The sequence below is a fragment of the Peribacillus sp. FW305-BF15 genome (genome assembly GCF_058783805.1).
On record NZ_JBYSYV010000035.1, the window covers coordinates 1 to 42,385 of the forward strand.

35 protein-coding genes and 5 pseudogenes are annotated in these 42,385 nt (G+C 38.7%); 11 read left to right on the plus strand and 29 right to left on the minus strand.

What is annotated here, in order from left to right:
• Positions 1–102 precede the first annotated feature (102 nt).
• From AC3WLU_RS24635 to AC3WLU_RS24655, 5 genes are all read right to left on the minus strand, one after another.
• Entirely contained in the window at positions 103–975 is an 873-nt protein-coding gene (locus tag AC3WLU_RS24635) for a CvfB family protein (protein ID WP_048683447.1), read from the minus strand.
• A gap of 121 nt (positions 976–1,096) precedes the next feature.
• A complete protein-coding gene (locus AC3WLU_RS24640) occupies positions 1,097–1,234 on the minus strand; it encodes a hypothetical protein (protein ID WP_156500294.1) in 138 nt (45 codons plus the stop codon).
• Positions 1,224–1,502 carry a response regulator gene (locus tag AC3WLU_RS24645; protein ID WP_063576014.1) on the minus strand — a complete coding sequence of 93 codons (279 nt, stop codon included), beginning with the start codon at positions 1,500–1,502 and terminating at the stop codon, positions 1,224–1,226. Before AC3WLU_RS24645 ends, AC3WLU_RS24640 begins: the two co-directional genes overlap by 11 nt.
• 53 nt (positions 1,503–1,555) lie before the next feature.
• A complete protein-coding gene (locus AC3WLU_RS24650; RefSeq protein ID WP_492598097.1) occupies positions 1,556–1,642 on the minus strand; it encodes a histidine kinase dimerization/phospho-acceptor domain-containing protein in 87 nt (28 codons plus the stop codon).
• Positions 1,639–1,893: a hypothetical protein gene (locus AC3WLU_RS24655; RefSeq protein WP_268936440.1), complete on the minus strand. Its 255-nt coding sequence runs from the start codon at positions 1,891–1,893 to the stop codon at positions 1,639–1,641. The genes AC3WLU_RS24650 and AC3WLU_RS24655 overlap by 4 nt, the downstream gene beginning before the upstream one ends.
• A gap of 196 nt (positions 1,894–2,089) precedes the next feature.
• Here AC3WLU_RS24655 and AC3WLU_RS24660 point away from each other — a divergent pair, with 196 nt between their 5' ends.
• Entirely contained in the window at positions 2,090–3,280 is a 1,191-nt protein-coding gene (locus AC3WLU_RS24660) for an alanyl-tRNA editing protein (RefSeq protein WP_492598086.1), read from the plus strand.
• Positions 3,281–3,373: 93 nt separating this feature from the next.
• Here the strand turns inward: AC3WLU_RS24660 and AC3WLU_RS24665 are convergent, their stop codons facing one another.
• Together AC3WLU_RS24665 and AC3WLU_RS24670 are read right to left on the minus strand one after the other, a co-directional pair.
• Positions 3,374–3,787 (minus strand): hypothetical protein, encoded by a 414-nt coding sequence (locus AC3WLU_RS24665; RefSeq protein WP_052137265.1) that lies wholly within the window; start codon positions 3,785–3,787, stop codon positions 3,374–3,376.
• Between the two features lie 78 nt (positions 3,788–3,865).
• Positions 3,866–4,057 carry a hypothetical protein gene (locus AC3WLU_RS24670; protein ID WP_034307314.1) on the minus strand — a complete coding sequence of 64 codons (192 nt, stop codon included), beginning with the start codon at positions 4,055–4,057 and terminating at the stop codon, positions 3,866–3,868.
• A 141-nt stretch (positions 4,058–4,198) separates the two neighbouring features.
• Between AC3WLU_RS24670 and AC3WLU_RS24675 the strand changes: the two genes are divergently transcribed.
• Positions 4,199–4,720, plus strand: coding sequence for a GNAT family N-acetyltransferase (locus AC3WLU_RS24675; protein ID WP_063576011.1), 522 nt, complete (start codon positions 4,199–4,201; stop codon positions 4,718–4,720).
• Positions 4,721–4,760: 40 nt separating this feature from the next.
• On the opposite strand, the gene AC3WLU_RS24680 is transcribed toward AC3WLU_RS24675, so the two are convergent.
• Complete coding sequence (locus AC3WLU_RS24680; protein WP_492598087.1) at positions 4,761–7,019, minus strand: HelD family protein; 2,259 nt, start codon at positions 7,017–7,019, stop codon at positions 4,761–4,763.
• Positions 7,020–7,367: 348 nt separating this feature from the next.
• On the opposite strand from AC3WLU_RS24680, the gene AC3WLU_RS24685 reads away from it, so the two are divergent.
• Both AC3WLU_RS24685 and AC3WLU_RS24690 read left to right on the plus strand, forming a co-directional pair.
• Entirely contained in the window at positions 7,368–7,607 is a 240-nt protein-coding gene (locus AC3WLU_RS24685) for a hypothetical protein (protein WP_492598088.1), read from the plus strand.
• A gap of 502 nt (positions 7,608–8,109) precedes the next feature.
• Positions 8,110–8,277: pseudogene (locus AC3WLU_RS24690) on the plus strand (IS5/IS1182 family transposase); the annotation flags it as partial.
• A 214-nt stretch (positions 8,278–8,491) separates the two neighbouring features.
• Here AC3WLU_RS24690 and AC3WLU_RS24695 read toward each other — a convergent pair.
• Entirely contained in the window at positions 8,492–8,893 is a 402-nt protein-coding gene (locus tag AC3WLU_RS24695; RefSeq protein ID WP_063576010.1) for an RDD family protein, read from the minus strand.
• A 344-nt stretch (positions 8,894–9,237) separates the two neighbouring features.
• On the opposite strand from AC3WLU_RS24695, the gene AC3WLU_RS24700 reads away from it, so the two are divergent.
• Positions 9,238–10,857 (plus strand): ABC-F family ATP-binding cassette domain-containing protein, encoded by a 1,620-nt coding sequence (locus AC3WLU_RS24700; protein ID WP_034307325.1) that lies wholly within the window; start codon positions 9,238–9,240, stop codon positions 10,855–10,857.
• Between the two features lie 893 nt (positions 10,858–11,750).
• Here the strand turns inward: AC3WLU_RS24700 and AC3WLU_RS24705 are convergent.
• From AC3WLU_RS24705 to AC3WLU_RS24760, 12 genes and pseudogenes are all read right to left on the minus strand, one after another.
• Positions 11,751–12,012: pseudogene (locus AC3WLU_RS24705) on the minus strand (flotillin family protein); the annotation flags it as partial.
• A 405-nt stretch (positions 12,013–12,417) separates the two neighbouring features.
• Complete coding sequence (locus AC3WLU_RS24710) at positions 12,418–13,977, minus strand: glycoside hydrolase family 32 protein (protein WP_492598089.1); 1,560 nt, start codon at positions 13,975–13,977, stop codon at positions 12,418–12,420.
• Between the two features lie 85 nt (positions 13,978–14,062).
• Entirely contained in the window at positions 14,063–15,526 is a 1,464-nt protein-coding gene (locus tag AC3WLU_RS24715; RefSeq protein WP_098864712.1) for a glycoside hydrolase family 68 protein, read from the minus strand.
• Between the two features lie 145 nt (positions 15,527–15,671).
• Positions 15,672–16,946 carry an ABC transporter substrate-binding protein gene (locus AC3WLU_RS24720; RefSeq protein WP_492598090.1) on the minus strand — a complete coding sequence of 425 codons (1,275 nt, stop codon included), beginning with the start codon at positions 16,944–16,946 and terminating at the stop codon, positions 15,672–15,674.
• On the minus strand, positions 16,946–18,112 hold the full coding sequence (locus AC3WLU_RS24725) for a response regulator transcription factor (RefSeq protein ID WP_413001500.1): 1,167 nt from the start codon (positions 18,110–18,112) through the stop codon (positions 16,946–16,948). Before AC3WLU_RS24725 ends, AC3WLU_RS24720 begins: the two co-directional genes overlap by 1 nt.
• Positions 18,090–19,919, minus strand: a complete 1,830-nt coding sequence (locus AC3WLU_RS24730; RefSeq protein ID WP_413001498.1) for a cache domain-containing sensor histidine kinase — start codon at positions 19,917–19,919, stop codon at positions 18,090–18,092. The genes AC3WLU_RS24725 and AC3WLU_RS24730 overlap by 23 nt, the downstream gene beginning before the upstream one ends.
• 267 nt (positions 19,920–20,186) lie before the next feature.
• A pseudogene (locus tag AC3WLU_RS24735) lies at positions 20,187–20,725 on the minus strand (FecCD family ABC transporter permease); the annotation flags it as partial.
• Positions 20,726–21,756: 1,031 nt separating this feature from the next.
• The gene (locus AC3WLU_RS24740) at positions 21,757–22,593 is read right to left on the minus strand and encodes an alpha/beta fold hydrolase (RefSeq protein WP_492598091.1); all 837 of its coding nucleotides are present in this window, start codon (positions 22,591–22,593) and stop codon (positions 21,757–21,759) included.
• A 391-nt stretch (positions 22,594–22,984) separates the two neighbouring features.
• Positions 22,985–23,590, minus strand: coding sequence for an alpha/beta hydrolase (locus AC3WLU_RS24745; protein ID WP_063576003.1), 606 nt, complete (start codon positions 23,588–23,590; stop codon positions 22,985–22,987).
• A complete protein-coding gene (locus AC3WLU_RS24750) occupies positions 23,587–24,543 on the minus strand; it encodes a ring-cleaving dioxygenase (protein WP_413001495.1) in 957 nt (318 codons plus the stop codon). The genes AC3WLU_RS24745 and AC3WLU_RS24750 overlap by 4 nt, the downstream gene beginning before the upstream one ends.
• 95 nt (positions 24,544–24,638) lie before the next feature.
• Positions 24,639–25,580 (minus strand): ring-cleaving dioxygenase, encoded by a 942-nt coding sequence (locus AC3WLU_RS24755; RefSeq protein WP_413001493.1) that lies wholly within the window; start codon positions 25,578–25,580, stop codon positions 24,639–24,641.
• A 412-nt stretch (positions 25,581–25,992) separates the two neighbouring features.
• Positions 25,993–26,346 (minus strand): low temperature requirement protein A, encoded by a 354-nt coding sequence (locus AC3WLU_RS24760; protein WP_413001491.1) that lies wholly within the window; start codon positions 26,344–26,346, stop codon positions 25,993–25,995.
• A gap of 259 nt (positions 26,347–26,605) precedes the next feature.
• Here AC3WLU_RS24760 and AC3WLU_RS24765 point away from each other — a divergent pair, with 259 nt between their 5' ends.
• The 5 genes from AC3WLU_RS24765 to AC3WLU_RS24785 all read left to right on the plus strand — a co-directional run bounded on the left by AC3WLU_RS24765 (position 26,606) and on the right by AC3WLU_RS24785 (position 31,249).
• A complete protein-coding gene (locus AC3WLU_RS24765) occupies positions 26,606–27,175 on the plus strand; it encodes an NADPH-dependent FMN reductase (RefSeq protein ID WP_328144168.1) in 570 nt (189 codons plus the stop codon).
• Positions 27,176–27,336: 161 nt separating this feature from the next.
• Positions 27,337–27,981 carry an isochorismate family cysteine hydrolase YcaC gene (gene ycaC, locus AC3WLU_RS24770; RefSeq protein WP_098186427.1) on the plus strand — a complete coding sequence of 215 codons (645 nt, stop codon included), beginning with the start codon at positions 27,337–27,339 and terminating at the stop codon, positions 27,979–27,981.
• Positions 27,982–28,168: 187 nt separating this feature from the next.
• On the plus strand, positions 28,169–28,813 hold the full coding sequence (locus AC3WLU_RS24775; RefSeq protein WP_106027448.1) for a hydrolase: 645 nt from the start codon (positions 28,169–28,171) through the stop codon (positions 28,811–28,813).
• Positions 28,810–29,403, plus strand: coding sequence for an antibiotic biosynthesis monooxygenase (locus AC3WLU_RS24780; protein WP_492598092.1), 594 nt, complete (start codon positions 28,810–28,812; stop codon positions 29,401–29,403). The genes AC3WLU_RS24775 and AC3WLU_RS24780 overlap by 4 nt, the downstream gene beginning before the upstream one ends.
• Positions 29,404–29,416: 13 nt before the next feature.
• Complete coding sequence (locus tag AC3WLU_RS24785) at positions 29,417–31,249, plus strand: amidohydrolase (RefSeq protein ID WP_492598093.1); 1,833 nt, start codon at positions 29,417–29,419, stop codon at positions 31,247–31,249.
• A gap of 663 nt (positions 31,250–31,912) precedes the next feature.
• Here AC3WLU_RS24785 and AC3WLU_RS24790 read toward each other — a convergent pair.
• The 7 genes and pseudogenes from AC3WLU_RS24790 to AC3WLU_RS24820 form a co-directional block, all read right to left on the minus strand.
• A pseudogene (locus AC3WLU_RS24790) lies at positions 31,913–32,034 on the minus strand (hypothetical protein); the annotation flags it as partial.
• A gap of 208 nt (positions 32,035–32,242) precedes the next feature.
• Positions 32,243–32,926 (minus strand): C40 family peptidase, encoded by a 684-nt coding sequence (locus AC3WLU_RS24795; RefSeq protein WP_492598094.1) that lies wholly within the window; start codon positions 32,924–32,926, stop codon positions 32,243–32,245.
• A gap of 816 nt (positions 32,927–33,742) precedes the next feature.
• Complete coding sequence (locus AC3WLU_RS24800) at positions 33,743–34,798, minus strand: aldose epimerase family protein (protein ID WP_492598095.1); 1,056 nt, start codon at positions 34,796–34,798, stop codon at positions 33,743–33,745.
• A gap of 255 nt (positions 34,799–35,053) precedes the next feature.
• Complete coding sequence (locus AC3WLU_RS24805) at positions 35,054–36,448, minus strand: sugar porter family MFS transporter (RefSeq protein ID WP_283928675.1); 1,395 nt, start codon at positions 36,446–36,448, stop codon at positions 35,054–35,056.
• Between the two features lie 307 nt (positions 36,449–36,755).
• Positions 36,756–38,180 (minus strand): L-arabinose isomerase, encoded by a 1,425-nt coding sequence (gene araA / locus AC3WLU_RS24810; protein ID WP_492598096.1) that lies wholly within the window; start codon positions 38,178–38,180, stop codon positions 36,756–36,758.
• 51 nt (positions 38,181–38,231) lie between these two features.
• Positions 38,232–38,927: an L-ribulose-5-phosphate 4-epimerase gene (locus tag AC3WLU_RS24815; protein ID WP_095678918.1), complete on the minus strand. Its 696-nt coding sequence runs from the start codon at positions 38,925–38,927 to the stop codon at positions 38,232–38,234.
• Between the two features lie 22 nt (positions 38,928–38,949).
• Positions 38,950–40,560: a xylulokinase gene (locus AC3WLU_RS24820; RefSeq protein WP_427524674.1), complete on the minus strand. Its 1,611-nt coding sequence runs from the start codon at positions 40,558–40,560 to the stop codon at positions 38,950–38,952.
• 338 nt (positions 40,561–40,898) lie between these two features.
• Between AC3WLU_RS24820 and AC3WLU_RS24825 the strand changes: the two genes are divergently transcribed.
• Complete coding sequence (locus AC3WLU_RS24825) at positions 40,899–41,990, plus strand: GntR family transcriptional regulator (protein WP_034307361.1); 1,092 nt, start codon at positions 40,899–40,901, stop codon at positions 41,988–41,990.
• Between the two features lie 20 nt (positions 41,991–42,010).
• Here AC3WLU_RS24825 and AC3WLU_RS24830 read toward each other — a convergent pair.
• Positions 42,011–42,213, minus strand: a pseudogene (locus tag AC3WLU_RS24830) (IS110 family RNA-guided transposase); the annotation flags it as partial.
• Between the last annotated feature and the right edge of the window lie 172 nt (positions 42,214–42,385).

Below are 42,385 nucleotides of genomic sequence, written 5' to 3' on the forward strand. Positions count from 1 at the left end.
TAGGCGAAAATTCAAAGGGAATTTCAAAAGGGGTGCAGAATTTTTTAATTCCGAACCCCTTTTGTCTACAAACTGAGCAGCGGATAAAATCCGCTGCCTTTTTCATTTACGGTCTGAAGAATATGTCCATCCATCTTCCTGGTAAATCTTTTCTTCTTTCATCAGTTTGCCGAGAGCACGCTTGAACGCTCCCTTGCTCAAACCGAAGTGGAACTTGATATCATCAGGTGGCGTTTTGTCACCATAAGGCATTGCACCGCCGCGATTCATTAAATAAGTGAAAATGACATCAGCATCTTCCCCCATTAAATCTTGTTTAAAGGGGATTAAAGAAACGTTAAGCGTTCCATCTTCTTTACTATCAATGACGCGCCCTTCAACTAATTCACCAAGACGGGGCTCCTCCTTGCGTTCACTTTCGTGAATGAAACAGCGATACCCTTCTTCTGAAATAAAGAATGATCCAACCATAAGCAAACGATAGACATTTCCCTTAATACTGGTGTTACGAATCCCTTTTAATGGAGCTGTTACTGCAATCTCCTGAATGACATCTTCGGTTGCAAGTTTACCAAACAGGCGATCATGACGATCTGTCTTCAGGGATACATATAGACGATCACCAACCTCAGGCCATAATCGATCTATATTCGGAAGGTCATCCAGGGATACAAGAATATCTTTCGAAAGACCGATGTCAACAAAAACACCAAGTTTCCTTTTCACATTGACAACTTCCGCCCAGCCATACTGATCAATCTGAATTTCGGGTATCTTCATTGTCGCTGTTAGCCTTGCTTGTTTGTCATGGTAGATGAACACAGTTACTTCATCGCCAATCTCAAGTTCCGTTCCTTCATTCATTTCATTATGATGAAGTAAGACATCTTCTGAACCATCCGTTAAAAACCATCCGAAATCAGCCTTACGTTCCACTTCTAACTCTACAGCCATGCCGGCCTGAATTTTTTGCATGAATAAAAATCCTCCTGTAACTTACCTTTACCTACAATTGTACCCAATTATTTATTTTTCCAACATATTTGAATTTATCATTTTTTTGATGTTCTGTATACCTATTACGGTTTTTTATTTTTTACCCCTTGTTTTCTCCATGAAATGCCTGCGGGATTAATATCTGCCCTTGTTTACCGTTACTTAACAAGGTATGCATGATCACTTTGGATAATTGGCTCGGTTTATAAGGTTTAACTAAATAATCCTTAGCTCCCAAGGAAATCCCCTTCTCCCTTTCCAAGTGAAGTCGAAACAAAAACGGAAATCTCATTCAAATCAGAGGATCCTTTAAATTCCCTCAGGATCGCCCAGCCGTCCATCTCCCCCTCTTCAAGAAGGATATCCAGCACAATGGCGTCCGGAGGTGAGGATTTCAGCTTTTGAAAAGCCTTTCTACCACTTTTGAAATAGCTGACATGGAAACCACTGTCCATCAATTCATATTTTAGCAGTTCCGCTAAGTTCATATCATCTTCAATGACCATACTATCATGGCTCAGTATTCTTGACTGTCCTTCATTGTTAAGCCCCACTTCTTTTAGAGGGGAACTCTAGGTAAACCGAGGACGCTTGCAAGGGGTGTCCTTAATTCATGACTAACTGTACTGACAAATTCGGACTTCATTTGATCCACTTCATATTCTTTTGTGATATCACAATATACCAAAATTGTGCCATATCCTTCTCGAGATAATGCAGTGTCTCAAAATAAACCTTTATGACCTGATTCGTCTCTTCCTTTTTGAATGTAAAACTTCGTCCTTCATAATTTACTCCTTCCAGATTATCAATCGCTTCATCCATTGCATGTAAAAACCTCTCCCCCTCCATTTGTACAGCATTTTCAGCACTCCACGTTTCCCATGGCAAGTCCATTATTTGATCAGGAAAAGAATCAGGACGATCAAAAGGGCAGTCTATAAATAGTTATTGCCATCTTGCACAATTTATTTAGAATTTGTCATAAAGTTTTGCTTTTATCCCTGACTAATCTTCTAAAACCCGCGATTTTAAACTATAGTATTTCGGTGATATAATTTAATGATCAACAGAAAGGAAAAAGAAATCATTCATGACAAAAAAATTATATTACACGTCCACCAAGACCTCCCAATGGGATACCGAAATTCGAGAGACCATTGTAGAAAATGGCTTTTACTATATCACTCTTGAAGAAACCGCTTTTTATCCCGAAGGCGGCGGTCAGCCAGCAGATACTGGTAAAATAGAAGGAATCACCGTTCTTGACGTTATAAAAGACAATGATGGAAAGATTCTTCATAAGATGGAGAGACGGCCAGATTCAGAGATCGTCCACTGTGAACTTGATTGGCCCCGCCGCTTCGATCATATGCAACAGCATAGCGGCCAGCATCTACTCTCTGCTGTCTGCAGGGAACTTTTTGACTCTAATACGGTTAGCTTTCACCTTGGAAAGGAATATTTAACGATCGATATAATGGCAGGATTTCAATGGACTGAGGTACATACGGCTGCTGCTGAAAAGCTAGTTAATCAATATATCATCGAGAATCGCGAATTACTTATCTATTACGTGACAAACGAGCAACTACAGACACTTCCTGTCGTCAAAATGCCTAAAGTGTCTGAAAATATCCGTATTGTTGAGATAGAAGGAATTGAATATAACCCTTGCGGTGGAACTCATGTAGAGCGTACCGGTGAGATTGGGTTAATAAAAATTTTCAAAGCGGAGAAGCAGAAAGAGCTTACCCGTCTCTACTTTAAGTGCGGCTTCAGGGCATTGAATGATTATTCCGAAAGTCTAGGAATTCTTTCTGCATTATCGACTAAATTCAATACCGGACGTACAGAGATCCTGAATAGGGTGGAGAAACTTGAAAATGACTATAAGCAGCTGCTATCGGCAAATGAAAACTTAAAACTTGAAAATGCAAATTTTCTTGCTGACTCCCTGCTTGCAGAAAATGGAGGGGGATTCATTTCTCATATTTTCGAAGATAGCTCAATGAAAGAACTGCTTTACCTTGCAGGTACGATTGTAAAAAAAGAAAAGGTTACTGTATTATTAGCATCACGTAAGGAGCAAAAGGTCATCCTCTCGCACAGCGGGGACAGTCCCTTTAATTGCGGACAATATTTCAAAGCGGAACTGGGCTCCTATAATGGAAAAGGCGGAGGGAACGGACGTACTGCACAAGCAGGCTTTGCATCACAAAATGACTTAATTGCATTTTATCAATACTCCGTTGAAAAATTAGGTCAAAATCCTCGTGCATAAAACCGATCCGTAATGGATGGCATACGTGATGATCATGGAAATCATTACTTCTCAAAATCAGAAAAGAGAGGACAGATTACGTCCTCTCTCTTTTTATTCTTCTATTTTCAATTTCCCTAACCCGTGTTCTTCAATATGAAGATGATATTTTTCCTCGAGCTCCATGATACGTTTAAACGCTTCCTCCTGATTGTATTCATGGTTTTCCGACTCCAAGGCGAACTCTTTCCTAGCCAAATGGTAGGCAAGCTTATCCCTGAACACTCCATCTTCATACTCATTTATGACTGTATGAAGTTGATCCTCCAATTCCCTGCTCAGATCATACATTTCGTAATCCTTTATAAACTGTACTCCTTCCATGCCGAAATCTTTCGCAAAGGAATTGATATACTGTTCCATTTCACTGAATTCTTTATTATCTTCAGTATCGGAAGCAACCCAATATCCGTACTGAACCATTTTGAATAATGTTTCATACTGTTTCTTGGTAAAATTGATTTTCATTGACGATACTCCTTTTCCGGTTTCCTTACAACAAAAAGAATAAACCGCAATGGAATAAAAGTCCAATGCGGTTCATTCTCAATCTAATATTTCTGTTACAGAAAAATATGCTGCTTTTTCCGTATCTACGACATAATGGCAATCGCCTTTAACTAAATTATAATAACGGTGCTTTTGAATATTTGAAATCATTTGAGTTGAATCATCACCTTCAACCTCATGCTCTAGTTCTTTGCCGCCCGGAAAATAAAAACCAACTTTCAATTTCATCTTTCTCATCCTTCCCTTCATCTGGTTGATCACTCTTTTATTTCTTATCCTTTCTCAAGCAGTTATAAACATAAATAAAATGCTTATTCACTTTTTCCATGATATTCTAGGGGGAAATATGAAAATCTGAAGGTGTTTTTTATGAAGATAAGGAAAGCCATAGAAGAAGATGTAGATGGAATAGCAATTGTACATATAAACAGCTGGAAAACAACTTATAAAGGAATCCTTCCGGATCAATATTTGTCTTCCATGAATCTGGAAGCCAAAAAGAAAAACTGGCTAAGAAATTTAAAAATGCTGCATAATGCTACCTTTGTTGCGGAAAACGCCAATGGGGAAATCATCGGTTTCGCTGCCGGGGGACCAGAACAAACGAATGATCCGCATTTTCAAGGTGAAGTATATGCCATTTATTTTTTAAAAGAATATCAACAACAGGGACTTGGACGAAAAATGATAAAAGCGGTCATACATGAGCTTATGAAAATGGAACATAAGAATTTAATAATCTGGGCATTAAAGGATAACCCATCATGCGGTTTTTACAAAGCACTTGGAGGTCAAGTGATAGCTGAAAAAACCGTTAAAATGGCAGGCGTCGAGCTTATCGAAGTCGGTTTCGGATGGGAAGATATTCAGGATATCCTTTTGCATCTATGAGCATTTCACGAGGAGGTGGTGGCATTCCACCCTCCCCCTTTCATGTCTCAATAAGGAAAGCATTTTTCTCTTTACCTAAAAAATATAGCCTGTGCAATGGCCTTGTCATTGTTACGTACAGCAATTTGATATCAAGTTCATTTTCGTGGCAATACACTTCTTCGAGGGATATTGCAAATACGACATCGAATTCGAGACCTTTGGCTTGATAGGAAGGAACAATTAATGTTTTATCTTTAGGGATGTTTCCCGCTTCATCTATTAAATGAAAGCCTTGATGGAATTCACTTAGTTTCTCATTTGCCAGCTTGCAATCTTTCATCGTTTTGGCAATAACGGCAAACGTTTTAAAACCTTCTCCTTTAAGGGTTGCGATCAGCTCGATCAGTTCTTCTTCCCAACCTTCCTTTTCAATGTAAATGAATTCTGGATCCTTGCCATGCCGGACCACGGGTTCAACTTCCGGGAAATCGTATGTTAACAACTGAAGTATTTCATTAGCTTGTTTCATAATTTCAACAGTTGTTCTGTAGCTTTTTTGTAATTCAGTATACGTCGCCCGAGGGAAAATACGACTGTGAACCTCTTCCCATGTTTGAAGTCCGCGGTATGAATGGATGCCTTGTGCAAGGTCGCCTACAAGTGTGAACATATCGGTATCCACTGCCGTCTTTAGGGCCTGTAACTGCATGAAGCTATAATCCTGTGCCTCATCAATGACAACATTTTTTGCTTTGTTTTCTTTATCGACACCGAAAAGCCGCTCCTGAAGATATAATAGTGCTCCTAAGTCCTCTATCTCATAACTATTAGCAGAAAATAATTTATGATTGTACTCACATAAAACCCTGGCATCTTCAACAGTAAGCTTACCGTTGCTGTATGAGGCGAGGCGCTCTGGATCTTGGTATAATTCCTGATAGTACTCCAGGAGATCTTTACTTTTGAATTGTTTAAAATACGCTTTTACAGAAGAACGGATCGCCTTTTGGATCTGTCCTATCCTTTCCTCTTTTTTATCGAGGCATTTTGTAACAAATTCCTTGCGTATGACTGGATCGATATTCTTATAGAGCGCCTTCTCGATTTTGGCATCATAAAGATCAACAACACGTTCAAGCATTGTTTTCTTTTTTAATTTCACTTCATTTTGTAAAATGGCCTTCAGTTTGTCCAGCCTGCTGTATAACGGTAAATACCAATAATCCTCTTCCAATAATCTAATGAACTTCTTAGCGGAATAGAGGCGATATTTATCACAATAAAAATCAGCATCCGGATGAAACCCACTGAAAATATCCTTTATATATTCGTCCAATATATATTTAAAGGCAGGGGATCCTTTCAGACCTGATATCCAGACGGCTGAATTAATTTCTTCATCATCTTTTTCCAGCAATCGCGTTAATTTATCATCCGCTATAAGCTTCACTTGCTTTCCTATCGCTGACTGAACATATTCGGAAAACGTGAATTGTTTTACCTTTTCGACACCCAATTCAGGTAAAGCTTCAGATATGTAATCAATGAATACCCGGCTCGGAGCAAGAATCATTAATTGTCGCGGATCGAACAAGTCTTTATAGTGGTAAATGAAATAAGAGATCCTATGTAAAGCGATTGTGGTTTTACCGCTGCCCGCTGCGCCCTGGACAATGATAGGTTTATTCAAATCTGCCCGAATGATTTTATTCTGTTCTTCCTGGATCGTGGTGATGATATCCGTCAATCGATTGCTGGAACTCTTGGAAAGGGATTCCTGCAACAATTCATCCGTTGTTGTCAAATCAATGTCCCTTATCTCCTCCAAGACACCTTCTTCTATCATTAGCTGTCTTTTTAAAGTGATGTTCCCGCTGAATGTCTCCCCTTCCGCTTCATATTCTATTTCACCAATCCGTCCCTCATAATACAGATTTGCAATCGGTGAACGCCAATCGACGATGATCTGTTCCTGGCTTTCCCTCTGATAAAGAGATGCTTTTCCGAAATAAAGGACTTCGCCTCTCTCCCCATCATTCCTTTCAAAATCCACTCTTGCAAAGTAAGGTTTTTTACTTGCTTTGCGTAAACTTTCAAGTTCGGTTTTGGACATCTCAAAAAAGTTGGCCGTGGTCAGCAGCTGTGAATATAACGCTGATTCAGACCAATCGGCATCGCCAAAGGCTTCTTGCATATTCCGCTGAAATTGATCTTTGCTTGTTTCAGATGTTTTGATGACTACATCGATATAACGTTTTGTAAAATCCAGCCGCTGTCGTTCCTGTTCAAAATCAGGATGATTACCCAATGAAATCACTCCCCTTCCTTGTATATTGATCAAACTTATTAAAATGCCGATGCTAAGACGAAATGGACATTTATACTATCAGAAAAGCCAATGGTTGACAAATCTGGAGACATAGAATTATATAGTTGTAATGTACCTTCCCTGATATTTCATATAATTCGAAGAATACACGATATATTCCAAATTGGATTTAGCTTTGGTATGTTGACTTATGCTGAGACCTTCATGGATATGCCTTTCTTCTGTAATTGTCATCAACTCTTAACATAAATAACGCAACTTTAATGTTTTATCGGAAACTGACATTATATACTTAAATGACAATTACATAACTTTTTTAAGAAAGCGGGTCCTGTCATGGAAATAAATCAAAAACAACCAATGCTATCCCCTAAATTAATCCATGAACTTGAAAACTTATCATCCAAAACACAAATGCCTATTTCTGAATTACTGGAAATATCCGTAATTTCACTGCTGGAAAAAGTGAATGATACAAAAGAACTTAATGTTGGACTTAATAATAAAGAAATGATTTTAAGAAATAAAATCATCATCAATCAAAATAAAGAGGTTTTGAATAACAAAAGCACTTGACCATTAAGGTTAAGTGCTCAGAATGTAGACAAACTCTATGAAAATTGAGTTTGTCTACATTTTTTTCTTGTACAAGCTCGGACGTGATTTCCACTCCAGGCACTCGCTTTCCGCGGGCGGTCCGGGAGCCTCCTCGGCATGGCCTGCGGGGTCTCCCTTGGCCACGTTTTTCCCGCAGGAGTCTCGTACCTTACGTTCCAATCAACTGGAACGTTTTTTAAAATAAAAACTGCAAGCTGGTCTATTCCGAACCATGTTTATTTTATCCTTTGAATTTTTCTCCTGTGCTCCTTATTGGATGGAAGAAATTTGCGAAACTCCTGCCGAATAACTGGCTAGCCGAGACCCCACAGACGCTTGCGTCGAGGAGGCTTGGCAGGCAGTCGGCGGAAAGGGAGCGGATTTCTGAAATCAACTCGAACGTTTTTGAGGGTTAGTAAATCTGATCGTTATTCCCACTCCAGGCACTCGCTCCAATCAACTAGGTTTAAAAACTTGGATAGAACAGATTTTCTATCGAATAACATTAATAAGTGCTGAACACGTATTCGTCGGTTCCACACATGTGAAAGCCAATGCGAATAAGCGCAAATTTGAAAAGAAAATTGTACGCAAAGAAACACGAGCATATCAAGGACGTCTTCAAAATGAAATAAATCAAGATCGTAAGCACTTGACCATTAAGGTTAAGTGCTCTTTAGCTTCCTAACTGCCACTGTATTACTGCTATAGATATTCTATCGTGGTTTCCAATGTAATATTTATACCTAAATACCGTACAATAAAGTATTCGGCTAAATTTCCTCCATATTTAAAAAATCATATCGGTTTGAATCTGTATTTTCGCAAAAAAAAAAGCAGCTATTAAACTGCTTATCCGTTATTCATGGTTCATTTGATGTCACGTATGTACCTGCTATGAAATCATGTATCGATCTATGGTCTTTCCTAATACCAACCATGAATGCACTGACAATAAACCCTATCCCTAATGTAATGGCATATACCAAAGCAGCAACTAAATACCTCAATAGCATAGTGCCTATGCCTAATTTTTTGCCGTCCATCCTTACTATGCGTATTCCCATAATCCTTTTACCAACTGTATAGCCATACCATAGTATCGGGACAATCACCATGTAAAGAAAGTTAAAAAGAGTTGAAAAATTTTCATTTTCCCAATCACCGGTAATCACCCCGAAAATTATCGCTAATGGTGCAGATACTATTATGCCGTCCAAAACACCTGCAAAAAGACGTTTCCAAAAACCTACTGAATCACTCATATATGTTCCTCCCATAGTATTAGTTACAGTTACCTATATTACCAATTATAAAGTTGTTGTGTAATGAGACTTTATACCCATAATCATATTCAATAAAAAAATAGTACTTACATTTATAGGTTGCAATTTATAAACAAAATTAAATCCTTGTGTAATTTTTGCTTATAAACGTTTGTTTTTACTAATCTGCCTTTAATTTTCCTAAGAAATAAGATACAATTTAAATGATGCACAGTTTAAAACATACAAGATTGTAAACTGCTGTTTGTATGAATCAGCGTAAAACTAATGAAACAAAGTGTTGAACACGTTGAAACAAAAGTATTTTGGAGGAATGTAAATAAATGATTACAGTAAATAATGTTGGTTTACGTTATGGCGATCGTAAACTGTTTGAAGATGTTAATATAAAATTCACTCCTGGTAACTGCTATGGCCTGATTGGTGCGAATGGTGCCGGTAAATCCACTTTCTTAAAAATCCTTTCAGGTGAAATTGAAGCACAATCCGGTGATGTCCATATGGGGCCAGGCGAACGCCTTGCCGTTCTAAAGCAGGATCACTTCGCTTATGAAGAGGAAGAAGTCCTTAAAGTCGTCATTATGGGACATGAAAGATTATATGAAGTCATGCAAGAAAAAGATGCCATCTATATGAAGGAAAACTTCACCGACGAAGACGGAATGAAAGCGGCCGAGCTTGAAGGGGAATTTGCCGAATTAAACGGATGGGAAGCTGAACCCGAAGCTTCAATCCTCTTAAAAGGCCTTGGGATTACAGAAGACCTGCATACTAAGAAAATGGCTGAATTGAACGGTGGCGACAAAGTTAAAGTATTGCTTGCCCAGGCACTATTCGGTAAACCGGATGTTCTATTACTGGATGAGCCTACCAACCACTTGGACTTAAAAGCGATCAAATGGCTGGAAGAATTCCTAATCAACTTTGAAAACACTGTTATCGTAGTTTCCCATGACCGTTACTTCCTTAACAAGGTTTGTACACATATCGCGGATCTTGATTTCGGTAAAATCAAAGTTTATATCGGTAACTATGACTTTTGGTATGAATCAAGCCAGCTTGCCCTTAAACTGACTCAAGATGCCAATAAGAAAAAAGAAGAAAAAATCAAAGAGCTTCAAAATTTCATCGCGCGTTTCAGTGCCAATGCATCCAAATCGAGCCAGGCTACATCCCGTAAGAAATTATTGGATAAAATCAGCTTGGATGACATCGAGCCTTCTTCACGCCGCTATCCATATGTCGGCTTTACTCCTGAACGTGAAATCGGGAACGACCTGCTTCGTGTAGATGGAATCTCGAAAACGATCGATGGCGTAAAAATATTGGATAATGTCAGCTTCACGATGAATAAAGGCGATAAAATTGCATTTGTCGGTAAAGATGAGATTGCTAAAACAACAATGTTCAAAATCTTGGCAGGTGAAATCGAACCGGATGGCGGCTCATTCAAATGGGGCGTTACAACCTCTCAGGCTTACTTCCCTAAAGATAATGCTGAATTCTTTGAAGGTGTCGATTTAAATCTTGTCGATTGGCTCCGTCAATATTCTCCTAATGACCAGAGCGAAAGCTTCCTGCGCGGTTTCTTGGGCAGGATGTTATTCTCTGGCGATGAAGTCACGAAAAAGGCAAGTGTACTTTCAGGGGGCGAAAAAGTCCGCTGTATGCTTTCCAAAATGATGTTAAGCGGTTCGAACGTCCTGATGCTTGATGAACCTACCAACCATCTGGACTTAGAGTCGATTACAGCATTAAACAACGGTTTAATCAGCTTTAAAGGATCTATGATCTTCTCTTCTCATGATCATCAGTTCATCCAAACTATTGCTAACCGGATCATTGAACTTACTCCAAAAGGTACAGTCGATAAGCAAATGAGTTATGATGAGTACCTTGAAAATGGCGAATTGCAAAAACAAGTCGCTGAAATGTACAAATAATACTTTTATGAAAGCACATCCTTATTGGATGTGCTTTTTTCGTTCGCTATTCCTTCTGCCTGCATTTATTCCATACCTTTAATGTATTGAAGGCATAAAAAACACGCTGCAATAAATATAATAATATTCCCTGAAAGATGAGCCCTGAATAATTTCATGGATAAAAAGGTATATTGGTAAGGAAGGAGTGAGTTAGAATTGGATGGTCATACAGTGAAAAATATTTTTGATGATACAGGATATCTTTTTTTATATGATAAATTCAGTTATCATTTTTATATATCCGGATTGTTCGATGTAGTGGAACAAGAAAAAGTAATCTCGGATTTTTTAAATTCTTATAGCTTCGATGATAAAAACCCTCTCTTTTTTGACGACTTTTCCTACTACTTTAATTGCTTTCATTATTCACACCAGAAACAAAGGATGATGAATTACTTGAAAACCGAGTATGACGAACATATTTGTTAAGTAGTATAAAAGGCCAGATAAACTGTCAAAACTATTCAAAAAAAGGTAAGAGTATAATCGTCCCTTACCTGAGACTATAGGCAAACTTGATTAAAATTGAGTTTGCCTACAGTTTTTTTATGGTTGTACGATTTAGATGTTTCATTTCCGCTCCAGGCACTCGCTTTCCGCGGGCGGTCCGGGAAGCCTCCTCGGCGCCTTTGCGCCTGCGGGGTCTCCCCTGGACGTTTTTCCCGCAGGAGTCTCGCACCTTTCTCTCCAATCAACTTTGGTTTAACTTTTAGATAATAGTAGTTTACAAACCGTAGCTCCCTTGTCTATATGATTGGACCAAGTTTTTTGCCTATACAATTGGGGTGTTGATTTCCGAACCCACTTTGTCTACTTACTGGGGTAAGTGCCCCTTAAATTCCCCCCTGTTATTCTTCCTTTCTTGCTGCCATATTCATGTTCGCTTCGGCTCGCTTGATTCGCGATTTTTTCTCTGCATCGACGAGCTATATCACCCTCCCTCACCTGCGTAATCCTTGGCTTTCCAAGCGACTCATGATATCCATTTTTATCCCAAACGTCTTTATTGGTGGACGTTACGATAATGAGTCCCACTTTAGCTAAGTCGTTCGAGGCTGCCCACTGTAACTCCTAGGGAAACTTTTCACGGTTTTTATAAATTTCCTCGACTGTCTTATGTGAGAATTAAAGAATATATATGTATATGATTATCCATTAATCCCAAGTGCTTCTGGGAGAAATTAAACCTAAAATTGTATCTTTTCCGTAAGGTGTTAAGAACTAAGGTTCTGTTCAGAAAACCTAAGTTTCTTAACACATTTTAGCTGAAGGATTTATGAGGATTTTCCTCATCTGTTTATGTTCAATAACTCATACCTTTATATATGATCAGTTAATATGACAAAGATAAGTTTCAGTACATATAAGACAGTATTAGCTTATAGAAATCGGGCTTTTTTATGTCGAAATTGCTAAATGTTGGTGGGGCCCCTTTTAGTGAATTTTCATATTTGAAGAGTTATTTCTTATAAAAGAATGTATGTGCACTCATATGAAAGGTATCTGCCAAGATGAGATTCAATTAATCGGATCAAAATGTGTAACCTTCATATTCTTAAAGATCGCTTTGCCGCCCTCGGAGAAGAGAGTAATTCCCTTATCTTCGGCATGAGGGAATATTAAGTTTGAATAAGCAACCTTTCCATCATCCACAAAAACTTCAATACTCATTTTATCGACGAGAATCTTTAAATGTACCTTCTTCTTACTGACATCAAATGGTGCAGTACTTTCAACCAACAGATTCGTTTCGTCAGGTTGATCTGTGAATACCCGATTGACATAAGAGTAATTTCCTTCTGCAGAGATGCCTACGTCAACGTGGCGTTTTTGATCATCTGACTCCCTGAGCCTAAATCCTGCATTCTTAAAATCCGACCATGTGAGATCCGCCTCTATTTGATAGGCATCTCCTTTAAAATCAAGTGTTTCCGAGCCATCCACTTCGATTTTATTAAAAGAATTCGTTGAGCTTGTCAATTCTTTTAATGCTTCTGAAGGCTGTGAAGAAAGATAATACTTATTCTCCCCTTCACGCTTTAGTTCAATTTGACGGACGATCGAATCCATTCCGTTAAACCCTTCTTTTAATGTCGGAGTATTGTTGGCGTAGGCCCAGTTATTCATCCAAGCGAGGGCATAGCGTTTGTCTAATTTGTCACTTGCCTTGCCATCTTCAAACGTTACTCCGCCATACCAATCGAAACCGTAGTCTAGCCATTGCGGTTCATTGTTATCTGGAAGAAATTCCATTCCATTAAACGTTCCTGTCCAGTATGCATAGGTGTTGGGTTTCCCTGCTTCTTTTCCGTTTGCACTGACGCCCAGCACCCACTTTACTGTCCCGTCTTCAGCGCGGATCTGGTAAAGGTCAGGGCACTCTAAAACTCCAATGTTCATAGTGGAAAAACTGCTCGTATAGCGCCAATCTTTCAGGTTATAAGACTCATAAAAACCTATTTTCGATCCTTCGGCCATGGTCATGACCCATTTTTGATTCGTGTTATCCCAGATGATTTTTGGATCTCTAAAATCCTTCGTTCCTGGATTTTTCATAATAGGCTCGTCACTGTAAGAGGTAAACGTATTTCCTTTGTCCGTACTGTACCATAGAAATTGTTCTTGTTTCTGGCCATCCTTAGATGGTTGTGTTACGATCGCCACAAAAGCCCCTTTTCCAAACCCAGCTGTATTTTCCTTGTCAAACACGACTGACCCTGTCCATGGATCCCCATTTTGATTCGTATATTTTGGAATGGCAATTCCTTCATCCTTCCAGTGAATCAAATCTTTAGAGGTGGCATGTCGCCATTCTGTACCATTGCCATCCGGATAATCTCCATTATAAAGGTAAAAATAATGATAATTTCCTTCATAGTAAAGGGGCTTCTGTGGATCGTTTTTCCAATGATCAGGAGAAGTAAAATGATAAGCAGCCCGGTATGAGTGCTTTTCTACCTTATTTGGCGGATTAGCTTCTTTTGTTTTATAAAATGAATGAATCAAAATTCCTGTGCAAATAACCATCCATAATCCAAGAAAGAATAATCCAACCATCTTATATTTCTTTTTGTTCACTTAAACTCACCACTTTTCTCTTTTAAAATAGAAAAAAGAAAATGCCAAGTTTTCCTGACATTTTCTTTTTCTTTTCATTGGGTAACTACTTAACCGTAATCTGGCCTTGTTCAAGAATACTGTCTTTTACTACCGATGTTTGTTTCCCTTTAATGTTAAGCTGGAAGCTTGGGGCAAAGGTAGATTTATTGTCTTCAAAATAACCTCTGTTTGTCATGTAGCTTGTCACTACAACATTATCACTGCCAGCCTGCGGGATCGCATAGTGTGCATAGTTCCAAGTGATGTCATATGGATCTAGATCCTGATGCAGGACGATGCCCGTTTTATTTAATGGTTTATATGGGCCAGTTAAGGAATTTGACGTGTAGCCTAACATGTAAATATCTTGATTATCGATTCCATCAATGGTCATTTTTGATCCTCTTGAACTTGTGAATAAATACCACTTGCCGTCCTTTTTAAAGATGTTTGGACGTTCGATTTCATCTGTGACCGTATTTGAAACAATCAATGGCTTCATTTCTTTTTTCAATGTATAATCGTCGTTTACTTCAATAATTCCAATTGCACCGTTTGCAAGTTCAGCTAACTCTTTTTTAGGGCTTTGCAAAAGTTTGTTTTTCTCACCCTGGAAGAATTTATTGCTGTTGCCATAATAAGCTCTATTGTATAGCGATTCTTCGCCTTGGTAGCCATATTCTGTACCCGTATTTGCTTCAAACACAAGGTATTTGCGGCCGTTGTCTTCTACATAGTGAGGGTCTCTGAAGGTATGATTATCAGAGGAATTTCCGTCCTCTACAAATTTATCTACAGTTTGGTAGTACTTGCTGTCTTTGCCTTCATAGATGGATTTGTAATCCTCAACACCATCCACTTTTAATGTTTCAGAATCTGGCTCTGAAAGGTTTACTTGAGCGGTTGTCAAGGTTTGTTTCCCATAATTTCCTGACTCAGGTTTATACGGTTCACGGTTTGTATAGAATAAGCGAACTTCCCCGTCCTCAGTGAAGGTTGCAGAACCTGACCACTCTTCGGCTTGCTCTTTTAGGTAAGGATCATTTGGAACGTTTTTATCATTGTCATCAAAAACTCTTCCAGCATTCTTCCAAGCATCAAGGGAGTTGTCGCCCACTTTTTTGTAGAATATGTAGATGAACGTATCACTCGCGTTTTTAGGATCGCCTGCTAATCCAAAAACGATATGATATCCTTTGTACTCTGCAACAGTTCCATCAGCGTTTTGCAATGGCCATGTATCCCACACATCTAAATCAATCGTTTCGCCTGATTCCGTTACTTTTTTGGCAGAAGGGATGTTTTTAATTGTGGATACGTCAAACCTAGGAACGGCATATCTAGTATCACCGTGCTGATTAATCATATCTTTCATAGCTGATCGAGTGATTTGTGAAGTATCGTACGTTTCTTTGTAATCCGCCGGATTCTTTGGAGCTGCAAATGATTGGGTGACAGTACCGCTTAATAGAATGCCAGTACTGAGTATTCCTGCTGTTGCCTGTTTGGCAAGCCTGCTAAAGTTCATAAATCTTCCTCCTCGTTTTATGTGTTTGCTAGTACAATAGAATTATAGGCGATTCCTGAAAAGAGAGGTATGCCACATATTGATTGGAATTTAGTCGTATATTGATATCGCAGTTGTAAAAGGCAAAAAAAGCCCCGGCAAGAGGCTATTCCTTCGAAAACCTCTCCCAGGACTTCTGATATTCATTGAGCAGCTGATTGCGGTTCAGCTGTTTCCCGACATAGAGCTGAGTCGCGGCTCCGAATTCTTCCCTAATTTCAACAGGGAAGTGAAACCAGTTAGATGGGACGGTGTTCCCATCTTTGTAATTTCGAAGTGTTTCTTCTGCGAGCGGCCCTATATCATCAGTTTTAATGTTCTTAAACGCAGGAATGAATTTGAATTCTTCCGTCATGAACCGTTTTCCTTGTTCTGACAACACCATCCAATTTAAAAATTTCTTGGCTTCTTTTTTCTTTTCAGGAATGGACTGTTTATTTACGGCCCAATAATTTGGAACGCTGACGACAAGGGCTTCCTTTAAAGGTCGGTCATTAATCGGAATCGGCATAAAACCGATGTTCATGTCAGGCGAAGCTTGATCGATCATCGGCTGAATCCAGTTGCCTTGCTGAATGATGGCTGCTTTTCCGGAGGTAAACAGATTCACTTCCATTGTATAGTCCGTAGACAGTGGATTATCGTTTCCGTACTTTATGGTGAGATCCAGCAGGGCAAGGAGATCCTTAAATGTTTGATTGGTACTGATTTTTTCCGTTCCGTTATTTAAATTTCTTATAAAATCATCAGTATCCTTTTGCTGGGCAAAAGCAACATTCATTAGATGGTCTCCCAATTTCCAGTCTTCATAATAGCCTGTTGCAAAGGGAGTAATGCCTGCATTCTGCAGCTTTTCGGCAGCTGCTGTCAATTCAGAAAGAGTGGCGGGCTGGTCAGTAATGCCGGCTTGTTTAAATAGATCCTTATTATAGATAAAGCCATACCCTTCAAGGTTAACCGGCATTCCGTAAATTTTCCCGTCCAATGTGACTGGCGTCAGGGATTCTTTGTATGCTTGATTAATCCAGGGCTCCCCTGAAAGATCCTCCAGATAGTTCCGCCACAGCTTGGCATTTTCATAGCCGCTGTTTGTAAAGATATCCGGACCAGTGCCGGTCGCCATTTCGGCTTTTAGGTCGGCGAGGTCATCCATTGCCCCTCCAACAGTATGTACCCTGATATTGACGTGAGGATTTTCCCGTTCATAAGCACGCGTCATTTCTTCAAATTGAGTGGAGATTTCCACTTTCGGATTCCTTAAATCCAGCGTGATTTTCCGCTCTGTCTTTTCTGTTTTTTCTGGTGGGGCTTCATCCTGACATGCAGAAAGAGGCAAGCTGACGGCTCCGATTAACAAAAGGGATAAAAACCTGTTTTTCATCATGTCACCCCTTTAGATTCATGTTGCTCGTTCTTGTTCCTGAACTCAAAAGGCGTCATGCCGACGACCTTTTTAAATAGCTTTGAAAAGTAGATTTCATCTTGATAGCCAAGCATGGTAGAGATGGAATAAATGCTTTTGTCTTTTTGTTTCAGCCACGACTTTGCTTGGCTGATTCTAAGCTCCGTGATGTATTTGGACAGGGTCATTCCGGTTTCTTGCTTATACTTTCTTGAGATATGCTCGCGGCTTAAAAAGAAAACATTCGACAGCTTTTCCAGACTCAAATCCTCCATATAATACATGTCAACATAGGAAACCATGTCTTCCATGCGGCGAGCGGCATCTATTTCATCCAGACGGTGGATGGATCGGAAGTTTTGTTCCTCGAGCTTTTTCTGCAGAGCCTGAAACGAGGTCCTGATATCCGATAAAGTTTCGACCTGCTCTTCAGTTACAAGCCTTACCGGGATATCGAACTCCTGGCTGATCCATTCCTCAACGGAGAGCCATTGATCGCGAATGGTGATAACAAGGCAGAGGTTAAGATCCGTCTGCAGGGAAAACGCATTTCCTAATTTACGGTCCGTAAGCTCATCTGAAAGCTTTTGGATATAGGGATCCGGATTGTGCATCTGGTAAAAGGAGAGCAGCGTCAGCATATAGCCCTCCGATTCAGGAAGAAACTCAGCAAGGCTGATTGAATCTGAACGGTCCCCCAGACATATCGCAGTGGCTAACTGGTTTCTCCGCAGTTTTTTCACATCTTCCAGCACTTCAGCATGTTCAAAGTCATCCTTCCAGGCTTGTACCGATTTTTCCAGTGTATGATTGAACGCCTCATACTCAATCGGCTTCAGCAGGTAATCAAAGCTGCTGTGCTGAATGGCTTTGCGCATATAGGAATAATCGTTATAACCAGTAATGAAAATAACTTTCCCAGGATAGGAAATGGAATCCAGCCACTCAATCAGTTCGATTCCGCCCATACCGGGCATTTTCACGTCTGTAAAGATAATCTCCGGGCGTTCTTTTTCAATCAGTGATTTTGCCTCATGGCCATTTTTGGCTTCCAATAGCTTGGTGATTCCATGAGTTTCCCACTGGCCTAAATGGCGTATGACGTCCCGCACATTGAATTCATCATCGACAATCAGTGCTTTCACCGTGTTCATCTCCTTTCCTGAAGTAAGTCTTTTTCATTCCCAAGGGGCTCTTTATCGGGATCCTCATGCTGACGGAAAACCCCAGTCCGTCATTCGAATCTACTTTCATTTCTGCACTTGGTCCATACCCTAGAAGCAGCCTGTCACGAATATTCTTCAGGCCTATATGTTCATGCGAATAAGTCCCTTCGTAAGGGGGTGTATAGATATGTTCCCGTAGTGTCTGAAGCTCTTCTTCCGTCAGACCCGGACCATCATTCTCAACAGTAAAGCACAGACCGTTTCCTTGTTTTTCCCCGTTAATGGACAAATGAGCGTTGCTGTACCCTTCCTCATACGTGTGTTTAAAGAAATTCTCTGCCAGGGGCTGCAGAATCATACTTGGAATAGTCATGTCCAAAATGGACTCATCGATATTGACCGAATAACTTACATTTTCACCAAAACGCTCTGTTTGAAGGGAGAGGTACGCTTTTGTATACTCAACTTCATCCCGAACCCGTACCCATTGATCTGCCTGCATTGAGTAGCGCATCATTTTGGACAGCGAAGTCAGCAATTGATAGACCTTTGGTGCATTCGACCTGAGGGCAACAGCGCCTATGGATTGTAAAGCGTTAAACAAAAAATGAGGATTAACCTGTGATTTTAACGCCCTGAACTGGTTCTTCCTGTTTTCAATTTCAAGCTTATATTCACGGTCAATGTGGGAATTGATCCGGTTCATCATGTCCTTCATGTGGGACTCCAAATGGCCAATTTCATCGCTTCTGGTATCATCAAAAGGGACATTCATATTTCCGCCTTCAATGGAGCGGACTTTGCTGCTCAGCCTCGTAATGGGACGGGTAATCCTATTTGAGATAATGCCTATCATCAGCAAACCCAGTATTCCTACGCCGATGCCGACAAGGATATTGGTATAGGCGGTTTTCCTGACATCTTCATATAAAGCCTGACTCGACATGACCTTAATCAATTTCCAGCCGTTCAGTGACCCTGATAACTCTTTTGATAAGAGAATATCGTCATCATGCCGGCTCCTATTCCCGTCAAGACGTTGCTTTTCTTCGGCAGGAAGAGGTTTTCCAATCAGGGCACGATCATTTGCATACATGACGCGATCTTTTGAATCAATTAGCAAAACTGAAGATGCGTCTCCCTGGACAAGGTTATTGCAAATGCGGGCGTACTCGCCCAAATCAATGTCGATTGTAATCATCCCAAGAAACTTTTTAGAAAGAACGTCAATAATTTTGTGGTGAAAAGTCATCACCATCGTTTTGTCCGATTTTGGAACAATGGCTGCATTATTGTAATTCTCAAGAGGGTGTGGCGGCTCAATCAAATATTGTGAGTCAGATGTATACAGCTGTTTGATCGGGTCCCGGTTCAGAAAATCCGGCTGATACCTGTGTGTGCTGATCATTGCATTATAGACAGTAAATGACTCATTGTTTTTAGCAATATAGAAACGGATTTGCCGGAATTCGTTTCTCATTAGATAAAAGGTTTCGAGACTCTTTTCCATGGTCATAGGGTTGAAATATATGGAGTCTTCGAAGCCGTTTTTAAAAATCCGAAACAGATCAGGGTTGCGGTACAGAATATATGGAAAATCAATCATGTCGTCAAAATACTGCTCCAGTTCATCCGCATTCTTCTGAAGCTGCTCCCGGCTGTTTTCAAGTTCATACTGCTCCACACTGTTTTTTGTGTAAGTGTAGATGAAAAAAACGGACAGGAAATAGGGCAGAACGATGAAAATCAGCAGCATGATCAATAAACGGCTTTGTATGCTTTTCAAAGGAGGCACCCCCTTTCGCAGAAGGCTATTTTTTAGTCTGATCTTATCTTCTCACTTTAGCATCCTAAAACTATATCAAATCAAAAAACCAAGTCAATCATGCTTAAGTAGGATTCGTGTAAGTGCATGTATCGTTATATTTCGCAGTTCGGGCTTATATTATGTTCCAATTTGCGCTGCGCCAGAGATTTGAAGATGATAAGGCAAACACAAAAAAAAGCTGAAGACATCTTCAGCTTTTACAAAAATTATGCTTTTTCTCCTACTCTTCATTAACAAAAACATTAAATAAGGAGCCCCTATTAAAGCGATCATAATTCCCGCAGGTATGTCTTTAGGTTCAAGTATGTTTCTTCCGATGGTATCTGCCACAAGCAGCATCCAGGCGCTGATCAGAATCGCTAACGGCAGGAAGAGCTGATTTCGAGGTCCGACCAGAGCTTTTGCAAAGTGCGGACCCTGAGCCCGACGAAGGCGCTGCCTCCTGTGACAAAGACAGCTGCTGCTGCAAGCGAAACCGATGTCAGCAACAGGATCGCCCTTTTTTTCAACTGATACCCCTAGCCTATTGCCTATTGGCATAGGTTCACTCAACCCAAAAAGATTCAGCCGAGTCGCTTTGTACAGTGTAAAGGGGATGAGAATAGCAGGTCTGCACCCCATATGTTCCCTGACAGCCAATTTGTAATAAAATCCACCTTTTGTCAATCAGCAGATGAAATAAGGACAAGCATCAGACCTGAGAGGGCCACAGAAAATCCCACCCCGGTTAATACAAGTTTGACTGGCTGCATTCCCGCAGTCCGTCTTCGTAATTGTCACAAGAGGTGGTAATTCGATGGCTTCAGAAGGTTTCAAACAGCAACAACATCATGTAACTTGTCGTATCTTTATGTAAAGCATTCGAAGCTTCGTTAAAGTAATCATTGTCTAATTTGAACCAATAAAGTTCCGATTTAGATTTATAGTAGCCTGCCCTGTTCATCCTGAACCCATAAAACAATCCAATACTGTTTCCCCTTCATTGGTTATAGTTACGAGAATAAATTAATTAACTCAGTAACTATATTAAGGCAAAATTCATCTTCCATTTACATTAACTTTAGAAGATATTCGTCAAAATATGATAAATTATGAAAAGGATATGTCTGGACTATATTAGTATGGGGAACGGCTGTAGGGTTTTATACAAAGTATAAATTTCCTACATGTATGCATTTGAATATCGAAGATTCTATTAACTCATATAGGAGTAGCTGTTAGTTTAAATAAAATAATTAAATAAACATCCACATAAATATAACTTTAAAACAATCGAATAATTCAAAGTAGAGATAGAATTGATAAACAGTTGATAGAGAGACTGAAAGAAGAAAAAGTCATTCACTCTTTCAGTTAAAGACGGTTTCGATGCAAGGACGGAAATGGGAAATAAATATAAAGTAGGCCTTTACCACTTTGGGCAAAGGCTCCTTTTTTGACGAGTTTCTTCTATTAACTACTGCCTTTTTCCTTTAGAAATACATTTATAACAATTAAGGTCAAGTACATCTCGGGGTGCCCTAGATCTGCTAATAGCTATAATACTGTATATATCACAGCTAACTTTTTTATTGCAGAACCCCAAAAATGCAATTGCAGTTAACAAAAAGGGTATTGAAAAGTGTAGAATTATCCCATCAATCCCTGATACCAGTGTAATAATAATGGCTACGAGTGATTTATACTAAAAGTAAGCAACACTCTACTTCCGCCTCATATTAAGAGTTTTCCTACAACCTTATAAAAAGAAAGGCTGCTCCTCCTTCTCATTTGAAATAGGATCATCATTACTTTATTAATCTTTTAAAAATGTTAGTAACGCTTCATTAAATTCTTTTGGATGAGTTGCGTTTAATCCATGCGGACCACCCTTTATTAGAGCGAGCTTACTACCAGGAATGGAATCATATGTACGTTTTCCACTTAACTCAAAAGGTACAGTTGCATCAGAGTCACCGTGAATAATAAGAGTAGGTATATTGAACTTTTCCAAGTCCTTTCTAAAATCTGTCTTACTAAAGGCCGTTATACAATCGAGCGTACCCTTAGGTGAGGCACTGGCTGCAATATCCCGATTATATAAACGGAATGGCTCACTAACTAAATCTGTTTGATTACCCGCCGAGAAAAATCCCTTCGTAAATTTGTCAAGAAATGCAAGGCGGTCATTTATCACGCCACTTTTGAATTCTTCAATTGTTGCATCATCTAATGCTCCTTCAGGATTATCCTCTGATTTGTATAAATAAGGAGGAACTGCTCCAGCAAAAACAGCCTTTTCAATACGATCTGTTCCATACGTACTAATGTATCGAGCTACCTCACCTCCACCCATAGAAAAACCAACAAGTGTGACATTTTGAAGATCTAAATGTTCTAACAGTTTATGTAAATCGGAAGCAAATGTTTCATATTCATATCCTTCCCATGGCTGGGATGACTTTCCGAATCCTCGACGATCATATGTTATGACTCTGTAACCCGCTTCAATAAGAGCTGGCACCTGATATTCCCAAGAGCGTCCACTTAAAGGCCAACCATGTATTAAGACAACAGGTTTCCCTGAACCCTGGTCCTCATAATAAAGTTCAATTGGAGCATGATTTTCATTACCTACAGTAAATTTTGCCATATAAATTTCCTCCCATGAATTAAACCTATATTCTTGCTTCTCTAAAAAAACTCTTCACTCCAAAACATTTAACATATTTTTTGCAAAATGTTTATAGGATTATTATATTCCCTACTATCGGAATTGTAAAATTATTCAAAAAAAATATCAAATCAACTAATATTATTAGATTCAATTTATTTAAACCAAGGTGTGTAAATTATTAAAAAATATTGAAAAAACTAAACTGAAAAATCGAATTAAAGATTTCTAAGCAACTCCAATTGGGGTATCTCCAATTAAGTTGGAATTAGGAATCACAGCCCTTCCTAAAACATCAAGGCTTATTTATCCGATTTCACTCTACGAATTTTAAGTTATTTACAAAAAAATTAATTTGAATTTCTAAAGTTTAAAAGACCCTACGATACCAGTGAGCCGCAGCTTCAACTTCATCAACAGTCAATTGATGCCCCCTATTTTCCCAATGAATTTCAACTTTTGCATTAGCCTTTTCAAATAAGGATTGAAGTTCAGTAGATTCCATCGGCGAACATATAGGATCATTTTTACCAGCAGCAATAAATACTGATTTTCCTGACAAATCAGGAAGAACAATTCCTTTTCTCGGTACCATCGGGTGATGGAGACTGGCTCCCTTTAATGCATTCTGATAGTGAAATAATAAACTAGCAGCTATATTAGCTCCATTTGAGTATCCAATGGCAATCATGTTTTCTCGATCAAAATTATACTTTGCAGCAGAATCATCAAGAAACTCATATAATTCTTTTGTACGGAAAATCAAATCTTCCTCATCGAATACACCTTCAGCTAATCTCCGAAAGAATCGAGGCATTCCATTTTCCAATACATTTCCGCGGACACTTAGCACTGAAGCCTCGTCATCAATTCTTCCCGCTATAGGTAATAAATCTAATTCATTTCCGCCAGTACCATGTAGTAATAATAACGTTGGTTTCGTTGAATCTTTACCCTTATTAAATATATGTTTCATGATTGATCTCCCTCCAGAACGCGAACTTCCACATTAGGTAAGGCTTCTTCTAATTCTTCTCGGTTTGGCTCCAGCCAGGATGGCAACATCAGTTTACTTCCAAGCTCAGCGACAGCTTCATCAACGGAAAAGCCTGGCGGATCTGTCGCTATTTCAAAAAGGATACCGCCTTGTTCATGGAAATACACAGCTTTGAAGTAGTTTCGATCACGAATCTCAGTCGGATAATACTGCTTATCTTGAAGAAGTGTTCTCCATCTCAATAGATCTTGGTCATCCTTCGCCCTCCATGCGATATGGTGAACAGTTCCAGCCCCTTTTAACCCGCGAACCGAAGGAGTTAGCTTAATATCAATTGTATTTCCAAACTGACCATCCGATTTAAACCTAAGGAAGCTCGCTTCTTGCCCAAGACATTCGAGCCCTAATACGTTTTCAAGCACATTTGCAGTTTTATTAGGCTGAGTTGAAATTAATATAGCTCCACCAAACCCTTTAATTGCAACCTCTGAATCGACTTCCCCAAAACTCCAAGTATTTTTTGGCCCTTCATTTCGTTCCACTAATTCAATTTCGAGACCATCTGGATCTTGAAATTGTAAATATTTTTCTCCAAAACGTACTGATTGAATAAACCTGATTCTAAATTTCCCTAAACGATTTTCCCAAAATTCAATCGATTGATTCGGGATTATAAAACTGGTTACTCCAACCTGTCCTGTTCCAATTCGGCCTTTTAACTGCTTTGACCACGGAAAAAAAGTTATAACAGATCCAGGTTGACCAGTTTCATTTCCAAAATAAAGATGATAGACTTCTGGACGATCAAAGTTTATCGTCTTTTTTACAAGTCTTAACCCCAGTATGCCAGCATAAAAATCAATACTTCTTTGGGCATCGTTCACCATTGCTGTTATATGATGGATCCCTGTTGTTTTTTGCAACCTCACCATTCCCATTCTCTTCATTAATTTGATCAAGAAATTAATTAGGTCTCTCTATGGAAAAATCTCACCTAACTTTGCTTAATTTGTACCAGCTAACCAGCTCACAACTCTAATTCTCTTACCTCAAATGGTAATAAACTTTGTTTAATCTTCCCTCTAGACTGTTCATACTGCTCTGGCAACATTAATTTTTCTCCCATCGTCGCTTCAGGTTCATCGTGAGCAAATCCTGGAGGATCTGTTGCAATCTCAAAGAGAATTTCCCCGTGTTCTTTAAAGTAAATCGCATTAAAATAGTTGCGATCTCGTACAGGAGTTACCCCATATCCGTTTTCCGCAACATATTTTTGCCATTCCAATTGGTCTTGATCATCCTTTGCCCGCCATGCAATGTGGTGTACGGTTCCAGCACCCATTGTCCCGCGTCCTATTGTCGTTAATTTTAAGTCAATAACATTGCCAATTTCTGCTGAAGAACGGTAACGTGCAAAGTCACCATCCTTGCCGATTAATTCTAGTCCCAATATGTTTTCTAACAATACAGCCGTTTTGTCAGGATGGGTCGATAATAAAGTAGCACCGCCAAAGCCTTTAATAGCTACCTCAGATGTTACCCCGCCAAAGGTCCATGCATTTACTTCCCCTTCTTCCCTTTCAACAATTTCCAAGTGTAGCCCATGTGGGTCATCAAATTCCAAGTATTCCTCGCTAAAGCGCTCCCTTACGGTAAAAGGAATATTGAAGGATTCCAGTCTTTTTTCCCAGAACTTCATAGCTCCTTTTGGAACAACATACGATGTAACGCCTACTTGACCATCACCAATTTTCCCTTGACTAGCTCCTGCCCATGGAAAAAATGTCATGATTGTTCCTGGTTTTCCACCCTTATTACCAAAATAAAGATGGTAGGTACCTGGGTCATCAAAATTGACAGTTTTTTTCACTAAACGTAAACCTAATACACCTGCATAGAAATCAACATTCTCTTGAGGATGACCAACAATTGCAGTAATGTGGTGAATACCCATCGTTTTTTTACTCATTTTATTTTCACTCCTCTTTTTATTTCTGGTTAGACACTAACCTTAAAAAAGCATCGCCAATTTGTCGATAATTGTATATGCGACTTTATGGGTGTTTTTTCCTTTGTCCAAATTTTTTTATTGTCTATAAATATTGGATCTTTAATTTTATTAAAAAAAGAAGTGTGGAAATTATTAACAATACCCATTTTTATTTCAATCAACTTATGGATAAACTGATTCAATATCAAATGGAAGTAATACAATATATACAAATAAACCAGCACTATAGATTGATACTGGTTTATTTGATGCTTTTATTTATGTAGTTGTTAATTTAGCATAGATGATAAAAAACAGGGTTAATTGTCCTATTATCATAATATTTGGTACTACTACAATCAAATTAATAACAAAAAAGACTGGTAAATCCCTAAAAACAAGCAAAATGATAAATTTTCAAACGGTGTTGTTCAAGCATGTATTGATGAAAAATAATTGTAGTTGACGAAAATAGAGCAATACATATCCAAAAATAAAATATAGGATAAAAGAATATTGGACCCCATGTAAAATAATAGTCTAATGGATGTGCAACCATACTCAATGACATTAAAATCAACAGATGACCGTAAATAATAATTTGACCGGAAGTTTGTCTAGACTTTTTGAGTTCCTTCTCCATGTTATCGAAATATTGCCACCACATCGAAATAATGAGGATAAATGAAATGATCGCAAAGCTTATTGAATCCCAATTTCCTTGTCTTTTCTTCCATTTCTGCACTCCCTCCAATTTTTTTATAGTTAATAGTACATTGGAAATATATGGTTATTCGAAGAGGAAATAATATAGACATAGTCTATTTGCCATAGCTTGCAAACACAAACCAATAATAAGAAAACTAATGAGAAACCCTTACATCCTAGATTATTTGTATTAAACACCTCATTAAATTAAACAGTTTGATCATTAGGCATAAAGCCACTTTTTTACGTTGGTATATCATGGTATGATGAGGTGATTTTAACAAAGGAGGAAATATATGACAAAAACTATAGGCCTTATTTGTGGTAGTTTACGAAAAGACTCTTATAATCGAATCATTGCTCAATCATTAACAGAGATGGATGATTCCCATCAATTTCGTTGGATCGAGATAAATAATCTACCTTTGTTTAATGAAGACTTAGAAATAAGTGTTCCAGAAACAGTGACATCATTTAAATCTGCTATCCAGGACGTTGACGGTATCATTATTGTAAGTCCAGAGTACAATTCTGGAATTCCAGGCGTATTAAAGAATGCATTGGACTGGGCATCAAGACCCCGGGAATCCGCAGTTCTTAGCAGAAAGCCGGTTGGCCTAATCGGAGCAACTCCTGGGGGGTTAGGTACTGTTTATGCTCAGATGCAAATCAGAGAAATACTAGAAACTATGCAAGTTCATGTTCTTCCATTTCAAAAAGTACTGATTTCTCAAGTACATGAAAAGATTGATTCCGATCAGAAAGTGCTTACTGACGAACAAACAAAACGTTATCTTCAGCGTTATTTACAACAATTTATAATTTGGATAGATAAAACTCTTGTTTTAGATAAAGAAGTAAAGTAAGCATTTTTAAAAATAAATCTGACGTTTTTTCTGATTTTCAAGAAAATTATTGGCATAAATATAAGTTTAATTATAAAGTGATTGCGGAAAATGAAGAAATTTATGGTAAATAATCCAATGTTTAAACTTTCTTCATTACTTTAATTTAGGAGGAATACATAATGTCTGATCTCTATTCTCGTATTAATAAAGATGAAGCTGTCGTTCTTTTAGTGGATCATCAAACTGGCCTTATGGCTGGACTTGTTCGTGACTATGGTGTTGATGAATTTAAGAACAATGTTTTGGCTCTTGCTCGCACTGCTAAGTTTTTTGATTTACCAGTTATTTTAACAACAAGCTTTGAAAACGGACCTAATGGACCACTTATGCAGGAATTGGTTGACCTTTTTCCTAACGCTCCAAAAATAGCTCGTCCTGGACAAATTAACGCATGGGATAATGACGATTTTGTAAAAGCAATCGAAAAAACTGGAAAAAAACAACTTATTATCGCGGGCGTAGTTACAGATGTATGCGTTGCCTTCCCTGCACTTTCCGCTATAAAAGCTGGGTATGAAGTTTTTGCTGTTACTGATGCTTCAGGAACTTTCAGTAAACAAGTTGCAGAAGCTGCCAATACGCGTATGGCACATAGTGGCGTGCAACTAATGAACTGGTTTAGCGTAGCTTGCGAACTACAACGCGATTGGCGCAACGATGTCGAAGGTTTTGGCAATTTGCTTGCTAGTAATCTTCCAGGTTATCAAAATGTAATTGGAAGCTATATGGGAGCTCAGCGAGATCTTAGTAAACAAAATGCATAAATTTATTCCTAAGAACTAGCTATAAATCAATCACTTTTTTTAAAAGTGGATCGTATAAATTTAGCGCTGATTTAATCAGCGCTCCTTTTTAAATTAGAAGTATAGCAAGGCTTTTATTTTTTCGATTACAGCTGAAACTAATAATTGCCTTTTAGATGAAACAATTTTAAAAAAGGAGTGTTTTATTATGAGTAATTTAGAATTGTTAACTCCGGAGAACAGTGCATTAATTTTGATCGATTTTCAGCCTCAAATGACTTTTGGAGTTGCAAGCATTGACAGACAAACATTAATGAATAACGTTATGCTGCTTTCTAAATCAGCAAAAGCTTTTAATGTACCTACTATTCTTACTACAGTTGAAACACAAAGCTTTTCTGGTTATTTTTGGCCACAAATCCTTGACATATTCCCAAACCATGAAATTATAGAACGTAGTTCAATGAACTCTTGGGAAGATTCAAAATTTGTTGAGGCAGTTAAAGCAACAGGTAGAAAGAAATTGATATTTGCAGCACTTTGGACTGAAGTTTGTCTTGCATTCCCTGTGCTTGAAGCAATTAAAGCTGGCTATGAAGTTTATGCAGTTGATGATGCTTCAGGTGGCACAAGTTTGACAGCACATAACGCTGCTATGCGTCGTGTAGAACAAGCTGGAGCAATTCCAGTGACAGCAATTCAAGTTTTACTTGAATACCAACGTGACTGGGCACGCAAAGACACTTATGATGCTGTTATGGAAATTGTAAAAGAACACACTGGCGCTTATGGTCAAGGCGTGGAATACGCATATACTATGGTACATGGCGCGCCTCCAAGCAGGAAAATATGAATCAAGAAAAAGTAACTGTCGGAGAAACTCAAACAGGGAACTCTATGGATGCCGGTGGTCCAGTTACAACGATTGTTACATGGGAAATTCAAGAAGGTAGAGAAAAACAGTTTGAAATGTGGAGACATGAAATTGAAGCTGCCGCTACTAAATTTCCAGGGCATTTAGGCGTAAATCTAATAGTCCCCAATAACGGATCCAGAGAGTATACTGTTGTTTTTCGCTTTAATACGTATGATCATCTTCGTGCTTGGCAAGAATCAGATATTCGTCGAGATTTGTCAAAAAAGGCAGAACCATTTCAAGCTACTAATCCAACTTACAAAACTGAAAGCAGTTTGGCATATTGGTTTGTTACTCCGAAAACGCCAGTTCCGCCGCCAAAATGGAAAATGTCCATTGTTACCGTTCTTGGTGTATGGCCTCTTAGCATGTTGGTTCCTATAGTGGTAGGACCTGTTATAAAAAATATGAATCATATTATGTCAACTTTTTTTGTTTCGGTATGTATAGTGTCTTTGCTTTCATGGGTAGTAATGCCCGTTCTCGGTAAAATATTTCATCCATGGTTACAGAATAATAGGAAGTAGACGAGGTGTGAACATGAATTTACCGGATATGATCTTATATAACGGAAAAATCACTACCCTTGACCCATCTCAACCTGAGGTATCGGCTATCGCCATAACTGATGGTTTAATCACTGCAGTAGGTGGAGATGAGCTTCTTGAAAGTGCCACAGAAAAAACCAAAAAAATAGACCTTAAAAGAAAGAGAGCTATTCCGGGCTTGAATGACTCTCATATACACGTTATTCGTGGCGGTCTTCATTATAATATGGAATTGCGCTGGGAAGGTGTGCCATCACTTGCTATTGCTCTGGAAATGCTTAGAGAGCAGGCAAGGCGTACACCTGCTCCTCAGTGGGTAAGAGTAGTTGGAGGTTGGTCTGAATTTCAGTTTAAAGAAAGACGGATGCCAACTTTGGAAGAGATTAATGCTGTTTCTGAAGACACGCCTGTCTTTGTGCTACATCTTTATGATAGAGCACTTGTAAATCGAGCAGGGCTGCGTGCACTGGGATATACAAAAGATACCCCAGACCCCCCTGGCTGTTTAATTCAGCGGGATAAACGAGGTAATCCAACGGGTCTTTTAATTGCCAATCCTAACGCTTCTATTCTATATTCAAGTTTAGGCAGAGCTCCAGTTCTTAATATTGACGACCAGATTAACTCAACTCGCCATTTTATGCGCGAATTAAATAGATTAGGTATCACAAGTGCCATTGACGCAGGTGGCGGATTCCAAAATTATCCTGATGATTACAAAGTTGTTGAACATTTAGCCGAGAAGGATCAATTAACTTTGCGTATTGCTTATAATCTATTTACGCAAAATCCAGATCATGAATATGAAGACTTTGCTTCATGGGCAAAAATTGTTTCTCCTGGTCAAGGAAATGATAAGTATAAAATGAATGGTGCCGGAGAAATGTTAGTATTCTCGGCAGCCGATTTTGAAAAATTTCAAATGCCCCGGCCCGACCTAGCTACGATGATGGAAGCTGACTTAAAGAAAGTAATTTCTCTATTGGTGGAAAACCGTTGGCCATTCCGTTTACATGCAACTTATGACGAGTCAATAACACGTTTCTTAAATGTTTTTGAGGAAGTCAACAGAGAAATTCCATTTAATGGTCTACGCTGGTGGTTTGACCATGCAGAAACAATCTCAGATCGTAGTATGGAACGTGTTAAGGCTTTAAATGGCGGTATTGCCATCCAAGACCGCATGGCTTTCCAAGGTGAATACTTTGTTGATTTATACGGAAAGGAAGCCGCAAAGCATACTCCTCCGATTTATCGTATGCTAGACCTGGGTATACCTGTTGGCGCCGGTAGTGATGCAACTAGGGTTTCTAGCTATAACCCTTGGGTTGCTCTTTACTGGATGGTTGCAGGAAAAACCATTGGTGGTCTTTCGATATACGATGAAAAGAATAAACTTGACAGAAAAGTAGCTCTGGAACTATATTCCAAAGGAAGTGCGTGGTTCTCCGGTGATGAAGATAAAAAGGGTACCCTTGCAGTAGGTCAGTTTGCTGATATTGCTGTATTGTCTGCTGACTACTTTACTGTGCCAGAAGAAGAAATCAAAGACCTTGAATCAATTCTCACCATTATGGGTGGGCAGGTTGTTTATGGAAATGATGAATTTAAAAATTTATCACCTGAATTGCCGCCAGCATCACCTGATTGGTCACCGACGGGAGTTTATGGTTATGGTGGTGCTAACCTAGCCGACAGTATACTTTCTCACGATGCCCATGATCACAAACATAGTTGCAGTAACCCTCTCCATCAACACACTCATACCGTAATAGGAAATGATGGAACTAAGTGGGGTATCGGTTGTACTTGCTTTGCTTTCTAATGAGGGTTTGGGGCCAAGGACGGATCCAAACATAAAATGAAAAAAGCCTAACTTTTCCTTAAAGAGAAAGTTAGGCTCTTTATATTATTTAAATAAAGTTTTACATTTTCTATTTCAGTATATGATTATCTCATGAATTTTAAAATATTTAGGGATTTGTTTGATGAAATAAAATTGAAAGAACATGCCTTGTCTTTAAATACTCTAGAAATGTAGAGATAGTAGATTGATATTTCCTCCTGGCCATAGGTTCTGTAACTGAAGTTTGTTAATCAATGGGGAGCGTGTGTTGAATTAAGACTTTTTATGAGGTAAATAAGGAAAGGCTTAAGGATTCGACTTCACCTTAAGCCTATCTTGCCCTATTTTAAAAATCCATCGATATATATTTTTCCTTCTAAATATTCTTCAAGGCCTTGATGGCCGCCTTCTTTCATGCCGCCAAATGGCGCTTGTGCAACGGTGGGAATGGCGTCGTTGTTGCCGATGATAGATTCTATGATAAATCATACGATAACACCTTTATCGAACATAATTGGCTGCATTAGATATTTCTTGTAAAGTAAACACCTCTTAAACTTGTACACCTATTCATTCTTTCTCTTAAAAGATAAAATACCTTATGTACACAATTAATATATCGTGTACATAAGGTATATAAAAATCCCAAACACCTTTAATGGTGAACGCTACGATAATGAGTCCAACTTTAGCTAAGTCCTGCGAGGCTACCCTCTGTACCTCCTGGGAAAACTTTTCATGGTTTTATAAACTTCCTCGACTGTCTTATGTGAGAATTAAAGAAATTATATGTGGTATATAGAGTATCCATTATACCCAAGTGTTTCCGGAGCAATAAAAGCTAAAATTGTATTTTAAAAAAATTTTATGTATCAATACCGATTCTACCATCTATAGGACTTCTTAGTATCCTAACCTATTGTTAGAATTAGAAAAGCCAGTCTCTTCAAAAAGAACTGGCAACTTTCTCTATTACATTCTTTTTGCTCCTACATATCTTTTCTTCCAATAACTATTATCCATTGAGGAAATGCTTACACCGTTTGATGAGGAGCTGTGTATGAATTGATTGCCGCCTATATAAATACCAGCATGTGAGGCACCAGGTTTATAGGTTTCATAAAAGACCACATCTCCTACTTGTGGTTTGGACACCTTTGTCCCCTTTTTATAAATTTCCGATACCGTTCTTGGTAATGTGACATTTGCGCCTTTATCAAAAGCGTATTTTAGGAATCCGCTGCAATCAAAACCTTTTGGTGTAGTTCCACCCCATACATACCGTACATTCAAATGTTTCTTTGCTTCCTTCACTATCGCAGCAGATTTATTGCTTGTTTTATTTACATTAGCTACGTTGGAGGTCTTCTTTTTTACTCCCAAAGCTTTATATGTATTCGGACCGACAATACCATCAGCTTTTAAACCTTTACTTTTTTGGAACTTTACGACTGCACTTTTAGTAACGGTCCCAAAATATTTAGTTGTATTATTACTCTTAAAATATTGTTTTTTCTTTAGTACCTCTTGTAATTGTTTTACTTCTGTATGAGTCATTCCACTTTTTAATGTACGATCGCCCAATGCAGCATTACCAACCATCGGATTTGATAGTAACAATCCAGAAACAACAAAAGATGCTATGATTTTTTTCATTTTCTCCCCCGATTAAATCTCTTTTTTATCATTTTATCACCTTTAAGTGACACACACATTTACCTAATTTTACATTATTATTACAAATGCATACATAAAATGAGTATAAAATACAAAATAACCAAAATATTGCTCATGTTTTCGAAAGGTAGTAATTAAGAGTAAATTTCTTGCTTTTTGTAATAGTAACCATCCGGTTTGGATAGCCTCCTCGTACTGTGATATATTTGCGACTCCTTACATTTTATTATTTTCACTAGTTACAAATCCTTGAGCTTATTAAATACATCGAAGTTCTGACATTAATTTGGTATATTCAATTTAATCCTCTCAACCTTAAATTAGGTGGTGTCTAATAAAGGCATATCGCTTACGACAATAACTGCCTGAATATTTTTCGTGATGCCATTCCATTCTTGTACAATTCTGCCTTGTTTCGTACAAAACAATCGAGTGAATGATTTGTTGGGGACAATCGTTAATTTTTGTTAAGGCATAGGAAAAGCACCTCCTTTGATACAAGGATAGTATCAGGGGGTGCTACGTATAGAATATGTGCTGTTTAAATGGGTGCTTATCTTTAACCTTAGTTTTACAGCCCACCATCTAACTGTTTACGCTTAAAGATATAAGTTATCCTCTATCCTTGAAAACTCAGTTCGAGTGAATGGCTAACTCTTATTCCGCGGGAATCCTACCTGTTACATGCCACGAGCTTTGCTCGATCGTTCTTACAGTCACGGATGTTGATCCCAACTAGCAGCCGAATCTATGTAAAATTATTGAAATGAAATCAGCCAATTCCACTCTTTAACACTAACTGGAACCTTCAGCTGAGTGGGTACTGACCTCAATTTTGTATTTTGTTTGGGAAGTATAATTTTGGCCTGCTAAAAGAAGAATATCCCCAAAATCTTTAAACTCAATCGCCCCTGGAGCAGCTTGGGTTTCAAACGTTATTCCGCCGTGTTGAATTAATTTTTCTCCGTGCATAAGTGGCACATCTTTCACAAAGTTTGCCGTGTAAATGACAACCGCAGGCTCTTCTGTGTATACCTCGACTGTTATTTTCTGGTCAGGACTAATTAATTTGGCTGCAGTTTGATGAAGTCCTGGGCACGTAAGGAAGAATGGATGATCGATCCCTTGAACCTTTTTAACTTCTGCGTCAATGGCTTCAAAGGTTGATTTTAATTTCTTCGGGGTTCGAAAATCATAAGGCGTGCCAATTGTGCTTCGCTTTTCCCCAGTTACCGTGCTATCTTCATTTACTGGTGCAAATTCTTGAGAAGAGATTTGTAAGAAATGATCATCGATTGGATGGCTGGGATGCCCTGTTAAGTTAAAATAGACGTGATTGGTCGGATTAAAAACGGTGTCTTTATCACTTTTTGCTTGATAGCTCACTGACCAAATATTTAAGTTGTCCAATGTGTAAGTCACACTTACTTTCAAATTCCCCGGAAAACCATTCTCGCCATCAGGTGAGTCGGTTGAAAAGATGATCGAAGCACTTTCATCCGTCTCCTTCACTTCATAACCCCAGATTTTTTCATCGAATCCAGGGCTGCCACCGTGTAATGTATTCCCTAATTGATTTACAGACGTTTGATAACGTGATTCACCAATTGAAAATTCGCCATTTTTTATTCTTCCAGCGACTCTTCCTATTGTTGCTCCATAATACGTTTCTTTTTTGTAATCCTCAATCGAGTCAAATCCCAATACGATATTATTACGACCCGATTCCGTTAGGACGAACAGATTGACGATTCTTGCACCAAAGTTCGTAACTTCCATTCTTACTCCATGATCATTTTCTATCGTAAACAGCAAGACATCATTTCCAAACGAGCTTTGTGCTACTTTCATTTTTATCGGCTCCTTCCCTATTAAATTCCTTCATATAAATAAAAGCTAAAACACCATAAATTGCATAAAAAGTTCAGCTAACATTTTTAATAATTGTAAAGCCCGAAGTAGCAACCTCGGGCCTAAGAAAAGGAATCATATGAGTAAATCAACATATTATTGATGAAGTATTTTCCTTATTGCCCCCTGATTTAAAATCTCTTCTATTCTGGTATAGCCTCTTTTAATTCCGCTCCAAACCTTAATAGGTCTAATTTAAGCACTTTTCCCCTTAGCTTGTCTACTTTCCCCAATTTTTTCAATTTCCTCCAAAGTATGACCTCGAGTTTCGGGAACGCATGTCCGAATAAATAAAACACCAAGTAAACAAATAGCACCGAAGATTGAAAAAACAGCTTCTTGAGACATCGAAGCGGTCATGATCGGAAATAGCAGGCCAACCAAGAAAGAACCAATCCAGTTAAATGATGAAGCCACTCCTGACGCCCGCCCGCGAATTACCAGCGGGAAAATTTCTCCAACTATGACCCAAGTTAATGGAGCCCAAGTGAATGAATAAAGAGCTACATAGATACTTAAGAAAACAACCATCATCATCGGATTTGCATTAGGAATTAATACATTCAATATTGCCGGCAAAATAAAGGATAGCCCCATAATCGTTCCGCCGATTGTTAATAAAGTACGGCGATTAAATTTATCAGCAATCATTAGGAATATTAATGAACCTAGTACGAGAATAACCCCTTGAATAATTGGCCACAGCAATACTGAGCTGGCTTCATGCCCTGTTGCTTTTTCCACAATCATAGGAATGTAATAAAAAATTGCGTTTGCTCCCTGGAACTGTTGAAACGCAGCAACACCCACACCAGCCATTACTAAATAACGGTATTTATTACTTAAAAGGGTACCCCATGATGCTTTTTGATTTACCTTTTCTTCCTCTTTAACAGTTTCTTGTATTTGTGTTATTTCAGAATCAATTTGTTCTTTGTCGGCGCGAATATAGCCCAACACCCTACGAGCTTCATCCATTTTATTGTTCTTAATTAAAAAACGTGGTGATTCGGGTAACCTGGACACTCCAATAAATAAGATCAAAGCAGGTACGGCAGCCAAACTAAGCATCAACCGCCATGCCATTGTCCCTGGTAAGTCTTTCAATAAATAAGCGACAATGTATGAAAGCAACATTCCAGAGACAATCATTGTTTGGTTAATTCCTGACAGACGTCCACGTAAACGTGCAGGCGCCATTTCCGACATATAGGCTGGGACCAACGCAGAAGCAGCTCCAACAGCCAAGCCTAATAAAATCCTGGCAACAATCATAAAAAGGATTCCGTTATGAGGGGATATTCCTGCCAAAATGGATCCAACAGCAAAAATGATAGAAGATATTAAAATCATTTTGCGCCGTCCTAAACGATCGGAAAGTTGTCCGGCCATGGCACCTCCAAAAATAGCTCCAAACATCAACGAAGAGGTAATCCAGCCAATGGCACCTGGGTTGTTTTGAAGGTTCCAATCATGTTGCAGAAAAGGCAAAGCACCCGTCATAACGCCGATATCATAACCGAAGAGAATGCCTCCAAAAGCCCCAAAAAAATAAATGAATCCACTTGAGATTTTCTTTTCATTAACCATTTAAGTTCCCCCTAAAGGTTTTAAAATTATATTTAATCCCACTACTAAAATATTGATTGCTTTTTGAGAAATAATAATAGTGTTTTCAACCACAAATACATGCCAGTTTCCGTCGTAAAAGTTATTTGTTAGGATGAATTCCGTGTCGTCATTGTCTATTAAAACGCTTTCATCTTTTCCCTAAAAACCACGAAAACGCTTACGAAAATAAAGGAATCATACTAATGGTCACTATTTCCGTTCTTCAACTTCTGGATCACCTATTTTTTCCCTCCAAGGAAGCGGAGCCTCCTTGGAGGGAGAGACATTACTTAATAACTACGTATTCCAAGCCAACAAGTTTGGCATAGGTTATGATTTGGTCTGTTGTTAAATTCAATGAAACAACTGTATGGTGACCGCCACCATTCTCAAGCCAAGCTTTCACACCATCTTGGAAGTTTGGCTTCACTTCCCAAAGTACACGGGCAACTGGCAGGTTTGGTGCTGGAACTGTTGGCTCGAATGCAGAAACTTCATTAATCAAAAGTTTATAGTTTGTACCAAAGTCTGCCATGGAAACAACGACACCGTCTCCTGCTTTGCCGTCGAATACTAAACGTGCTGGATCTTCACGATCACCTATACCTAATGGAGATACGACAATTTTTGGTTTGTTACTTGCTAAAGATGGGTCGACTTCGAGCATATGTGATTGAAGGATTGATTCTTGTCCAGCAGCTAATTCATATGTGTAATCTTCCATAAATCCAGTTGATTGGTTATGGCTCATCACTTTCAGTAAGCGATCAAGTGCTGCCGTCTTCCAATCCCCTTCACCCGCAAAGCCATATCCTTGTGCCATCAAACGTTGGACGGCAAGACCAGGAAGTTGTTTCATCCCATATAAATCTTCGAAATTCGTTGTGAAGGCCGTGTAACCACCATCATCAAGGAACCGTTTAATCGCAATTTCATAGCTTGCCTGTACCTTTACGCTTTTCTCCCAATTTTCCTTACTGTAGGTACCATAATCAAATTCATAATGGCCTTCGTATACTGCAAATAAAGCATCAATTTCTTCATCAGTAACCGCATTTACATATTGAACAAGGTCTCCGATTCCAAAATAGTCAACTGTCCACCCAAATTGGATTTGCGCTTCAACCTTATCCCCTTCGGTTACTCCAACGTTACGCATGTTGTCACCAAAGCGGGCGACCTTAATGTTGAAGCTTTCGTTATAAGCAACCGCTACGTCCATCCATTGTGCAATTTGCTGCCGCACTTCAGGACGCTCCCAATAACCTACAACAACTTTATTTTGTTTTTTCAATCGGGCATTGATAAAACCATATTCACGGTCACCATGAGCGGATTGGTTCAGGTTCATAAAGTCCATATCAATCGTTGCCCAAGGAATACTTTCATTGAATTGTGTTGCTAAATGAAGCAATGGTTTTTGTAATAATTTTGTTCCACGAATCCACATTTTTGCAGGTGAGAAAGTATGCATCCAAGTGATGACACCGGCAACTTCGTCACGATAGTTGACTTCTTTCATGATGCTTGTGATTTTATCTGCACTAACAGCTAAATCTTGCAATACAAGTGGATAGGGTAATATACCGCTTTCATTTAAAGCATCGGCTATCGTTTGTGCATTCGCCTTGACCTCTGCTAACGCTTCTTCCCCATATAGATGTTGTGATCCTACGACAAACCAAAATTCCTTTTTTCCTGTTGTTAACATAATAAGCCTCTTTTCTTTATTTAATAGGTTGATAATTCGATAGAGTTGATCTTACTTTTGACCGTAATAAGCATATTTTCCATGTTTTCGTAAATAGTGTTTATCCAAAATATTTTGTGGTAATTCTTTTGCAAAATGATTTAATTCCCGTGTAAATAAATTCATTTTCGAAACTTCATCCAACACCACACTATTCATTACGGCGGATTTTGCATCTTTTCCCCAAGTAAAGGGACCATGACCATGAAGTAAGATACCAGGAACGGCTAAAATGTCTATCCCGCGCTCTTCAAATGTCTCGATGATTAACTTCCCAGTCTCCACTTCGTACCCACGATCAATCTCCTCTTGTGTTAGGTAGCGGGCACATGGGATGGATCCATAAAATGTGTCTGCATGAGTGGTGCCCATCGCTGGAACATCAAGGCCTGCTTGAGCCCAGATTGTCGCCCAAGTTGAATGAGTATGCACAATGCCGCCGATTTCTTGGTAATATTTATAAAGTACAGCGTGAGTAGCTGTATCTGATGAAGGCCTCAACTCTCCTTCAACAACATTGCCATCTAAATCAACAACAACCATATCGCTGGCTTTCATCGTTTCGTAATCAACGCCACTAGGCTTGATAACAAATAAACCGCTTTCACGATCGATGGCACTCGCATTTCCCCATGTATATTTCACGAGTCCATATTTAGGCAAGTCCAAATTTGCTTGATATACCTCTTCTTTCAGTTGTTCTAACACGTCAATCCCTCCAGTTTTCCACTCATAACATCAAATTGTCTACAGCGGCCTGCTCAATCACTAAACCCTTCCTGTATCTTTCAATAAATGCTTCAAATCCTTTAACATCTACTTGATCAGGATAAATTTCTTGCCCATCAACCTCTACGAATACTTTTTTGTCGAGGAAGTCTTCTAAACTTTCTTTTTGTTCTTTATTCATCATGTAAGATGCAAGAATCGCCATTCCCCACGCGCCGCCTTCTCCTGCTGTTGACATAACTGATACTGGAGCATTCATTGCAGCCGCAACAATTTTTTGTCCAACAAGAGGGGTTTTAAATAAACCACCGTGAGCCAAAATACGATCAATTGCAACATTTTCTTCTTTTGTCAAAATACCCATTCCGATTTTCAATGCACCGAAAGCAGTAAAAAGGTGAGTCCGCATGAAGTTTGCTAAATTGAATTGACTCTCAGGCGAGCGAACAAATAATGGTCGCCCTTTTTCCAATCCTGTGATATTTTCACCTGAGAAATAACCGTAGCTAAGCAAACCGCCACCATCTGGATCCGCTTCCAAAGCTTTATTCAACATTACTTCAAATAATTTATTTATATCAACCTTTTGTCCCATTGCCTCAGAAAATTCACGGAACAATCCCAGCCAAGCATTGAGATCACTTGAACAGTTATTCGCGTGAACCATTCCAACGGGACTTCCATTTGGTGTAGTTACCAGATCAATTTCTGGATATACTTTTGAAAGTTCTTTCTCTAGTACAATCATCGCAAAAACGGAAGTTCCTACCGAGATGTTCCCGGTACGTTTCCTCACACTATTCGTAGCAACCATTCCAGTCCCAGCATCGCCTTCCGGTGGACAAATTGGAGTGCCTGGTTGTAAATTTCTTGATCTATCGAGGATTTTCGCTCCAATTTCGGTTAATTCACCCGCTTGCTCGCCTGAAATGTAGACTTTAGGAAGAATCTCTTTTAGCTTCCAAGGATAACCTTTCGTTGCAATTAATTCGTCAAACTGCTTGACCATTGATTCATTGTAATCTTGCGTTGATTCATCAATGGGGAACATGCCTGAAGCATCTCCAATGCCAATTGCTTTATTTCCAGTCAATAACCAGTGAATGTATCCAGCCAAAGTCGTAATACAATCAATGCGAGGCAAATGTTTCTCTTCATTTAATATCGCTTGATAAAGGTGAGCAATACTCCATCGTTCAGGGATATTAAATTGAAATTGATCAGTTAGTTCTTTTGCGGCAACTCCTGTTGTTGAGTTACGCCAAGTTCGAAACGGAACAAGTAGCTCCCCTGTACTGTCAAAAGCCATGTACCCGTGCATCATTGCGGAAAATCCAATAGAACCTATTTTCCGAATGGTAATTCCATAATTCCGTTCAACTTCTTGCTTCATTTCACTATAAGCTGTTTGCAAACCAGTGATAATATCCACTAAGTTGTACGTCCAAATTCCATCTTCCAAGAAATTTTCCCACTCATAACTTCCAGATGCGATAGTTTCATGATGATTATCAATCAACACCGCTTTAATACGTGTGGATCCAAATTCGATTCCAAGTGAAGTTTCTCCCCCGGTAATCGCTTGTTTAATTTTTAATATATTCGTTTGCACGTTAATCCCCCTTCTGTCAGCGCTTTCAATAAAAGGAGGCGCTTAAATTTATTAACAACCATATTATATTTTTTGTACGTACATTTGTCAACGTTTTATATTATTTATACTTACAACTTTCAGACGAAATACTCCATCCTCACCTTAAAGCCATGAATTTGTATTAAGGGAAGTTATACGACATGAAACCTAAAGGTAAATAGGGTGAATTTATAACTTTATACAAAAAATAAGATGATTTGTTTTAATTTATTCAAAAATTATGGTAAAATATGTCCGCACAAATATTTTAAGCGCATAAATTAGAATGCAAACAACTATGGAAGAAGTGAGGTTTAATGAAACCAAAGTATCAGGTAATCATTGATGATTTAAAAAATAAAATCCTTACAGGTGAATATAGTGTAGGGGAACAAATTCCTACTGAATCCGTCATGCAAGAAATGTACAACGTTAGCAGACACACTGTACGAAAGTCCATTTTAGAATTATCAAACGAGGGATTCTTGAGAAGTGAAAAAGGATCTGGCACATATGTTAGTAACCAATATCAATCAAAATCTGGTGGCAACTCCAAAAATAAAACGATTGGTGTAATCACGACCTACATTTCTGATTACATTTTCCCTTCTATTATCCGCGGAATTGAAAGAAGATTGAATGAAGATAATTATTCGTTACTATTAGCCAGTACAAATAATGATGTCGAACAAGAAAAAAAAGCCTTGGAAATGATGTTGTCATTTGGCGTGGATGGTATGATCATTGAACCTACCAAAAGCAATCTATACAATCCCAACATCGGTTACTACCTATCATTTAAGGAACAAGAGGTTCCATTCATCATGATCAACGCTTATTATGAAGAATTAGAGGTTCCTTTCTTTTGCCTGGATGATGTGCAGTCAAGCTACCTCGCAACAAAAGAATTGATTTCGAAAGGACACACCCAAATCGGACTCATTGCTAAAATGGATGACTTACAAGGAAAGTATCGAATGAAGGGGTATATAAAAGCACTTGGAGAAGCCAAATTACGCTTTCAACCAGAACAATTGCTTTCGTATACTACAGAAACGAAGCTAGACCTATACACGAACTTGAAGGAGTTCCTAAATGAAAATAGAGACGTGTTGACTGCAATTGTTTGTTATAACGACGAGGTAGGGTTGGAAGTAGTAAATGTATGCAGACAACTCGATATTTCTATTCCCGAACAATTATCAATTATTGGCCAGGACAATTCCTATATTGCGAAAAATGCCAATATCAAACTAACGACATTAACACACCCACAAGAACAAATGGGACATGATGCAGCTGATTGGGTCATTAAGAAATTACAAGGAAAGAAGGATTTACCAAACGAAACCTATTATCAGCCAGTGTTAATTGAAGGCGAAACTGTCAAAGAGTTAGACATACAATAACCTTAGTGTGTGATGACTATAGGCTCCACTCCCACAATGGCTGCCTCCATCCATTTTATTAAAACAACAAATCCATCTTCATTATTTTCAAATGCAAATGGGTCTACGATTACAATTCCACGGGAATTCACTGATCTAGCACATGTAATTGTTGGGCAATATCCACTCCAATGGAAATTCCATCGTTTAGTTGATTTTGTTTATCTTGCATTTTAAACTTCATATTAGGGTTCCTCATAGGGTTTTGAGTTAGTGTGGTGTCTTACCCATATCTCACTGAGGAGCCCTATTTTTTTAAAAGCTGAACCCGTTTTGTTCCATAAGAAACTCCTATGGCGGCGCTCCTCGCCGCCACCATCTACTACGAAAATCTAAACTCAAAAATAGAGTCTAAC

Coding starts and splice junctions, on each gene's coding strand:
- AC3WLU_RS24655 (WP_268936440.1), bottom strand. CDS start 1,893: ATGGACTTGCCATGGGAAACGTGGAGTGCTGAAAATGCTGTACAAATG.
- AC3WLU_RS24775 (WP_106027448.1), top strand. CDS start 28,169: ATGAGTAATTTAGAATTGTTAACTCCGGAGAACAGTGCATTAATTTTG.
- AC3WLU_RS24685 (WP_492598088.1), top strand. CDS start 7,368: ATGGAAATAAATCAAAAACAACCAATGCTATCCCCTAAATTAATCCAT.
- AC3WLU_RS24720 (WP_492598090.1), bottom strand. CDS start 16,946: ATGAAAAACAGGTTTTTATCCCTTTTGTTAATCGGAGCCGTCAGCTTG.
- AC3WLU_RS24755 (WP_413001493.1), bottom strand. CDS start 25,580: ATGAGTAAAAAAACGATGGGTATTCACCACATTACTGCAATTGTTGGT.
- AC3WLU_RS24660 (WP_492598086.1), top strand. CDS start 2,090: ATGACAAAAAAATTATATTACACGTCCACCAAGACCTCCCAATGGGAT.
- AC3WLU_RS24670 (WP_034307314.1), bottom strand. CDS start 4,057: ATGAAATTGAAAGTTGGTTTTTATTTTCCGGGCGGCAAAGAACTAGAG.
- AC3WLU_RS24745 (WP_063576003.1), bottom strand. CDS start 23,590: ATGAAACATATATTTAATAAGGGTAAAGATTCAACGAAACCAACGTTA.
- AC3WLU_RS24800 (WP_492598095.1), bottom strand. CDS start 34,798: ATGAAAGTAGCACAAAGCTCGTTTGGAAATGATGTCTTGCTGTTTACG.
- AC3WLU_RS24825 (WP_034307361.1), top strand. CDS start 40,899: ATGAAACCAAAGTATCAGGTAATCATTGATGATTTAAAAAATAAAATC.
- AC3WLU_RS24635 (WP_048683447.1), bottom strand. CDS start 975: ATGCAAAAAATTCAGGCCGGCATGGCTGTAGAGTTAGAAGTGGAACGT.
- AC3WLU_RS24695 (WP_063576010.1), bottom strand. CDS start 8,893: ATGAGTGATTCAGTAGGTTTTTGGAAACGTCTTTTTGCAGGTGTTTTG.
- AC3WLU_RS24650 (WP_492598097.1), bottom strand. CDS start 1,642: ATGAAGTCCGAATTTGTCAGTACAGTTAGTCATGAATTAAGGACACCC.
- AC3WLU_RS24715 (WP_098864712.1), bottom strand. CDS start 15,526: ATGAACTTTAGCAGGCTTGCCAAACAGGCAACAGCAGGAATACTCAGT.
- AC3WLU_RS24765 (WP_328144168.1), top strand. CDS start 26,606: ATGACAAAAACTATAGGCCTTATTTGTGGTAGTTTACGAAAAGACTCT.
- AC3WLU_RS24780 (WP_492598092.1), top strand. CDS start 28,810: ATGAATCAAGAAAAAGTAACTGTCGGAGAAACTCAAACAGGGAACTCT.
- AC3WLU_RS24795 (WP_492598094.1), bottom strand. CDS start 32,926: ATGAAAAAAATCATAGCATCTTTTGTTGTTTCTGGATTGTTACTATCA.
- AC3WLU_RS24750 (WP_413001495.1), bottom strand. CDS start 24,543: ATGGTGAGGTTGCAAAAAACAACAGGGATCCATCATATAACAGCAATG.
- AC3WLU_RS24805 (WP_283928675.1), bottom strand. CDS start 36,448: ATGGTTAATGAAAAGAAAATCTCAAGTGGATTCATTTATTTTTTTGGG.
- AC3WLU_RS24665 (WP_052137265.1), bottom strand. CDS start 3,787: ATGAAAATCAATTTTACCAAGAAACAGTATGAAACATTATTCAAAATG.
- ycaC (WP_098186427.1), top strand. CDS start 27,337: ATGTCTGATCTCTATTCTCGTATTAATAAAGATGAAGCTGTCGTTCTT.
- araA (WP_492598096.1), bottom strand. CDS start 38,180: ATGTTAACAACAGGAAAAAAGGAATTTTGGTTTGTCGTAGGATCACAA.
- AC3WLU_RS24785 (WP_492598093.1), top strand. CDS start 29,417: ATGAATTTACCGGATATGATCTTATATAACGGAAAAATCACTACCCTT.
- AC3WLU_RS24675 (WP_063576011.1), top strand. CDS start 4,199: ATGAAGATAAGGAAAGCCATAGAAGAAGATGTAGATGGAATAGCAATT.
- AC3WLU_RS24740 (WP_492598091.1), bottom strand. CDS start 22,593: ATGGCAAAATTTACTGTAGGTAATGAAAATCATGCTCCAATTGAACTT.
- AC3WLU_RS24700 (WP_034307325.1), top strand. CDS start 9,238: ATGATTACAGTAAATAATGTTGGTTTACGTTATGGCGATCGTAAACTG.
- AC3WLU_RS24645 (WP_063576014.1), bottom strand. CDS start 1,502: ATGGTCATTGAAGATGATATGAACTTAGCGGAACTGCTAAAATATGAA.